General features: G+C 61.2%; 59 protein-coding genes, 1 tRNA gene and 1 pseudogene (1 of these 61 only partly in view). 34 read left to right on the top strand and 27 right to left on the bottom strand.

Annotation, left to right across the window (positions count from 1 at the left end; genetic code table 11):
• Positions 1-37 precede the first annotated feature (37 nt).
• Both KX729_RS20370 and gluQRS read left to right on the top strand, forming a co-directional pair.
• The gene (locus KX729_RS20370) at positions 38-520 is read left to right on the top strand and encodes an ABC transporter permease family protein (RefSeq protein WP_219744328.1); all 483 of its coding nucleotides are present in this window, start codon (positions 38-40) and stop codon (positions 518-520) included.
• Positions 521-589: 69 nt separating this feature from the next.
• Entirely contained in the window at positions 590-1,483 is an 894-nt protein-coding gene (gene gluQRS / locus KX729_RS20375; protein WP_219744329.1) for a tRNA glutamyl-Q(34) synthetase GluQRS, read from the top strand.
• Here gluQRS and KX729_RS20380 read toward each other — a convergent pair.
• Positions 1,412-2,386 carry a YihY/virulence factor BrkB family protein gene (locus tag KX729_RS20380; protein ID WP_246617728.1) on the bottom strand — a complete coding sequence of 325 codons (975 nt, stop codon included), beginning with the start codon at positions 2,384-2,386 and terminating at the stop codon, positions 1,412-1,414. The two genes, gluQRS and KX729_RS20380, sit on opposite strands and share 72 nt — an antisense overlap.
• An 82-nt stretch (positions 2,387-2,468) precedes the next feature.
• Between KX729_RS20380 and KX729_RS20385 the strand changes: the two genes are divergently transcribed.
• The 7 genes from KX729_RS20385 (at position 2,469) to KX729_RS20415 (ending at position 7,831) form a co-directional block, all read left to right on the top strand.
• Positions 2,469-3,302, top strand: a complete 834-nt coding sequence (locus KX729_RS20385) for an SDR family oxidoreductase (RefSeq protein WP_219744330.1) — start codon at positions 2,469-2,471, stop codon at positions 3,300-3,302.
• An 8-nt stretch (positions 3,303-3,310) separates the two neighbouring features.
• Positions 3,311-3,514, top strand: a complete 204-nt coding sequence (locus KX729_RS20390; protein ID WP_219744331.1) for a twin transmembrane helix small protein — start codon at positions 3,311-3,313, stop codon at positions 3,512-3,514.
• Between the two features lie 29 nt (positions 3,515-3,543).
• The gene (locus KX729_RS20395) at positions 3,544-4,116 is read left to right on the top strand and encodes a cob(I)yrinic acid a,c-diamide adenosyltransferase (protein WP_219744332.1); all 573 of its coding nucleotides are present in this window, start codon (positions 3,544-3,546) and stop codon (positions 4,114-4,116) included.
• A 30-nt stretch (positions 4,117-4,146) separates the two neighbouring features.
• Positions 4,147-4,893, top strand: a complete 747-nt coding sequence (locus KX729_RS20400) for a rhomboid family intramembrane serine protease (RefSeq protein ID WP_219744333.1) — start codon at positions 4,147-4,149, stop codon at positions 4,891-4,893.
• 169 nt (positions 4,894-5,062) lie between these two features.
• Complete coding sequence (locus KX729_RS20405; protein WP_219744334.1) at positions 5,063-5,809, top strand: electron transfer flavoprotein subunit beta/FixA family protein; 747 nt, start codon at positions 5,063-5,065, stop codon at positions 5,807-5,809.
• Positions 5,810-5,832: 23 nt separating this feature from the next.
• Positions 5,833-6,762, top strand: coding sequence for an electron transfer flavoprotein subunit alpha/FixB family protein (locus KX729_RS20410; RefSeq protein WP_219744335.1), 930 nt, complete (start codon positions 5,833-5,835; stop codon positions 6,760-6,762).
• 199 nt (positions 6,763-6,961) lie between these two features.
• Positions 6,962-7,831, top strand: a complete 870-nt coding sequence (locus KX729_RS20415) for a 3-hydroxybutyryl-CoA dehydrogenase (RefSeq protein ID WP_219744336.1) — start codon at positions 6,962-6,964, stop codon at positions 7,829-7,831.
• Here KX729_RS20415 and KX729_RS20420 read toward each other — a convergent pair.
• Together KX729_RS20420 and tlpA are read right to left on the bottom strand one after the other, a co-directional pair.
• Positions 7,798-9,621 carry a tetratricopeptide repeat protein gene (locus tag KX729_RS20420; RefSeq protein ID WP_219744337.1) on the bottom strand — a complete coding sequence of 608 codons (1,824 nt, stop codon included), beginning with the start codon at positions 9,619-9,621 and terminating at the stop codon, positions 7,798-7,800. The two genes, KX729_RS20415 and KX729_RS20420, sit on opposite strands and share 34 nt — an antisense overlap.
• Before the next feature lie 196 nt (positions 9,622-9,817).
• Positions 9,818-10,486, bottom strand: coding sequence for a thiol:disulfide interchange protein TlpA (tlpA, locus tag KX729_RS20425; RefSeq protein ID WP_219744338.1), 669 nt, complete (start codon positions 10,484-10,486; stop codon positions 9,818-9,820).
• A 25-nt stretch (positions 10,487-10,511) separates the two neighbouring features.
• On the opposite strand from tlpA, the gene argH reads away from it, so the two are divergent.
• The 4 genes from argH (at position 10,512) to KX729_RS20445 (ending at position 16,427) form a co-directional block, all read left to right on the top strand.
• On the top strand, positions 10,512-11,915 hold the full coding sequence (gene argH / locus KX729_RS20430) for an argininosuccinate lyase (protein WP_219744339.1): 1,404 nt from the start codon (positions 10,512-10,514) through the stop codon (positions 11,913-11,915).
• A 150-nt stretch (positions 11,916-12,065) separates the two neighbouring features.
• Entirely contained in the window at positions 12,066-12,272 is a 207-nt protein-coding gene (lptM, locus tag KX729_RS20435; RefSeq protein ID WP_219744664.1) for an LPS translocon maturation chaperone LptM, read from the top strand.
• 15 nt (positions 12,273-12,287) lie between these two features.
• The gene (lysA, locus tag KX729_RS20440) at positions 12,288-13,556 is read left to right on the top strand and encodes a diaminopimelate decarboxylase (RefSeq protein WP_219744340.1); all 1,269 of its coding nucleotides are present in this window, start codon (positions 12,288-12,290) and stop codon (positions 13,554-13,556) included.
• A 135-nt stretch (positions 13,557-13,691) separates the two neighbouring features.
• Positions 13,692-16,427: a TIGR02302 family protein gene (locus KX729_RS20445; protein WP_219744341.1), complete on the top strand. Its 2,736-nt coding sequence runs from the start codon at positions 13,692-13,694 to the stop codon at positions 16,425-16,427.
• A 227-nt stretch (positions 16,428-16,654) separates the two neighbouring features.
• Here KX729_RS20445 and KX729_RS20450 read toward each other — a convergent pair whose 3' ends face one another.
• From KX729_RS20450 to KX729_RS20460, 3 genes are all read right to left on the bottom strand, one after another.
• On the bottom strand, positions 16,655-17,032 hold the full coding sequence (locus KX729_RS20450) for a response regulator (protein WP_219744342.1): 378 nt from the start codon (positions 17,030-17,032) through the stop codon (positions 16,655-16,657).
• A 145-nt stretch (positions 17,033-17,177) separates the two neighbouring features.
• Positions 17,178-17,720 (bottom strand): hypoxanthine phosphoribosyltransferase, encoded by a 543-nt coding sequence (gene hpt, locus KX729_RS20455; RefSeq protein ID WP_219744343.1) that lies wholly within the window; start codon positions 17,718-17,720, stop codon positions 17,178-17,180.
• A gap of 62 nt (positions 17,721-17,782) precedes the next feature.
• Entirely contained in the window at positions 17,783-18,430 is a 648-nt protein-coding gene (locus KX729_RS20460) for a hypothetical protein (RefSeq protein ID WP_219744344.1), read from the bottom strand.
• A gap of 206 nt (positions 18,431-18,636) precedes the next feature.
• On the opposite strand from KX729_RS20460, the gene ftsE reads away from it, so the two are divergent.
• From ftsE to KX729_RS20480, 4 genes are all read left to right on the top strand, one after another.
• A complete protein-coding gene (ftsE, locus tag KX729_RS20465; protein WP_219744345.1) occupies positions 18,637-19,296 on the top strand; it encodes a cell division ATP-binding protein FtsE in 660 nt (219 codons plus the stop codon).
• 100 nt (positions 19,297-19,396) lie between these two features.
• Complete coding sequence (locus tag KX729_RS20470; RefSeq protein ID WP_219744665.1) at positions 19,397-20,347, top strand: cell division protein FtsX; 951 nt, start codon at positions 19,397-19,399, stop codon at positions 20,345-20,347.
• 64 nt (positions 20,348-20,411) lie between these two features.
• The gene (locus KX729_RS20475) at positions 20,412-21,143 is read left to right on the top strand and encodes a YdcF family protein (RefSeq protein ID WP_219744346.1); all 732 of its coding nucleotides are present in this window, start codon (positions 20,412-20,414) and stop codon (positions 21,141-21,143) included.
• Between the two features lie 104 nt (positions 21,144-21,247).
• Positions 21,248-22,039, top strand: a complete 792-nt coding sequence (locus KX729_RS20480) for a lysophospholipid acyltransferase family protein (protein WP_219744347.1) — start codon at positions 21,248-21,250, stop codon at positions 22,037-22,039.
• A 183-nt stretch (positions 22,040-22,222) separates the two neighbouring features.
• Here the strand turns inward: KX729_RS20480 and KX729_RS20485 are convergent, their stop codons facing one another.
• The gene (locus tag KX729_RS20485) at positions 22,223-22,753 is read right to left on the bottom strand and encodes a gamma-glutamylcyclotransferase (RefSeq protein ID WP_219744666.1); all 531 of its coding nucleotides are present in this window, start codon (positions 22,751-22,753) and stop codon (positions 22,223-22,225) included.
• 71 nt (positions 22,754-22,824) lie between these two features.
• Between KX729_RS20485 and KX729_RS20490 the strand changes: the two genes are divergently transcribed.
• Positions 22,825-23,829: a DUF2125 domain-containing protein gene (locus KX729_RS20490; RefSeq protein ID WP_219744348.1), complete on the top strand. Its 1,005-nt coding sequence runs from the start codon at positions 22,825-22,827 to the stop codon at positions 23,827-23,829.
• A 15-nt stretch (positions 23,830-23,844) separates the two neighbouring features.
• On the opposite strand, the gene KX729_RS20495 is transcribed toward KX729_RS20490, so the two are convergent.
• Positions 23,845-24,774 (bottom strand): prephenate/arogenate dehydrogenase family protein, encoded by a 930-nt coding sequence (locus KX729_RS20495; protein ID WP_219744349.1) that lies wholly within the window; start codon positions 24,772-24,774, stop codon positions 23,845-23,847.
• On the bottom strand, positions 24,771-25,880 hold the full coding sequence (hisC, locus tag KX729_RS20500; protein WP_219744350.1) for a histidinol-phosphate transaminase: 1,110 nt from the start codon (positions 25,878-25,880) through the stop codon (positions 24,771-24,773). Before hisC ends, KX729_RS20495 begins: the two co-directional genes overlap by 4 nt.
• 181 nt (positions 25,881-26,061) lie before the next feature.
• Here hisC and KX729_RS20505 point away from each other — a divergent pair, with 181 nt between their 5' ends.
• A complete protein-coding gene (locus tag KX729_RS20505) occupies positions 26,062-26,490 on the top strand; it encodes a nuclear transport factor 2 family protein (protein ID WP_219744351.1) in 429 nt (142 codons plus the stop codon).
• Here KX729_RS20505 and KX729_RS20510 read toward each other — a convergent pair whose 3' ends face one another.
• Positions 26,491-27,231 carry a class I SAM-dependent methyltransferase gene (locus KX729_RS20510; RefSeq protein WP_219744352.1) on the bottom strand — a complete coding sequence of 247 codons (741 nt, stop codon included), beginning with the start codon at positions 27,229-27,231 and terminating at the stop codon, positions 26,491-26,493.
• Between the two features lie 105 nt (positions 27,232-27,336).
• On the opposite strand from KX729_RS20510, the gene gloB reads away from it, so the two are divergent.
• Both gloB and KX729_RS20520 read left to right on the top strand, forming a co-directional pair.
• Positions 27,337-28,107: a hydroxyacylglutathione hydrolase gene (gene gloB / locus KX729_RS20515; protein ID WP_219744353.1), complete on the top strand. Its 771-nt coding sequence runs from the start codon at positions 27,337-27,339 to the stop codon at positions 28,105-28,107.
• The gene (locus KX729_RS20520; protein WP_219744354.1) at positions 28,108-28,527 is read left to right on the top strand and encodes a cupin domain-containing protein; all 420 of its coding nucleotides are present in this window, start codon (positions 28,108-28,110) and stop codon (positions 28,525-28,527) included.
• Between the two features lie 98 nt (positions 28,528-28,625).
• Here KX729_RS20520 and KX729_RS20525 read toward each other — a convergent pair whose 3' ends face one another.
• Genes KX729_RS20525 through KX729_RS20535 form a run of 3 tightly spaced genes read right to left on the bottom strand, consistent with a single transcriptional unit; the run spans position 28,626 to position 31,014 of the window.
• A complete protein-coding gene (locus KX729_RS20525; protein WP_219744355.1) occupies positions 28,626-29,276 on the bottom strand; it encodes a lysoplasmalogenase family protein in 651 nt (216 codons plus the stop codon).
• A 34-nt stretch (positions 29,277-29,310) separates the two neighbouring features.
• Entirely contained in the window at positions 29,311-30,198 is an 888-nt protein-coding gene (gene yddG / locus KX729_RS20530) for an aromatic amino acid exporter YddG (RefSeq protein WP_219744356.1), read from the bottom strand.
• Positions 30,199-30,240: 42 nt separating this feature from the next.
• Entirely contained in the window at positions 30,241-31,014 is a 774-nt protein-coding gene (locus tag KX729_RS20535) for a DUF3108 domain-containing protein (protein ID WP_219744357.1), read from the bottom strand.
• 249 nt (positions 31,015-31,263) lie between these two features.
• On the opposite strand from KX729_RS20535, the gene rpmB reads away from it, so the two are divergent.
• Together rpmB and KX729_RS20545 are read left to right on the top strand one after the other, a co-directional pair.
• The gene (gene rpmB, locus KX729_RS20540; RefSeq protein ID WP_219744358.1) at positions 31,264-31,566 is read left to right on the top strand and encodes a 50S ribosomal protein L28; all 303 of its coding nucleotides are present in this window, start codon (positions 31,264-31,266) and stop codon (positions 31,564-31,566) included.
• 116 nt (positions 31,567-31,682) lie between these two features.
• Positions 31,683-32,321, top strand: a complete 639-nt coding sequence (locus KX729_RS20545; RefSeq protein ID WP_219744359.1) for a queuosine precursor transporter — start codon at positions 31,683-31,685, stop codon at positions 32,319-32,321.
• A 168-nt stretch (positions 32,322-32,489) separates the two neighbouring features.
• Here KX729_RS20545 and KX729_RS20550 read toward each other — a convergent pair whose 3' ends face one another.
• From KX729_RS20550 to KX729_RS20565, 4 genes are all read right to left on the bottom strand, one after another.
• Positions 32,490-33,479, bottom strand: coding sequence for an esterase-like activity of phytase family protein (locus KX729_RS20550; protein WP_246617729.1), 990 nt, complete (start codon positions 33,477-33,479; stop codon positions 32,490-32,492).
• Between the two features lie 10 nt (positions 33,480-33,489).
• Complete coding sequence (gene cobT / locus KX729_RS20555; RefSeq protein WP_219744361.1) at positions 33,490-35,388, bottom strand: cobaltochelatase subunit CobT; 1,899 nt, start codon at positions 35,386-35,388, stop codon at positions 33,490-33,492.
• Between the two features lie 15 nt (positions 35,389-35,403).
• Complete coding sequence (gene cobS, locus KX729_RS20560; protein ID WP_219744362.1) at positions 35,404-36,396, bottom strand: cobaltochelatase subunit CobS; 993 nt, start codon at positions 36,394-36,396, stop codon at positions 35,404-35,406.
• Between the two features lie 63 nt (positions 36,397-36,459).
• Positions 36,460-37,098 carry a J domain-containing protein gene (locus KX729_RS20565; RefSeq protein ID WP_219744363.1) on the bottom strand — a complete coding sequence of 213 codons (639 nt, stop codon included), beginning with the start codon at positions 37,096-37,098 and terminating at the stop codon, positions 36,460-36,462.
• Between the two features lie 115 nt (positions 37,099-37,213).
• Between KX729_RS20565 and KX729_RS20570 the strand changes: the two genes are divergently transcribed.
• Positions 37,214-37,495, top strand: coding sequence for a BolA family protein (locus KX729_RS20570; protein WP_219744364.1), 282 nt, complete (start codon positions 37,214-37,216; stop codon positions 37,493-37,495).
• 279 nt (positions 37,496-37,774) lie between these two features.
• Entirely contained in the window at positions 37,775-38,689 is a 915-nt protein-coding gene (gene olsE / locus KX729_RS20575; RefSeq protein WP_219744365.1) for an ornithine lipid hydroxylase OlsE, read from the top strand.
• A gap of 101 nt (positions 38,690-38,790) precedes the next feature.
• Here olsE and KX729_RS20580 read toward each other — a convergent pair whose 3' ends face one another.
• From KX729_RS20580 to KX729_RS20595, 4 genes and pseudogenes are all read right to left on the bottom strand, one after another.
• A complete protein-coding gene (locus KX729_RS20580; RefSeq protein ID WP_219744366.1) occupies positions 38,791-40,155 on the bottom strand; it encodes a dicarboxylate/amino acid:cation symporter in 1,365 nt (454 codons plus the stop codon).
• Between the two features lie 194 nt (positions 40,156-40,349).
• A pseudogene (locus KX729_RS20585) lies at positions 40,350-41,216 on the bottom strand (HlyC/CorC family transporter); the annotation flags it as partial.
• A 17-nt stretch (positions 41,217-41,233) separates the two neighbouring features.
• Positions 41,234-42,376 carry a 3-dehydroquinate synthase gene (gene aroB, locus KX729_RS20590; protein WP_219744368.1) on the bottom strand — a complete coding sequence of 381 codons (1,143 nt, stop codon included), beginning with the start codon at positions 42,374-42,376 and terminating at the stop codon, positions 41,234-41,236.
• Positions 42,373-42,981, bottom strand: a complete 609-nt coding sequence (locus KX729_RS20595; protein WP_219744369.1) for a shikimate kinase — start codon at positions 42,979-42,981, stop codon at positions 42,373-42,375. The genes aroB and KX729_RS20595 overlap by 4 nt, the downstream gene beginning before the upstream one ends.
• A gap of 156 nt (positions 42,982-43,137) precedes the next feature.
• Between KX729_RS20595 and KX729_RS20600 the strand changes: the two genes are divergently transcribed.
• The 5 genes from KX729_RS20600 (at position 43,138) to KX729_RS20620 (ending at position 46,988) form a co-directional block, all read left to right on the top strand.
• Positions 43,138-43,293, top strand: coding sequence for a hypothetical protein (locus KX729_RS20600; protein WP_219744370.1), 156 nt, complete (start codon positions 43,138-43,140; stop codon positions 43,291-43,293).
• Positions 43,294-43,305: 12 nt separating this feature from the next.
• The gene (xerD, locus tag KX729_RS20605; RefSeq protein ID WP_219744371.1) at positions 43,306-44,262 is read left to right on the top strand and encodes a site-specific tyrosine recombinase XerD; all 957 of its coding nucleotides are present in this window, start codon (positions 43,306-43,308) and stop codon (positions 44,260-44,262) included.
• 64 nt (positions 44,263-44,326) lie between these two features.
• Positions 44,327-45,280: an acetyl-CoA carboxylase carboxyltransferase subunit alpha gene (locus KX729_RS20610; protein ID WP_219744372.1), complete on the top strand. Its 954-nt coding sequence runs from the start codon at positions 44,327-44,329 to the stop codon at positions 45,278-45,280.
• A gap of 182 nt (positions 45,281-45,462) precedes the next feature.
• Positions 45,463-46,755 (top strand): L,D-transpeptidase family protein, encoded by a 1,293-nt coding sequence (locus KX729_RS20615; RefSeq protein ID WP_219744373.1) that lies wholly within the window; start codon positions 45,463-45,465, stop codon positions 46,753-46,755.
• Positions 46,755-46,988 (top strand): sulfurtransferase TusA family protein, encoded by a 234-nt coding sequence (locus tag KX729_RS20620; protein WP_219744374.1) that lies wholly within the window; start codon positions 46,755-46,757, stop codon positions 46,986-46,988. Before KX729_RS20615 ends, KX729_RS20620 begins: the two co-directional genes overlap by 1 nt.
• A gap of 487 nt (positions 46,989-47,475) precedes the next feature.
• Here KX729_RS20620 and KX729_RS20625 read toward each other — a convergent pair whose 3' ends face one another.
• Positions 47,476-48,633 (bottom strand): CobW family GTP-binding protein, encoded by a 1,158-nt coding sequence (locus KX729_RS20625; protein WP_219744375.1) that lies wholly within the window; start codon positions 48,631-48,633, stop codon positions 47,476-47,478.
• Between the two features lie 12 nt (positions 48,634-48,645).
• Positions 48,646-49,752, bottom strand: coding sequence for a D-alanyl-D-alanine carboxypeptidase family protein (locus tag KX729_RS20630; protein WP_312991666.1), 1,107 nt, complete (start codon positions 49,750-49,752; stop codon positions 48,646-48,648).
• 161 nt (positions 49,753-49,913) lie between these two features.
• Here KX729_RS20630 and KX729_RS20635 point away from each other — a divergent pair, with 161 nt between their 5' ends.
• Entirely contained in the window at positions 49,914-51,077 is a 1,164-nt protein-coding gene (locus tag KX729_RS20635) for a M20 aminoacylase family protein (RefSeq protein WP_219744376.1), read from the top strand.
• Positions 51,078-51,131: 54 nt separating this feature from the next.
• Positions 51,132-51,208, top strand: a tRNA-Arg gene (locus KX729_RS20640).
• A gap of 38 nt (positions 51,209-51,246) precedes the next feature.
• On the opposite strand, the gene KX729_RS20645 is transcribed toward KX729_RS20640, so the two are convergent.
• Positions 51,247-51,423, bottom strand: a complete 177-nt coding sequence (locus KX729_RS20645; RefSeq protein WP_219744377.1) for a hypothetical protein — start codon at positions 51,421-51,423, stop codon at positions 51,247-51,249.
• Between KX729_RS20645 and KX729_RS20650 the strand changes: the two genes are divergently transcribed.
• Positions 51,422-52,471, top strand: coding sequence for a cell wall hydrolase (locus KX729_RS20650; protein ID WP_219744378.1), 1,050 nt, complete (start codon positions 51,422-51,424; stop codon positions 52,469-52,471). The two genes, KX729_RS20645 and KX729_RS20650, sit on opposite strands and share 2 nt — an antisense overlap.
• A 24-nt stretch (positions 52,472-52,495) precedes the next feature.
• Here the strand turns inward: KX729_RS20650 and KX729_RS20655 are convergent, their stop codons facing one another.
• Together KX729_RS20655 and KX729_RS20660 are read right to left on the bottom strand one after the other, a co-directional pair.
• Positions 52,496-53,038: a DUF2937 family protein gene (locus KX729_RS20655; RefSeq protein WP_219744379.1), complete on the bottom strand. Its 543-nt coding sequence runs from the start codon at positions 53,036-53,038 to the stop codon at positions 52,496-52,498.
• A 58-nt stretch (positions 53,039-53,096) separates the two neighbouring features.
• A complete protein-coding gene (locus KX729_RS20660) occupies positions 53,097-54,314 on the bottom strand; it encodes an FAD-dependent oxidoreductase (RefSeq protein WP_219744380.1) in 1,218 nt (405 codons plus the stop codon).
• Between the two features lie 132 nt (positions 54,315-54,446).
• Between KX729_RS20660 and dxr the strand changes: the two genes are divergently transcribed.
• Positions 54,447-55,634 carry a 1-deoxy-D-xylulose-5-phosphate reductoisomerase gene (dxr, locus tag KX729_RS20665; protein WP_219744381.1) on the top strand — a complete coding sequence of 396 codons (1,188 nt, stop codon included), beginning with the start codon at positions 54,447-54,449 and terminating at the stop codon, positions 55,632-55,634.
• 149 nt (positions 55,635-55,783) lie between these two features.
• Here the strand turns inward: dxr and hemA are convergent, their stop codons facing one another.
• Positions 55,784-55,878: the 3' portion of a 5-aminolevulinate synthase gene (hemA, locus tag KX729_RS20670; RefSeq protein ID WP_219744382.1), read on the bottom strand. Its footprint extends 1,120 nt past the window's final position; 95 of the gene's 1,215 nt are visible here — the last part of the coding sequence; the start codon falls outside the window, past its right edge; it ends in the stop codon at positions 55,784-55,786.

Consider the following 55,878-nt stretch of genomic DNA (forward strand, 5'->3'; position numbering starts at 1 on the left):
GATAGATCCGTATATTTTATTTTTGGAACGGGGCCGCATGAAACTCGATAATTTCCGCGCTGCAGGGCGCGTTTTTCTCCTCTCCCTTGGCTTGCTCCATTTCCTTTCGAACATTCAAAATGCGCATGGCGAAGAGGCAAACGTACCGGTTATTGAAAGAGAGGCTCTTGCCTCGATCAAAGATGCAAGTGTCGGCGTTCTCGTTTTCGGCATTCAGGCCGGGCAGTTCTCCGGCTTCAAGGTTCTTTCCGGATCGGTCGAAGACAAGGCCGCGAGGGAATTCGAAAACGGTCAGGGCGCTTTGGTCAGCGCAGAACTCGCCCAGCAGCTTTCCTTGCATACGGGCGATGTCGTTACGCTTTTAAACCCCGTTGGGAATGTTACCCCAATGGGGGTTGCTCCAAGCATCACCCGCTACCGTGTTCTGGCGATTGTTGGTGATGAAACATCTTACCCTGGCGTCGGTGCGGTTTACATCCGGCGGGCGGACGCGGAGAAATTCCCGGCGTCCGGCCGATGAACCCCTTTTTCGGCCATCCTTCCCGGCATCAGTCGTTTCTGCGTTATCCATCGCTGTCACCACCAAAACATGGCAGAAGCAACCATGCCCGGCATCCACGATCATCCCGTCTTTCGTTTCGCGCCAAGCCCGAACGGGCTACTTCATCTCGGCCACGCGCTGTCCGCCGTCCTCAACCACGACATGGCAAAAGCAGCCGGCGGCCGGTTCCTGCTGCGCATGGAGGATATCGATCTCACCCGCTGCACGCCGGAACTCGAACAGGCGATCTACCGCGATCTCAGATGGCTGGGTCTTGATTGGCAGACGCCGGTACGGCGGCAATCGGAGCATTTTCCGGCCTATCACGAAGCTCTCGCGCGGCTGGATGAAATGGGCCTCGTCTATCCTGCTTTTCTCACGCGCGGTGAGGTAAAGGCAAAGGTCACCGCACATGAAGCTAAGGGAAAGATCTGGCCGCGCGATCCGGACGGTTCGCCGCTTTACCCGGAAAACGACCGAAACCGGAGCGAGACCGAGCGCGCCGCTATCATCGCCAACGGCGTGCGGCATGCCTTCCGACTCGATACGACCAAGGCGCTTCAAATGATCGGCCGGCCCCTGACCTGGACGGAAACGGGAGATGGCGAGCAAGGCGAAATTTCAGCCGACCCTGCCGCGTGGGGCGATGTCATCCTCTCCCGCTCGGATGCGCCGTCGAGCTACCATCTCTCGGTCACCGTCGATGATGCGGCCCAAAACGTGACCAACGTCGTGCGTGGCCTCGATCTCTTCGAGGCGACCGCCGTCCACCGCCTGCTGCAGGAATTGCTGGAACTGCCACAGCCGATCTATCACCACCACCGGCTGATCGTCGGTCCCGACGGCAGAAAGCTCTCCAAGAGCGAAGGTTCAACGGGGCTCGCGGCGCCGCGCGACCAAGGGCTCACGCCCGCCGATATCCGCCGGCTGGTCGGGCTGTGATGCTGCCTCCTCCCGCCGGCGCTGTTCTTTCCTGAACCGCGAAAACACCGAATAGATGCGGTATTTCATCAGCGCAGCATTGAGCTCAGCACCGAGCATGAAGATCACGCCGACCATATAGAGAAACACCAGCACGATCATGATCGACGCCAACCCCGCATAAGTCGCGGCGTAATTGGCGAAGGTCGAAAGATAAGCGGCAAAACCGAAACCGAAGCCGGTCCAGGCGACGATCGTCAAAAGCACGCCGGGCAGGATGTCGATCATCCGCCGGTCGCCGGCCGGCAGCCATTTATGCGACAGGACGAGGCCGATCAAAAGCAGGATCGCGGTGCCGATCACACCCCAGTTGGCAATGGCGCTCAGGTCTTCGATCAGTGCCGGAAACCGGCTCTGGGCAAACCGTGTCGCGACCGGCACGGCGAGTAGCAGGATGCTGATCACCGCGAACACCACGACCGCCGCGATCACATAACCCAGGCTCGCAAGCCGCGTCACATACCATGGCCGGGTCTCGGTGACGCGATAGGCGCGGTTGAGCGAAATGCGCAGCGCCTCCACGCCGTTGGAGGCGAAATAGGCGGCGGCCAGAACCGAAAGGGTCAGCAGCCCGCCGCGCGGAATGGTCAGCACCCGTTGGATTTCCGTCGCGATCGGGCTGGCGATATCCGCCGGCCAGGTGTCGAACAGCAGATGGATGGCCGTCTCCGCAAAGTCGCCTGCCCCGAGAAAACCGGCCAGTGCGGTCCCAAAAATCAGGAACGGGAAAAGCGCCAGCAGGCCGGAAAGCGCCACATGGCTCGCCATCGCCCAGCCGTCATCCTCGGTGAAGTGCCAATAGGCATCCCAGACCACCTTGAAGGCAAGCCTGGTCCACCGGACGGGGCGGATTTCTTCGGACAACAGCAACTCCGCAGGTGGCTTGGTTGTGACTTCTGGCGAAATATGGGAGGAACGCAGGGACTTGTACAGGGAACCCACTCCAATGGACGACAGGAAAACGATCATCGTCACCGGCTGTTCCTCCGGCATCGGCGCCCATTGCGCCCGCGCTCTGAAGAAAGACGGCTGGCGGGTGTTCGCGACGGTGCGCCGGGAAGAAGACCTCGCGCCGCTCGAGGCCGATGGCATCGAAGCCCTGGTCATGGACTATACCAAGATCGACACGATCGTGACGCTGGTCGACGAGGTTCTGAAGCGCACCGGCGGCAAGCTAGACGCGCTGTTCAATAACGGCGCCTACGGCCAGGCCGGCGCCGTGGAAGATCTTGCGACGGACGTGCTGCGTGTCCAGTTCGAGACGAATTTCTTCGGCTGGCATGAACTGACCCGCCGGCTGATCCCGGTGATGCGCGCCCAGGGGCATGGCCGCATCGTCAACTGCTCGTCGATATTAGGCCTCCTGCCCTATCGCTACCGCGGTGCCTACACCGCCTCGAAATACGCGCTGGAGGGCCTGACCATCACCATGCGGATGGAGCTTCAGGGCAGCGGCATCGAGGTGAGCCTGATCGAACCCGGCCCGATCGCCTCGAAATTTACCGCCAACGCGCTGATCATGATCAACCGCAATGTCGATATGGAAGGTTCGGCGCATGCGCAGCAATACAAACGCCAGCTGAAGCGGCTGGATGGCCGCGGCCCCGTCAGCCGCCATAAACTCGGCCCGGAAGCGGTGTATGGCGTGTTGACGCATGCCTTGACCGCGCCTCGCCCCAAGCCACATTATCTGGTAACCCGGCCCGCCAAGCAGGGCGCCTTCCTGAAGAGAATTCTGCCGGCCGCGCTCTTCTACAAGCTCATGCGCCGGATCGATTGAGAAGATAGATGTCCAGTTTCCTCACCATCGTCACCTTCCTTGTCATGGGGCTTGTCGTGCTCGTGCTCATTCGCGGGCTGATCAACATGCTCAAGGGCACCGACGCCAACAAGTCGAACAAACTGATGCAGATGCGCGTGCTGCTGCAGGCGATTGCCATCGCGCTGATCATGCTGACATTGTGGATCACGGGCGGCGGTCGCCCAAGCTGATTCTCGAACACTCATTCTGATGGCGGCGGATGGTCAAACTCAACAAAATCTACACCCGCACCGGTGATGACGGCACGACGGGGCTTGCTTCCGGCCCCCGCCGCGACAAGCATGACCTGCGCGTCGAAGCCTATGGCACCGTCGATGAGACCAATTCCACTATCGGCCTCGCCCGCCTGCACACGTCCGGCATGGCAGACCTCGACACCATGCTGTTCAGCATCCAGAACGACCTCTTCGATCTCGGCGCCGACCTTTCCACCCCTGACACCGGCGAAAAGCTGGAATACGAGCCGCTGCGCATCATCGAGGCGCAGGCGACACGGCTGGAGGCGGAGATCGATGCGCTGAACGCCCATCTCGACCCGCTCCGCTCCTTCGTCCTGCCCGGCGGCTCACCGGCTTCCGCCTATCTGCACCTCGCCCGCACGGTGTCGCGCCGGGCTGAGCGGCTGATGGTCGAGCTGTCACGGCAAGAGCCGGTCGGCGCGGCCGCGCTGAAATATATCAACCGCCTCTCCGATTTCCTCTTCGTCGCCGCACGCTTTGCCAATGACGGCGGCAAGGCAGACGTGCTTTGGGTTCCGGGGAAAAACCGCTAAGGGTATAGGCGGGACAGGAGAGGGCCATCGATGTTCATCCCGCTGCATGACGCCGTAGAGCTGAAATATATCCGCATCCAGTTCGTGACGATCGGCCTTATCGCCGTCAACATTATCATCTGGCTGCTGTCGACCATGGCGAGCCCGGCAACGGTCGAGCACGCCTCGCTCGGCCTCGGTTTCATTCCGGCCGTCATCTTCGATCATGCAGTGCTCGATCCCTCGCTGATCGTGGTGCCCGAAGATGCGACCTTCATCACCTATGCTTTCCTGCATCTCGATTTCTGGCATCTTGCCTCGAACATGCTGTTCCTCTGGGTGTTCGGCGACAATGTCGAGGATGCGCTGGGGCATATGCGCTTCTTCATCTTCTACCTGCTTTGCGCTGCGGCGGGCGCCGCCCTTCACGGTTTCGTCGGGCCGGAATCGCAAGGCCCACTGATTGGTGCCTCGGGCGCAATCTCCGGCGTGGTGGCCGCCTATTTCCTGCTGCATCCCCGCGTGCAGGTCTGGGTTCTGGTACTCTTACGAATTCCGCTGCCGCTGCCGGCCTTCATTCCGCTGGCGCTCTGGATCGTCCAGCAATTCGTCATGCTCTGGTTCGATCTCGATGGCATGGTCTCCTGGGGCGCCCATGTGGGCGGCATCGTCGCCGGTGCGCTTCTGGTGCTTGTCATGCGCCGCAAGGGCGTGCCGCTTTTCGACCGCGCCCTCATCACGCCGCGTGCCGTGCGCCGCAAGCTCACCGTGCCGCAGGTCGGCCACGCGCTTGAATGAGCCGAACGCAATATGCCCCTAACCGAATATGCCTATGAGAAAACGACAAGCTGAGATGGCAAATCCGCGTTGTATTCGGGCGAAAAATGCGTATCCATGTCGCCCACTGACAAACGAGGAGGTGGCAAATGTCGCAATTTGCTGTCGAAGATAGTCAAGGAAGGACCCCATGAAGATCCTGGTGCCAGTCAAGCGCGTGGTCGATTATAACGTCAAGATCCGGGTCAAGCCGGATGGTTCGGGCGTCGAACTCGCCAACGTCAAGATGTCGATGAACCCGTTCGATGAAATCTCGGTCGAAGAGGCTCTGCGGCTGAAGGAAGCCGGCAAGGCTGAAGAAGTGGTGGTCGTCTCGATCGGCCCGGCCAAGGCCGAAGAGACGCTGCGCACCGCGCTCGCCATGGGCGCCGACCGCGCCATCCTCGTCGAGACCGACGATCTCGTCGAACCGCTCGCCGTCGCAAAAATCCTCAAGGGCGTCGTCGATGCCGAACAGCCCGGCCTGATCATCGTCGGCAAACAGGCGATCGACGACGATTCCAACCAGACCGGCCAGATGCTTGCCGCCCTTATCGGTTCGGCTCAGGCGACCTTCGCCTCGAAGATCGAGATTGCCGATGGCTCTGCAAAAGTCACCCGCGAAGTCGACGGCGGTCTGCAGACGATCGAAGTCAAGCTTCCGGCCGTCGTCACCACCGACCTGCGTTTGAACGAGCCGCGCTACGCTTCGCTGCCGAACATCATGAAGGCCAAGAAGAAGCCGCTCGACAAGAAGACCCCGGGTGACTTCGGCGTCGATACCGCGCCGCGCCTCAAGGTGCTGAAGACCGAAGAGCCGGGCGGGCGCAAGGCAGGCATCAAGGTCAAGACGGTCGAGGAACTGGTCGGCGCCTTGAAGACCGCCGGCGTGCTCTGAGCGATAGGAAAAGGATTATTCACATGGCCATTCTTCTTCTCGCCGAACACGAAAATGCCAGCCTCAACGACCAGACCGCCAAGGCGCTGAGCGCCGCGGCCAAGATCGGCGGCGACGTGCATGTCCTGGTCGCAGGCTCGGGCGCCCAGGCTGCGGCCGACGCTGCCGGCAAACTTGCCGGCGTCTCCAAGGTGCTGCTCGCCGACGACGCGGGCCTTGCCAACAACCTGGCGGAACCGCTGGCGGCACTCATCGTCTCGCTCGCCGGTTCCTATGACGTGATCATCGCGCCGGCGACCGCGTCGGCCAAGAACGTCATGCCGCGCGTCGCAGCCCTGCTCGACGTCGCGCAGGTCTCGGAAATCATCGAAGTGGTCTCCGCCGACACGTTCAAGCGTCCGATCTATGCCGGTAACGCCATCCAGACTGTCCAGTCGGCCGACGCCAAGAAGGTCATCACGGTGCGCACCGCTTCCTTCCAGGCTGCCGGCGAAGGTGGCTCGGCTGCCGTCGAAACCATCTCGGCTGTTGCTAACCCCGGCGTTTCCTCCTTCGTTTCCGACGCGCTGTCTTCGTCGGAACGTCCGGAACTGACCTCCGCCAAGATCATCATTTCCGGCGGCCGCGCGCTCGGTTCCTCGGAAAAGTTCAAGGAAGTCATCCTTCCGGTCGCCGACAAGCTCGGTGCCGCCGTCGGCGCATCGCGTGCCGCAGTCGATGCGGGTTATGCCCCCAACGACTGGCAGGTCGGCCAGACCGGCAAGGTCGTCGCCCCGCAGCTCTATATCGCAGCCGGCATTTCCGGTGCCATCCAGCATCTGGCCGGCATGAAGGATTCCAAGGTCATCGTTGCGATCAACAAGGACGAGGAAGCCCCGATCTTCCAGGTCGCCGACTACGGCATCGTCGGCGATCTCTTCGAAATCCTGCCGCAGCTGGAGAAGGCGCTTTAACCCTCTTCATCTCGCAAGCGCGAAAAGTGCTGGCAAAACGACCAATAGCGGAATAACAATTTGCCGGGCTGCATACATGCAGTCCGGCATTTTCATAAAATGGGCGCACGTTGGGGATAGCGTTGCGCGAAACAACAAGATCGATCGTACCGTAAAGATTGCGGACGGCTCTAGGGACAGGGACCCGGGAAACAGGAAAATGAAGAATATTGGCGTCATCGGAGCAGGCCAGATGGGCTGCGGCATTGCACATGTTTCGGCACTCGCCGGCTACAAGGTGCAGATGTACGACCTTTCGAAGGATCGCATCGAGGCAGCGCTCGCCACCATCAACGGCAATCTTGCGCGCCAGGTCTCCAACAGCAAGCTTTCCGATGAGGAACGCACCGCTGCCCTCGCCCTCATTTCCGGCTCTTCCGACCTGAACGATCTGGCCGCCATGGACATGGTCATCGAGGCCGCGACCGAAGACGAAAGCGTCAAGCGCAAGATCTATGCGCAGGTCTGTCCTGTCCTGAAACCCGAAGCACTGCTGGCGACCAACACCTCGTCGCTGTCGATCACCCGTCTCGCGTCGGCCACCGACAGGCCGGAAAAGTTCATGGGTATACATTTCATGAACCCGGTGCCTGTGATGAAGCTTGTCGAGCTGGTGCGCGGCATCGCCACCGACGAGCCGACCTTCCGGGTTGCCAAGGACTATGTCGCAAAGCTCGAAAAGACCGCGACCGTCGCCGAAGACTTCCCGGCCTTCATCGTCAACCGCATCCTGTTGCCGATGATCAACGAGGCGATCTATACGCTGTATGAAGGCGTCGGTTCGGTCGAGGCAATCGATACCGCCATGAAGCTCGGCGCCAACCACCCGATGGGCCCGCTGCAGCTTGCCGACTTCATCGGCCTCGACACCTGCCTGTCGATCATGCAGGTTCTGCATGATGGCCTGGCGGATTCGAAATACCGCCCTTGCCCGCTTCTGGTGAAATATGTCGAAGCCGGCTGGCTCGGCCGCAAGTCCGGCCGCGGCTTCTACGACTACCGTGGCGAAGTGCCGGTTCCGACCCGCTGAGCCTGAATGGCCTGCTGTGAGCGCTCGCCAACGCGGCGCTCCAGCATCGTTTCGAACGCACTCCTGATCCGGTTGACATGGGGCGTCTTGTATTCGAAACCCTCGTTATGAAGGTGGATCAGCATCGAGGCATTCACTTCGAAGACCAGCACATTGCCGTCACGGTCGATCGAGCAGTCGATGCCGAAATAATCTAGCCCGATCCGGCGGCGGATCGCATCCAGCGCCGCCATGGCGTCAGCCCCGAAAACCTTGTCCGGGGCATTGAGGAAAGCCTCTTCCTCGCCCCGCATCCACTCAACGTCACCCATTCGGGTCGAGGCGTGATGGACCTTCCAGACATCGCCAATCGCCAGATGATAGGGCAGGATCTCGTCGCCGACGAAGACGAAGCGGTATTTGCGGAAATAACCGTCTGCCGAACTGTAATCGACGAAATCCGTCAGATAGAGATCGTGGCTTCGCGCCTCTTCCGCAAAACTGCGCAATGTCTCCGCGTCCGAAACAAGCTCCATCATGTCGCCGCCATGGGTGCCGGCGTGGCGAATGATCAGCGGGAAACTTGGGAGATCGCCGCGCTCAAGCCGCGCCAGCAATGCGCTGGACGATACGTGCACGGTCATCGGCATGCTCACGTCCGGCATGCCGGCAAGCCTTCGAGCGATCGCCTCGCGATCCGTGCCCAGAATGAGCTTCGGATGGTTGACGATCGGCGTCTCCAGCCCCTCGACCAGATGCGCCGCCTGCAGGATCGCATCCGGCCCGAGATCGGGTTCCGACACCAGATTGACGATGACATCGGCCGCACCATCCAGGAACGCCGGATCATAACCCTGCCCCGGCAGGACGATGATCATGTCCGCATCGAAACAGCCGTCCTGGATCAGGTCTTCATAGGGCGTATTGCCGGCGACCGGCGAAAACAGCATCAGCGCCCGAAATTTAGCCGGCTTTCGACCTGCCGGATAGCTTCTGACGATGCCCATGCGCGCGACTTCGCGGAAGCAGAAATGCGCCGCTTCGGAATTGCCGAGTGCCAGTTCAAGATTGCCGCACAGAAGCAGCGCTTCCTTGTTGGTCGGCTCGACACGCAGTGCCGCCTGCGCGCTGACTAGCGCCTGTTCGTTGAGCTTCGACGCCTTCAGCGCCAGCGCCTTGTTGTGTAGCCCGAGAAAATCCTCAGGTGCGAGCTGCAGGCCGCGGTCATAAGCCATGATCGCCTGATCGTTCCAGCCGGACTTCTGCATCAGCTCCGCCAGCCGGAACCACGACGACGACTGCACCTGCGCCAGCTTGCAGGCCGCGAGTGCTGCGGCGATCGCCCCTTGCATGTCGCCCAGACCTTCAAGAATCTCGCTTTTCTTGATCATTGCCGGCGCCAGCTGGTCGTTCAGCGCAATCGCCCGGTCGAGATTTTCCAACGCCTCGTCGAACCGGCCAAGCTCGGCCAGAACAACCCCGCCACGAAACCAGCCTTCCGAATTGCCCGGATTGAGAGAAATCATCTGCTCGTAACATTGTAGTGATCGCTGATGTTTCCCGGCAGTCAGTAGGGCCATGCCGAGGCCGCCAAGCGCCTTGAGATCGGCGGGATTGATACCGAGAGATGCTTCGAACCACTCGATCGCATCCTCCGGCCGGTCGGCCTGCAGTAACATGAAGGCCAGCATATCGCAGGCCATCGGCACCCGCCGCACCCGCTGCCTCTCGGCAAGCAGCACGTCGATCGCTGCCCTGACCTGCCCGGAATCCATGAGTTCCGAAGCGTTTTTGAAAACGGAAAGCAACACGGAGACGTCATCGGACGCGTGTGCGGGGGATAGGCTCATGGGACCGGCTTTGGACAGGGTGGTTAGCGCACGAGACGTGAAAACCGGCCCTTGTTCCGGCTTTTCACGAATCGGCCCTGGGGTCCGCTTCGGGACGCGAGGGTCGTGCGCTCAGCGAAGACCCTCGTCACTGCGCTTGCCAATGCGGCAAAGTGAATCAAAAACTACGGGCTGCAGAAATCAAAGCCTTCGCGTCCGGGCTGTCCCAGGCGGCGGGACCGTTCATCGCCGAGATGAGACAGCCCTTCTTGTCGATGACCAGCGTCGCCGGCAGGCCGAAGGCCAGCCCTTCCTTCTTCAGCGAATTAAAGACGCCCATCGAGCTGTCGCGGTAATAACCGAGCTTGTCGACGCCATATTCCGCCAGGAAGGCCTTCGGCTTCTCGTCGTTGCCGGTATCGATGTTGACCGCCACGACCTCGAAGTCGTTAGCCCCCATATCCCGCTGCAGCGCGTTCAGCGCCGGCATCTCTTCGCGGCAGGGGCCGCACCAGGTGGCCCAGAGGTTCAGGAGCACCGTCTTGCCGGCAAAATCCGCCGTCTTCAGGTCCTTGCCGTCCGGCCCCTTGAAGGCGAGATTGAGCGGCCTCGGCGGCTGCGCGGCGACCATTGCTGCCACCTGCCCCTTGGAAAGCTGCGAGACCGATTTCACCGTCTCCACCGCCCCTTCGCAGGCGCCGGAAGATGCGGCCATCAGGTCGCCCGTACCATTGCCAGACCCCGTATTCGTCACGTATACCGCCACGGCGCCGGCGAGAATTCCCGCGACGGCCGCAATCACGATCAATCTGGCGGTAGGAAGGCCGAAGGGTCTTTTGGTCGTCATCAACTTCTCCAGGACTTGAGATCACATGGCCGACGGCACGAAGGACGCGACATCCTCCAACCAGATGTGGGGCGGACGCTTTGCCTCGGGGCCGGATGCGATCATGGAGGAGATAAATGCCTCGATCGGTTTCGACAAGAAGCTCTATGCCCAGGATATCCGCGGCTCTATAGCGCATGCGACCATGCTGGCCGAAAAAGGCATCATTTCGCACGAAGATAAAGACAAGATCGTTCAAGGCCTGAACACGATCATGTCAGAGATCGAAAGTGGCCAGTTCGAATTCTCCCGCAAGCTCGAAGACATTCACATGAATGTCGAGGCGCGGCTCTCGACGCTGATCGGCCCCGCCGCCGGCCGCCTGCACACCGCCCGCTCGCGCAACGACCAGGTGGCGCTGGATTTCCGCCTCTGGGTCAAGGAAGAACTCGCCAAGACGGAAACGATGCTGACCGCCCTGATCGGCGCCTTCCTAGACCGCGCCGAAGAACATGCCGAAACGGTCATGCCCGGCTTTACCCATCTGCAGACCGCCCAGCCGGTCACCTTCGGCCATCACTGCATGGCCTATGTGGAAATGTTCGGCCGTGACCGCGCCCGCGTGCGCCACGCCATCGACCATCTCGACGAAAGCCCGATCGGTGCCGCAGCGCTGGCCGGCACGCCCTACCCGATCGACCGCCACATGACAGCAAAGGCGCTCGGCTTCCGCGAACCGACCCGCAACTCGATCGACACGGTTTCCGACCGTGATTTCGCGCTGGAATTCCTCTCCGTCGCAGCGATCTGCGCTGTGCATCTCTCGCGCCTCGCCGAAGAAATCGTCATCTGGTCGACACCGCAATTCGGTTTCGTGCGCCTCTCCGACGCCTTCTCCACCGGCTCGTCGATCATGCCGCAGAAGAAGAACCCGGATGCCGCCGAACTGGTGCGCGCCAAGACCGGCCGCATCAACGGCTCGCTGGTGGCGCTTCTGACCGTGATGAAGGGCCTGCCGCTCGCCTATTCCAAGGACATGCAGGAAGACAAGGAACAGGTCTTCGACGCTGCTGAAAACCTGGAACTGGCGATCGCCGCCATGACCGGCATGATGCGCGACATGACCATCCGCGCCGACAAGATGCGCGCCGCCGCCGGCGCGGGTTTCTCGACCGCCACCGACCTCGCCGACTGGCTGGTGCGCACCATCGGCCTGCCCTTCCGCGAAGCCCATCACGTAACCGGCCATGCCGTGGCGCTGGCCGAGAAGAAAGGCTGCGACCTTTCCGAGCTAACGCTCGAAGAACTTCAGGCCCTGAATCCGGCGATCACCGACGCGGTGTTCAAGGTGCTTTCCGTCGATGCCTCCGTCGCCAGCCGCCAGAGCTTTGGCGGCACGGCCCCGTCGGAGGTCCGCAAGCAGATCGCCTGGTGGCGCGGCCGCAACTAGCAGGCTCCGGAAAAGTGTTCTGCGGTTTCCGATCGAAGCCTGTAGCAGAACAAAAATGACGGAAACTGTTCACCGGAATAATGACTGCACAAGCGCGCGGAACTTCGCTATGACAGTTCCGCACTCGTGCTGGAGATAGGTTTGAAGAGCATGTCTAACTCGCTGGTCAAAATTGCCCGCATCACCTTTGCGCTGACGCTTGGCTGCGCCGTTGTCGTCGGCTGCGGCCGCAAGGGCGATCTCGACCGTCCGAGCACGCCGCTGGAGCAGCAGAACATCCGCAAGAACGTCAAACCGGGAGAGCGAAAAGCCGAGCCGGTTGCCGAAAAGCCGTTCCTTCTCGATCCGCTTCTGTAATCCCCGAGTTTTGCCGTGAACCATTTCCACTATATCGACGGCGTGCTGCACGCCGAAAACGTCGCCATCCCGGAAATCGCCAAGGCGGTCGGCACGCCGTTCTACGTCTATTCGACCGCCACGCTGGAGCGCCATTACAAGGTGTTCGCTGCGGCGTTTTCGGATGTGGACGCCATGGTGTGTTACGCCATGAAGGCGAATTCCAACCAGGCGGTGCTGAAGACGCTCGGTCGTCTCGGCGCCGGCATCGACGTCGTCTCCGGCGGCGAACTGCGCCGCGCGCTGGCGGCCGGCATTCCGGCAAGCCGCATCATGTTCTCCGGCGTCGGCAAGACCGTAGCCGAGATGGACTTCGCGCTTTCTGCGGGCATCTACTGCTTCAACGTCGAGTCCGAGCCGGAACTGGAAGTCCTGAACCTTCGCGCCGTCAAGATGGGCAAAAAGGCTCACGTCTCCTTCCGCATCAATCCGGATGTCGATGCCGGCACCCATGCCAAGATTTCGACCGGCAAGAAGGAAAACAAGTTCGGCATCGCCTATGACAAGGCGCGGGAAATATACGCCCATGCAGCCAAGCTTCCCGGCATCGATGTCACCGGCATCGACATGCATATCGGCAGCCAGATCACCGAACTGCAGCCCTTCGACCACGCCTTCCGCCTGCTGCGGGAACTGGTCGAGACGCTGCGCGGCGACGGCCACCGCATCGACCATGTCGATATCGGCGGCGGCCTCGGTATTCCCTACAAGGACGACAACAACCCGCCGCCGCTGCCGGATGCCTATGCCGAAACAGTCAAGCGCCAGCTGCGCTCGCTGAACTGCAAAATCGTTACCGAGCCCGGCCGCCTGATCGTCGGCAATGCCGGTATCCTGGTGACCGAGGTCATTTACGTGAAGGATGGCGGCGAGAAGACCTTCGTCATCGTCGACGGCGCGATGAACGACCTGATCCGCCCAACGCTCTACGACGCCTATCACTCGGTCCGCCCGGTCGTCATGCCAGTCGCCGACGCGCCGCGCATCAAGGGTGATGTGGTCGGCCCCGTCTGTGAAACCGGCGACTATCTGGCGCTCGACCGCGAGATGGCCGAACCGAAGCCGGGCGACTTGATCGCGGTGTCTTCCGCCGGTGCCTACGGCGCCGTGCAGGCCGGAACCTACAATACCCGTCTGCTGGTGCCGGAGGTTCTGGTCAAGGGTAACGACTTCCACGTGATCCGCCCGCGCGGCACTTACGAAGAGCTGATCGGCCTCGATTCCGTACCCGCCTGGCTTGCGTGAACCGCTAACGCCACGTTCACTTTTGCGGGAAACGACCTGAAATATGGGGGCGAATGCCCCCTTCCCCTCGTCTTCGCCACAAAGCTTGTTATCTTTACAGCTTGATTTGCGCCGCCACGACTGGAGACGGACCGCATGAGCTTGACCCGCAAAGGTGCCTTCGAACAGCATCCCGCGCTTGCCCGCCGTGTGGCGCTGAAACGCTCCTTCGCCCGGATCGTCCTGTTCTTCGAACGAATTTTGCCGCTGCTATTGGCACCGCTCGGCATCGCGGCGCTCTTCCTGTCGGCCTCGTGGTTCGGCATTTTCCGCATCGTGCCGGATTGGGCCCGCTGGATTCTGGTCGGCGGTTTCGCTTTCGCCTTCGTTTATTCCATTCTGCCTTTCACCCGGCTTCGCTGGCCGGAGGCACAAGACGCAGACCGTCTGCTCGAAGAACGCAACAACCTGCCCCACCAGCCGGTCGCCGTGCAGGAAGACCAGCCGGCATTCGAGACACCATTTTCCCGCGCGCTGTGGAAAGAACACCAGATCCGCATGGCGGAGCGCATCGCAGCACTCGATGCAGGCTTGCCGCAGCCCGATATCGCCAGGCACGACCGGTTTGCACTGCGCGCCATCCCCGCCCTCGTTTTCGTCGTGGCGCTTGGCTACTCCTTCTCGAATGGCGGCGGTTCGCCTGTAGATGCCTTCCGCCCTGCGCCGCCGGCGCCGAGCATCAATCCCGACCTGCGCATCGACGCCTGGCTGACGCCGCCGTCCTATACCGGCAAGGCCCCGGTCTTCCTGACCGGCCAGCAGGCGACAACCGTTGCCCACGATGTCTCCGTACCGCAGAACTCGGCCCTCACCGTGCGCGTCACTGGCGGCGAAGGCGGCGAGGCGGTGGTCTTCGCTCCGAAAGCCGGCGGCGAAACCGTCACGCTGATGACCGAAGAAGCCAAAAAGGCGGCTGAGGCCGCTGCCAAGCCACCGGAACAGAAGAATGGCACGCCTGCGGGCCAGCAAGCCGCTGCACCGCAACAGCCGCCAAAGCCTGCGGCGCCGCAACAGGCAAACCAGCCCCTCGCTCCCCGCAACTATGCCCTGAACATCGGTGAAAGCGGCAGCCTGACGGTCAACGGTCAGACCTGGGCTTTCGACGTCATCCCCGATCGCCCGCCGGAAATCGCCTTCGACGGCCAGCCGCGCCGTTCGGTCAATGGTGCGCTGGAGATCGGCTTTACGGCCAAGGACGATTACGGGATCCGCGAGGCGCATGCGCTGATCGAGCCGGTCGGCCCGGTCGATCCCGCCGCCAAGCCGCTTTATCCGCTGCCGGATTATCGCCTCGATCTGCCGCGCCAGAACAACGGCAAGGAAGCCAAGGGTGTCACCAGCCGCAACCTCACCGAACACCCGCTCGCGGGAAAACGCGTCCGCATCACGCTTGTCGCCAAGGACGGTGCCGGCCAGACCGGCCGCAGCCCGAGCCACGAAGTCACGCTGCCGGCGCATGGGTTCACCGAACCGCTGGCCGCAGCCGTTGCCGAAGAACGGCAGGTTTTTGCGCTGGACACCCGCCAGATGCCGAAGGCAATCGCGCTCAACGAGGCGCTGGCCATCCGTCCCGACGAGACCATTCCGAACCTCAGCCACTTCCTGCTGATCCGCTCGGCACTCGAGCGCATGAAGCTTGCCCGCAACGAGGAGCAGCTGAAGGATACCGCCGCCTATCTCTGGGAAATCGCCCTCGGCATCGAGGACGGCGACCTGTCACAGGCCGAGAAGCGGCTACGCGACGCCCAGAAAAACCTCGCCGACGCACTCCAGAACAAGGCATCCGACCAGGAAATCGCCCGGTTGATGAAGGAACTGCGCGAGGCGATGCAGGAGTTCATGAACGAACTGGCGCAGCGCATGCAGAACGCGCCGCAGTCGCAGAACAACATGCAGGCGCAGAACGTCATCCGCCAGCGCGACTTGCAGAACATGATGGACCAGATCGAAAACCTGGCCCGTTCCGGCAATCGCGATGCTGCCCAGCAAATGCTGAACGAGCTGCAGCGGATGATGAACAACCTGCAGGCCGGCCGCCCGCAGCGCGGTCAGCAGGGCCAGCAACAGCAGCAGAACAGCCAGATGCGCCAGCAGATCGACAAGCTCGGCGAGATCATGCAGGAACAGCAGCGGCTGATGGACCAGACCTTCAAGCTGGACCAGGCGCTGCGCGACCGCATGCAGCGCGGCAATCCCCAGCAGGGCCAGCAGCAAGGTCAGCAACAGCAGGGGCAACAACAACAGGGCCAGCAGCAGCAAGGTCAGCAGGGCCAACAAGGTCAGCAGAACACCGACCAGATGACCGCCGAACAGCTGCGCGAGGCGCTGAAGAACCTGCGCGCACAGCAGGAAGGCCTCGGCAAGAAGCTGCAGGAACTGCAGAAGGGCCTGAAGGAACTCGGCATGCAGCCCGGCGAAGGTTTCGGCCAGGCAGAACGCGAAATGGGCAATGCCGGCAAGTCGCTCGGCGAAGGCCAGGGCGAACAGGCCGTCGAAGGTCAGGGCAAGGCGCTGAACGCGCTGCGCCAGGGCGCCCAGAACATGATGCAGCAGATGATGCAGGCCATGCAGGGTCAGCAAGGCCAACAGGGTCAGGGCCGCGACGGCCAGGGAGAGAGCATGGCCAACCAGGGTGGCCAGAACGGCCGCGACCCGCTCGGCCGTCCGCGCTCGACCTCAGGCCCGGATTTCGGCGATCAGGTGAAAGTGCCTGATGAAATCGATGTGCAGCGGGCACGAGAAATTCTCGATGCGATCCGCAACCGGCTGGGCAATGCGCTGTCGGGCGATATCGAGCGGCAATATCTGGAGCGGTTGCTGGATATTCGGTGAGGTGTGAGACACCGAGTCTCTTGGCGCGAACTTGAATTTGGCAGCTACTGGCGACGCGGGAAGCTTGCCCCTCATCCGCCTGCCGGCACCTTCTCCCCGTTCTGACGAGGAGAAGGAAGTGAGCCGCACCGCCGTCCCCAATCTCAACGGCGAGCTGGGCACATCCCCTCTCTCCGCGTGCGGGGAGAGAGTTAGGGTGAGGGGCATCTTCCTACAGAATTAATCCCTTAAGCCGCCCGCGATCCCTCTTCCGCCAGCGCCCTTGCAACGGCCCGGCGAATATCCGGCAATGCAAACGGCTTCTGCACCACGTCGACGATCTTGATGGCGAGATCGTCCGCCCGTTCTCGCTGCTCGGCATAACCGGTCATCAGCAGGATTTTCATCTCCGGAAATCTGACGGAAGCCTGGTGGGCGAGTTCGATGCCGTCCATGACCGGCATGCGGATATCGGACAGCAGCAGGTCGAACGAGCCTTCGCTCAGCTTTTCGAGGCCTTCGGCGCCGTCGCCGGCCTCATGCGTTTCATGTCCGTCCAGGCGCAGTGCGCGGGCGACGAACATGCGGAGCGAATCTTCATCCTCGGTAATCAGGATTTTTGCCACGGCGATTGTTGCTCCCTGTCATGCTTTGTATTGGGAGCAAATCACCAGACTTTCCTTGTCGAGGAGTAAACACCGGGCCGGAGCGACCCGGCATGGTTAACGCCCCGTGTCCGGATCAGGCCATACCCGATCCGGAGCGATCCACTCAGGCATCGCCGGTAACGACACCGACAAAGGGCAGTTCGCGGAAGGCGTAGGCGACATCCATGCCGTAACCCACGACGAAATAGTCGGGGCATTCGAAGCCGACATAATCCGCCTCGAGCTCTTCCTTGCGCTTCACCTTCTTGTCGAGAAGCACGGCGAGCGAGACATGACGCGCGCCACGCTCATAGAGCATTTCCTTGGCGAATTTCAGCGTCCGGCCCGATTCGAGAATATCGTCGATCAGCAGAACGTCTCGGTCCTTCACGTCGCTGTCGATATCCTTGACGATGCGCACACCCTGCGAAACCGTGCCGGTGCCGTAGCTGGACAGCGTGATGAACTCGACCTCAGGCGCCAGGCCGACATCGTGCAGCGCGCGCAGAAGGTCGGCGGCGAAGATGAAGGATCCCTTGAGGATCGCGATGACGAGCAGGTCGTTGGTCGGGCCGGTGGCGATCTGCGCCGCGATTTCGCGGTTGCGCTCGGCAATCTGATCTGGGGTGTAAAGCGGCTCAATGATCTTGCCGCGCACGACGGGCATGAGGTTCTCCTGCGTGTCCGTAAAAAGTCCCGATAGCACAGACCGCAGGAGAAGAGAAAGGTTCAGGCGCCCCGTTCGGCCAGCGAGAGCCTCAAATCCGGCAGTTTTCCACCGGGATGCGGCACACGGGCCGAGAAACCGCGGCTGTGACCACCGGCGATCGCGAAGGACGGCGGCGAGATCAGGGTCGAGGCGACGACATCCTTTCCCGACATCAGGTCGGCGCGGATCGACGGCATGGCAAGGCTTGCCCCGGTGCGGTTTTCGACGATGCCGTTGATCAGCAGGATTTTCATGCCATTGGCATCCTGCTGCGTCATCGTCACATGGGTGATGTCGAGCACAGGGCCGGCAGAAACCGTATCGGTACCGCTGAACAGGAAGGAAAACCCGCCAGCAAGGCTGAAGACCGCAACGAAGAGAACAGCAACGACTGCCGAGAAGAAATCGGCGGAAAGACGCGAGAGCGCGCCTTCTGCGGCAGCGACCGCACGTTCCGTAAACGTCCCGCCAGCCGTGTTTTCCCGGCGGTTATCATTGTGGGAACGCGGGCGGGCCGTCCGCCGCGCCGAGGCATTCATGGTCACGAATTGGGCATCCACCACTTCGCCGCCGCGGCGAAAAGCGCGCGCGACCCGGCCGGATGGATCCGGCGGAAGGATGTCCATGCGGATGACCGTCTTGCCTTGCTGGCTGCGGAAGCTGCTCATGGGGCCCTCTTCGGCCCGTTTTCCCCTTGTCTTCGGAGATCCGGGCATTGAAACGAATCCCCTCCAGTCGTAAATTCAAATGGTTAATGCTTCGCAAACGCGGCCTGAAATCAGCCCTTTTCCGCGCGCTATTTACGGTTCGTTTACTCGGGTCGTTAAGAGATAACGGGCACCACGAGTCTGAAAGTCAGGGACTGGGTCATCCGTTGATTCACTTCGAAAATGTCGGTCTGCGTTATGGGATGGGCCCGGAGATTCTCCGGGACATGACCTTCGATATCCCCAAACGCTCTTTCCAGTTCCTGACGGGCCCGTCGGGTGCGGGCAAGACGACGCTGCTGCGCCTGCTGTTCATGTCGCTGCATCCGACCCGCGGCATCATCCACATGTTCGGCCGCGACCTGTCGCAGATCCCGCGCAGCGAACTACCGATGCTGCGCCGCCGCGTCGGCATCGTTTTCCAGGATTTTCGCCTGCTCGACCATCTGACGACCTATGAGAACGTCGCCCTGCCGTTGCGCGTACGCGGCAAGGAAGAAAGCAGCTATCGCAACGATGTGCTCGAACTGCTGAAATGGGTCGGGCTCGGCGAACGTATCAACGTGCTTCCGGCCGTACTTTCCGGCGGCGAGAAGCAGCGCGCCGCAATCGCCCGCGCGCTGATGGATCGCCCGGAGATCCTGCTTGCCGACGAGCCGACCGGCAATGTCGATCCGCCGATGGCCCGGCGCCTTCTCAATCTGTTCATGGAGCTCAACCGGCTCGGCACGGCGGTGGTGATCGCCACCCACGATCTGGCCCTGATGGACCAGGTGGATGCGCGCCGGATGATCCTCACCGAAGGGCGGCTCGATATCTATGAATGAGCTGAGCCGTCCGAAAGCCGCCAGGGCCGCCAAACCTAAAACCCCACAAAAGGGGCCGCCCCAGGCTGAACCGGCGCAGAAGCAGCCGCGCCGGGCGGAAATGCGGGTGCGGCCGACGGCACCGATCCTGCCGCCTTCGAATATCCAGGGCAATGCGCTGATGGTGGTGATCGCCATCATGGCTTTCCTCGCCTGCCTCACCTTCGGCGCCGTCACCATGGTGCGCGCCACGGCTTCTAGCTGGCAGAGTCAGATTTCCCGCGAGATTACCATCCAGATCAAGCCGGAAGACGGGCTGGACATGGATGCGGCGCTGAAAAAGGCCCGCGATCTGGCGCTGACCTTCGTCGGCACCCGCGAAGGCACGATCATGGACGAGACCGCCACGGCCCGACTGCTGGAACCCTGGCTCGGCACGGGCCTGAACCTTGCCGACCTGCCGGTGCCACGCCTCGTCATCATCACCATCGACGAACAGAACCCGCCGGATTTCAACGGCATGCGGGCGCAGCTGAAAACCGCGATCCCGCAGGCCTTCCTGGACGATCACCGCACCTGGGTCGACCGCCTGGTCTCCATGGCGCACACGACGGTGCTGATCGGCACCGGCGTTCTGGTGCTGGTGTTCACGGCGATGATCCTGACCGTCATCTTCGCGACGCGCGGCGCGCTGTCGGGCAACCGGCATATCGTCGAGGTGCTGCATTTCGTCGGTGCCGAAAGCTCTTTCGTGGCAAGCGAATTCCAGAAACATTTTCTGAAAATCAGCATGAAGGGCTCGGCCGCAGGCGGCGCGCTGGCAGCCTTGCTCTTCGCCGCCGCCAATATCTGGCAGTCCAATTCGCTGGCGACGCCGGAAAGCGATCAGGCGACCGCGCTGTTCGGTACTTTCACCATCGGCGTCACCGGTTATCTCGGCATTTTCGCCACGATGATCGTCATCGCGCTCTTAACGACACTGACCGCCCGTTTCACCGTAATGCGTACGATCGACGAGATCGACCTGATCCGGTCCGATCCGGCGCGTTCCGACGGATTGCCGGCTTCTTGAACCTGACATCTTCGCCCTCTATTTTGGCCCTGTTCTCGCCACGAATCTCCGGCTAAGGACAGACATGACACCGGCCAACACGACACCTGAAGACGGATCGGATCGCGATGCGCAATCGGCATCAGGCGGTTTGTTCTCGCGCAGGGGTCGGCTCAGATGGGCAGCGCGACGCCTGTTCATCGCCGGTATGCTGGTGCTGGCGGTGCTTTTCGGCGGTTTTTTATGGTTCGCCAATGCCGTGAGTTCGCTGAAAGCCCCGGACGGCGTCAAGGCCGACGCGATCGTGGTGCTGACCGGCGGATACCTGCGCATCGAGCAGGCGCTCGGCCTGTTGCGCGACGGCGCTGGAAAACGGCTGCTGATTTCCGGCGCGCATCCATCCACCACCCCGACCCAGATCCGCAAGGTGACGGCCGCTTCGCCCGACCTTTTCAAATGCTGCGTCGATATCGGTTACGATGCGATCGACACGATCGGCAATGCCAACGAGATCAGCCGCTGGATCAGGGATCACGGCTACAGATCCGTGCTTGTGGTCACCAACAACTACCATATGCCGCGCAGTCTGCACGAATTGCGCCGCGCTGATCCACAAACGGAATTCATCCCCTATCCAGTGATCAACTCCGATCTCACCCGCAAAGCCTGGTTTGCCGATCCGGACGTGTTGCGCACCATGCTGTCCGAATATGGCAAGGTCGTGCTGGCGACGATGCGCGACTGGTTCGGCATCTATCGCGGCAGCGGGTTGCGGACCGAGGAAGCGCCCCAAGCCGCCGCAAAATCCGCCCCTTGATTGCGGCAGGCCTGTCGATTCTTTTCCCGCACCTGCATGCTGCAAAGCTTTTTTCCGGCGGCAATCTCGTGTAGTCAGGGCGCATCCAAAGGGAATTCCGCCTCATGCTGCTTCTGCGTTCGGTCCTGTTCAACATCGCCTTCTACACGAACCTGATCGTCCGGATGATCGTGCTGAGCCCGATCTATTTCCTGCTGCCGCGCAAGAAGGCTTTCGGCATCCCGAAAGCCTGGGCCGCCTCCAACAACTGGCTGATGGCCAAGATCGTCGGCGCCACCTTCGAGATCGAGGGCATGGAAAACATTCCCGAAGGCGGCTGCATCTTCGCACCGAAACACCAGTCGGCCTGGGATACGTTTGCCCTGCTGCCTTACCAGCGCGACCCGGTCTATATCCTCAAGCGCGAACTGATGTGGATTCCGCTATTCGGCTGGTATGTCGCCAAGCAGCGGATGATCCCGGTCAATCGCGGCGCCCGCGGCAAGGTCATGGTCGATGTGATGAAGCGCACCAAGCAGGAGATGGATAACGGCCGCCAGCTGATCATCTACCCGGAAGGCACCCGCCGCCCGCCGGGTGCCGAACCCGCTTATCGCTACGGCATCGCCCGCATCTATCGCGACATCCAGGTGCCGGTCGTTCCGATCGTCGCCCATTGGGGCCTTTTCTGGGGCCGCCGCAAGCTGATCAAGCATCCCGGCAAGTTCAAGGTCCGCATCCTGCCGGCCATCCAGCCGGGCATGGATCCGGATGCGTTCTACGCGCATCTGATCGAGACGCTGGAGACGGAAAGCGACAGGCTGCTGGTGGAAACGGTCGCGGCCAACCCCCATCTGCCGCTGCCGCCGACAGCGGCGAAACGGCTGGCGGAGTTGAAGGGGCAGAGCACAATCTGAATTTTTGGTACCACCTGAATTCGTGGCATGCCCCTCACCCTAACCCTCTCCCCGTTCTGACGGGGAGAGGGGACGTGCCTCAAGCAACGTTAGAGATTGAACGCAACGGCGCGGCGTATGTCCTTCTCCCCGCAGGCGGGGAGAAGGTGCCCGGCAGGGCGGATGAGGGGCAGACGCCACCCCTCAAGCCGCCACAGCCGCCCCGACCCCTTCCAGCCACAAATCCCTGATCCCCATCTCTTTCAGATGCGCCAGCGTATTGAACACATAGGCATCGTTCGGCCCCGACTGCCCGACCGAGCTTCTGACCACCTCGGCCGCCCGCTCCACGGCCAGCGCCCCGGCATATTGCATATGCCCGCGATCGACGACATAGCCCACGGCCCTCGCCTGCCGCCCATCGCTCAACGACACCGGTAAGATCCGTTCCAGATAGACGCTGGTGACCAGCTCCCGCCGTCGCAGATAATCCAGCACATCCTCGCGCTTCTCCAGGCTCACCCGAAAAGCGACGCCGCGGCAGGAGCCGCCACGGTCGAGCCCCAGCACCAGCCCCGGATGATCCGGCGTGCCGCGATGCACATGCGACCAGACACAGAGGGAGCGGCGAAAACCGAAAGCGCGGGCGGGCATTTTCTCTTCAAACGCAAAGCCCGGATTCCACATCAGCGAGCCGTAGCCAAACACCCAAAATTCGTCCATATCGCCAGTCATATCATTCGGCACGCACAACTATTCCAATCGAAGCATCCCGCCCCAAATCTTCCGCACAATTGGAGAACATCATGGCAGCGTCAAGCCGATCCGGCGTCAGCGGAAAATTATGGCTTCTGGCCACTGGCGTCGTCATCGCCATCGCGCTTTATACGGGCGGCTGGTTTTATGCGGCGTCGCTGCTGAAGGAGCAGACGCTGGCGTTGCTCGGCAGCCAGCAGAAGAACGGCATTTCCGCCGAATGCACCGATGCCGAATATCGCGGTTATCCGTTCCGTATCGGCCTGTTCTGCTCCAGGGTCGCGGTCGATGACCGGCAGAACGGCATTTCCGGCACGTTCGGAGCGCTGCGCTCGGCAGCCCAGGTCTACAATCCGGGCCATATCGTCTGGGAACTCGACTCGCCGATCGAAATGCGCACCAGCCATGGCTTGACGGTCTCCACCGTTTGGGAAAACTTCCAGTCGAGCCTGATCACCCGGTTGAGCGGCGTCGAGCGCGCCGCCTTCGTCATCGACAATTCGAAGACCAGCTTCGTTTCCTCCGCCACCGGCCAGACCTTCGACATCAGCGCCGCGCACACGGAAATCCATCTGCGCCAGAACGGCCCGGACCTTGATGCTGCCCTGTCGCTCGACAAGACCAACACTGTCATGAAGGACATGCCCCGGCTTCTGCCGCAGGTGGATGCCAAGATCGACGTGACGCTGGCCGGCCGCGCCGGCATGATCGATGGCAGCGACCCGAACGGCATCGCGCTGCACGGCACCAAGGGCGAGCTTCGCACACTCTCCGCCGATCTCGGCCAGGGCCGCCTGCTGACGATCTCCGGTCCGTTCTCGTTCGACGAGCGCGGTTATCTCTCGGGCAAGCTGAGGGTGAAGGTAGAGCAGATCGACGCCTGGCGGAACAGCCTCGGCGAGGCTTTTCCCGAGATCGCACCGACGCTGGAAACCGCGGCACGGATGCTCTCCGCTCTCGGCGGCGGCAAGAATGCCTCGCTCGACCTCACCATCCGGAACGGCAAGGTCATGGCCGGCGGCCTTATCCAGATCGGCGAAATCCCGCCGATCTGACAAGGTACGGCTGAGTTACTTCTTGGCGTCCAGCGCGTGGCGGCCGAAGTCCGGTGCATCCACGTCCTGGCCGGCCTGGATGATCGAGCGGCGGATGGCGCGGGTGCGGGTGAAAAGTTCGAACAGTTTGTCTCCCTCACCCCAGCGGATCGCTCGCTGCAGATAGGCGAGATCCTCCGAAAACCGCGCCAGCATTTCCAGGATCGCATCCTTGTTGTGCAGGCAGACGTCGCGCCACATGGTCGGGTCGGAAGCGGCCAGACGGGTGAAATCGCGGAAACCGGAGGCGGAATACTTGATGACTTCCGCATCCGTCACCGTTTCCAGATCGTCGGCCGTGCCGACGATATTGTAGGCGATGATATGCGGCAGGTGCGAAACGATCGCCAGCACTTTGTCGTGGTGCTGCGGGTCCATCTCGTCGATCCGTGAGCCGAGCGCCATCCAGAAGGATTTCAGCCGGTCTAGCGCTTCCGCATTGGTATCCGGCAGCGGCGTGAAGATGCACCAGCGGTCGCGGAACAGTCCCACGAAGCCTGCATCCGGGCCGGACTTTTCCGTACCGGCCAGCGGATGGCCCGGAATGAAATGCACGTTTTCCGGCATATGCGGCGCCATCTGCGCGATGACGGACGCCTTGGTCGAACCGACATCGGTGACGATGGCGCCTGGCTTCAGGTTGCCGGCGATCTGCTTGGCGACTTCTTCCGAGGCGCCGACCGGAACGGACACGATAACGAGGTCCGCATCCTTCACCGCTTCCGCGGCCGAGGATACATAATGCGTGCCGAGCCGCAGCTCTTCCGCCCGCTTCAGTGTCTCGGCGCTGCGGGACGAGATCACCACGTCGCGGGCAAGCGCGAGTTCACGCACGTCGCGGGCGATCGACGAGCCGATCAGGCCGATGCCGATCAGCGCGATGCGATCGAAATGCGCCGTGCTCATGCGCCCTTACCCATAAATTCGCCGAGCGCTTCGATGACGCCGCGATTGGCTTCTTCCGAACCGACCGTCATGCGCAACGCATTCGGGAAACCGTATCCCTTCACCATGCGCAGGATATAACCGCGGCTGGTGAGGAATGCATCCGCTTCCGGCGCACGCTTGCCGTCGACGTCGGGGAAGTGGATCAGCAGGAAGTTGGTGACGGAAGGCGTGACCGTCAGGCCGAGCGCCTGGAAGGCATGGGTGAGCTTGTCGAGCCACAACGTGTTGTGCTCGACGGAAGCTTCGACGAAGGCCTGATCGCGAATCGCGGCGGCACCAGCGGCAATGCCCGGAGCGTTCATGTTGAACGGGCCGCGCACGCGGTTCAGCGCGTCGAGGATCGTAGCCGGGCCGTACATCCAGCCGATACGCAGCGCAGCCAGACCGTAGACCTTCGAGAAGGTGCGGGTCATCACCACATTCTTGTTGGAGGACACGAGCTCGAGGCCGGCCTCGTAATCGTTCTTCTTCACGTATTCCGCATAGGCCGCATCGAGAACCAGAATGACGTTCTTCGGCAGGCCGGCATGCAGGCGGCGGATATCTGCGACGGGAACGTAAGTGCCGGTCGGATTGCCCGGATTAGCGATGAAGACCATCTTCGTCTTGTCGGTGACAGCGGCGAGGATCGCGTCGACATCGACCGTGCAATCCTTTTCCTTCACCTCGATCGCCTTGGCGCCCGCCCCCATGATCTGGATCTTGTAGACCAGGAAGCCGTGTTCGGTGATGATCGCCTCGTCGCCGGCGCCGAGATAGACGTGGCAGAGCAGGCCGAGCAACTCGTCGGAACCGTTGCCGCACATGATGTTTGCGACATTCAGGCCATGCACGGAAGCGATCGCCTCGCGCAGCGCCATGGCCTGGCCGTCCGGGTAAAGCTCCAGATTGCCGGCAGCCTGCTTGAAGGCCTCGATCGCCTTCGGGCTGGCGCCCATCGGGGTCTCGTTGGAGGAAAGCTTGAAGACGCGCGCCACACCGGGAGCATGTTCCTTGCCGGGCACATAGGCGGCGATATCCAGAATGCCTGGACGCGGAACGGGCTCATTCGTGACGATGCTCATCGGATCAAACCTTTTTCGGAAATGCCTTACGGCAAAAGACTGAAAGGCATTAAAGCCGAAAACCGCCTTTGTCGAGTGATGCGGCTTTCTGCCTCTCATTCGAATTTGTGATGTGCCGTTGTCGGGAAGGCGACCGGCCATACGTCTTTCAGAAGACATAAACGTCAAAGGAGTAAAGATCATGAGCACCGGAGACTATGACGACATCCGCGCATTGATGGACGATTGGGCGAAAGCACTGCGCGAAAAGAACGCCGACGCGATCATCGCCTGCCAGTCGCAGACCGTGCGGCATTTTTCCCTGGCGCCGCCGCTGGAAGAGATCGGCAATCATCGGGATGGCTTACAGAGCTGGTTGGATACCTGGGACGGCAATCTCATCTTCGAAATCCGCAACACGGATCTGCGCGGCGGCGGCGACACCGCCTGGTGCAGCGCGCTTGCAAGGCTCGGCGGCAGCAAGATTGGCCAAAGCGAACAGGCATTCTGGATGCGGATCACGCTAGCTTTTGCGCGTGAGGAAGGTCGCTGGCTGATCGTGCATATCCACGAGTCGGTCCCCTTCTCGATGGAAGGCCAGCCGCTGGCGATCTTCGATCTCAAACCGTGATCAGCGCACCCGCGTCGTCGGCACGCCCTGCGGCGCCAGTACCGGCACGAAGACGCGGCGCGAGGCGCGCGCCGCAACCGGCAGGCCCTGATAAAGCCGCTTCTGTGCCTCGATTACCAGCACGCCGGAGAAGACCGGCCAGAAACGGCGGCCCATGCGCTCCAGCGCGCTCCGGAGCTTCAGGACCATCCGGATTTTCGACGGCGGAAAGAACAGCGCCTCAGCGCTGGCGCCGGGTGTGAAGTTCGTTTCGCGCAACAGCGCCGTCAGCTGGCCGCGCGAATAGGGGCGGCCGGAACCGAAGGGCGTGTGCTCCATCTGCGCCCAGACGCCACGGCGGTTCGGCACGACGATGACCAGCCGCCCGCCCGGCGCCAGCACGCGCCAGAGCTCCTTCAGCGTCTCGCTCGGGTTTTCGGCAAATTCCAGCGAATGCACCATCAGCACGCGATCGATGGAGCTGTCCGGCAGCGGCAGCTCTTCGTCGAATACCAGTGCCGTCGACGAAAGCTCGCCGACCGGCCAGTTCACTGCCCCCTGCTGTGCCGGCATAAAAGCGAAGGTGCGCTCGGTATCGGTCCGGAAACGATCGAGATAAGGAACGACATAACCCAGTCCCACCAACCGCTCCTGCGGCAGCCGCGCCCAAAGGGACGACAGCGCCATAGCGATCGACTGCTCGGCGAGATGGCCAAGCGGCGAGTGATAGAATTCGCGGAGATCGACGATATCGACTGACATTCAAAAGGTCACTTGTCGGCAAATTGACCGGCGGTCGCGGTTGGACTTCGGGTGCTCAGTCTCTACATTGTTGCTCAAAACAATTTGAGCAATAGGGACGATCTTATGAAACCACTGGAACTCGAAGTTTTTTCATGCCGAAGCGATAATTACGGTGTTCTCGTCCACGATCCCGAAAGCGGTCTGACGGCTTCCATCGATGCGCCGGAGGAACAGCCGATCCTCGATGCCGCCGCCCGTCGCGGCTGGAAGCTCACCCATATCTTCACCACCCATCACCATGGCGACCATGTGGAAGCCAATCTGGCGCTGAAGGAAAAGTTCGGCCTCGAAATCATCGGCCCGGTCAACGAGGCGGTAGCGATCCCTGGCCTCGACCGCACCATGGCGGATGGCGACGAATTCCAGTTCGGCGAGCATGTGGTGCGCGTCATCGAGACACCCGGTCATACCGCCGGCCATATCTGCTTCCACTTTCCCGACGACAAGATCCTGTTTGCCGCCGATACGCTTTTCGCGCTCGGCTGTGGCCGCCTGTTCGAACGCCCGGCTGCGGACATGTGGGCTTCGCTGCAGAAGCTCGCCGTGCTGCCGGACGAAACCGCGATCTATTTCGGCCACGAATACACGCTCTCCAATGCCCGGTTCGCGCTCAGTATCGATACGGAAAACGAGCGGCTTAAGGCCCGTGTGAAGGAGATCGAGGCGCAACGCGCCGAGGGCAAGTTCACCATTCCGACGATGATGGGGCTTGAGAAGGAGACTAACCCCTTCCTGCGCGCCGCCGACCCCTCGATCCGTCGCAACCTCCTGATGGAAGGCAATTCCAACGAAGAAGTCTTTGCCGAAATCCGCAAGCGCAAGGACAATTTCTAAGTGGACGCCAAGGAAATCATCGAGACCCTCGGCATGCAGCGCCATCCCGAGGGCGGCTGGTATGTCGAGACATTTCGCGACGGCAATGGTGGCAAGCGCGGTCATTCGACCGCGATCTACTACCTGCTGGAAGCAGGCGAACGATCCCACTGGCACCGGGTTCGTGATGCGGCGGAGGTCTGGCACTTTTATGCCGGCGATCCGCTGCATCTACGAATTTCCGACGGCGAAACCACCGAGACGGTGACGTTGGGTACTGACCTTGCCAAAGGCGAACGCCCGCAAGCGGTTGTCCCGGCCAATGCGTGGCAGGCGGCCGAACCGCTTGGTCGCTTCACGCTGGTCGGCTGCACCGTGGCGCCGGGCTTCGATTTCGCAAGTTTCGAAATGGCGCCACCGGACTGGGAGCCGTCGGCCTAGAGCATTTCCAGCAAAAGTGCGAAGCGGTTTTGCGTCCGGAAATGCGTTGAAACAAGGACTTAGAGCATTTTCGCGATTCGGAGAAAAGCGGAACTGCTCTAAAACCGCGGCATGCCGGCAATGGCGAGGGTGAAGATCAGCTGGGCAGTGAAATACGTGCCCCAGACAAAAGGCTTCAGCCTTTTTGCCATCGGGTCGCTTGGTTTCACCACAAAACACTGGAGACCGAGTGCGGTGTCCGACAGCAGGAACAGCGTTGCCGCTACACCCGGCATGACGGGCCTGACGGCGAGCGCCGACACCGCCATCGCGACGATCGCCATGGCATAAACGGCGACGGGCAGCGCCAGTTTTCCCGCCGGTCGCCACAGGATGAACAGCAAGAGCCCTGCCAGCATGACGAAGAACCATGCGAACGCATAGCGCGCCGGGCTTGCAAGGATCAGCGCCAGATCGGCATGCGGCCAGAACAGAGCCACATAGGTAATATGCGATAGGAGAAAGGCGAGCAGGCCGGCAATGAACGACGGCTCGCCGTCATAGGCGAGGCACAGATCGCCGAGCGCCGCCAAAGCCAGCGCCGTCGCAAGCAACGGCGCATGCATGGCAAGCGCGTAACCTGAAAGCAGCAGCACCGGCAGCGTCTTCAGGACGGTGCGCGGATGGCTCGCCGGCTTTTCCAGCCAGCGAAAATAGACGAGTGCAAGCAAGACCGATGCGACCAGCACAACGGATAAAAAGATCGACATTTCTTCCCCCAACGGCCCTGACGATCAGGGACGCCTATTCAGCAGCAGCCTCACCAACCGGCTTTGGCCTTAACATATCCCGCGCCGCCAGCACTGCCCCGCCGGTGATCAGCAGGCACGCAAGCAAAATGCGCCAATCGGGCTCGGCGACGCCGGATGCCACCAGGATCAGCGTCGAAAGAAGCGGTGCCGCATAGCTCGCCGCGCCGATGATCTGGATGTCGCCATTCTTGACGCCATAGTCCCAGGCGTAAAAGCCGGCCCCGAGCGGCAACAGCCCGAGCCCGATCACCGCCGCCCACTCGCCCCCGTCAGCCGGCCAGACCGTCGTTTCCAGAGCCAGATGGCAGGCGAGCGACAGAAGCGACGTTCCCAGGCAAAATCCCGTCACCACATCCGTCGAAACCTTGTCGAAGCTGCGCGTCATCAGCGAATAACCACACCAGGTGAAAGCGCAGAGAAATGCTGCGCCATAACCCAGCGCATAACCGCCCTCGAAGGAAATTCCGTTGCGGGAAACGATGGTGATCGTGCCGCAAAGCCCGATCAGCGCGCCGGCCACATGATACCAGCGCAGCTTTTCGCCCGGCAGTAAAGCTGAACCGACGACGATGAACAGCGGCCAGAGATAGGCGATCAGCCCCGCCTCGACGGCCGGCGCGTTTCGGAGCGCCGTAAAATACAGGAAGTGATAACCGAACAGGCCGCCGATACCGATGATCCACACCTTGGCAGGCTGCTTCAGAAACGCGATGCGCTCCGGCTTGACGGCAAAAAGGATGAGACCCGGCAGGCTGCCGATAGCGAAGGTCATCGCGTTCATCTGGAACGGCGGCACCTTGCCGGATGCGGCGGTCATCAGTGCAAGCAGCGACCACATCAGGATCGCCGTAAAGCCGATCAAAGTCCCGCGGATTTTCACCCCTGCTCCCCCAAGCGCCGCCCCCTTTTGGCAGGCGCTCCATCAGCGGCCGTATTTGACGGCCGTCACATAAACCTGCCCCATCCTCGTCGGAATGACGGCATAGACAGGAGCGTATACATTGACCGATTGGGCCTTGGCAAACCAGATTTCCATAGGTGTCTTGCGCAGGTATTCGATATCGCTCCGCCCCTTGCGGAAACCGGATTTCGGCACGTAGCGGATCGAGCAGACGATCGCCTCACCCGCGAACCCATCCGTCTTGAATTCCTTCGTCCCCTTCGGCGTCAACACCAGGTCCATGCGGCTTTCGCCGTCATAGATCGGCAGGCGGCTCGGGCAGACCTTCGCATTGCCGGGGAAGATCAGCCCGCTCAGCGGATCGAGCACGGCGCGCAGATCCTTGTCGGTGACCGGGATCCAGGTTTCCGGATTGCGCTTCGGTTCCGGCTTCACCGTCGTCTCGGTCACATCGCCATTGCGATATTCGATATCGTAGACACGGGTACGCTTGCCGGATGTGTAGACGAGATTGTAGCGGTCGGCCTGCAGCTTGTCGGCCTGCATCCGGCCGCTGACGCTTGTCTCGGCCGAAATGCGACTGATAATGTTGACGATGCCGGCCGATTTGAACGTGCCGTTGATCTTGTAGTCGCGATCGTCGAATTCCGTGGAAAAGGAAGCGGTGGCGATCGGCAATATGCCGAGCGATATGTCGTATTCGCTGACATGACGGACTTCGGCAGACCCGACGGGTGAGGCCGCAATCCCGAAGATGAGCATGAACGCGCTGACGATACGGCCTGTAAGGATCATGATTCCGTCCTGAACGATGAAGACGCCAGAACGTCTTTCCCATGACATATAGACTGCGCATAATGGCAAGAAAATAGCGGTATAAGCCCTTGGCCGATGGATTCTCTTCGGCAGGACTAGCGGTTTTGGCTTGACGCGGCTGACCTCACTGACTATAGAACCGCAACTTTCCAATCAGGACCAGTTGGATCGGCGCACCGGGCATTGCCTGGAAGAGCTATCCGATTGCAGAAGAACAAAGGTGTAATCATGTCTCGTGTGTGCGAACTGACCGGCAAGGGCGTTATGACCGGTAACAACGTTAGCCATGCCAACAACAAGACCCGTCGCCGGTTCCTGCCGAACCTCTGCCAGGTCACGCTTATTTCGGACGTTCTCGGCCAGCGTTACCGCCTGCGCGTTTCGGCTCACGCCCTGCGTTCGGTTGAACATCGCCGTGGCCTCGATGCCTTCCTGCTGAAGTCCAACGAAACCGAACTGTCGATGCGCGCTCGTCTGCTGCGCCGCCAGATCGCCAAGAAGACCGCAGAAGCGGCTGTCGCTGCTGCCTGATCGGCTCTCGACTTAGATATCGGCTTTGAGAAAGGCTTGAACGGGTAATACCGTACAAGCCTTTTCTCTTGCTTTACATTGTGGCTCCAACTGGTGGCATCACCCAGGATAAAAAAATGCTGAGCATTCGCTATACCCTTATCTATGCCCTGCTGATGACGGCGATCGTCGTCGCTTCCAACATCCTCGTGCAGTTCCCGCTATCGGGTTCGCTCTGGGGCGTCGCCCTTGGCGATCTGTTGACCTGGGGCGCCTTTACTTATCCGATCGCCTTCCTGATCACCGACCTCACCAACCGCCAGTTCGGGCCGACCGTCGCCCGCCGCGTGGTTTTCGTTGGTTTCGTCGTTGGCGTCACCCTGTCCTTCTGGGCCTCGATCCCGCGCATTGCGGTCGCCTCCGGCACCGCCTTCCTAATCGGCCAGCTGCTCGACATCTCCGTCTTCAACAGGCTCCGCCGCCAGACCTGGTGGCAGGCGCCGCTCGCCGGCTCGCTGCTCGGCTCGGTGCTGGATACGGTCCTGTTCTTTTCGATCGCCTTTGCGCCCGTCTTCGCCTTCATCGGTCCGAACGACGATTTCGCCATCGGCTGGGCACCGCTTCTCGGCGCATTCTCCACGGAAGCACCCCGCTGGATCTCCTGGGCGCTTGGCGATCTCTGCGTCAAGGTCCTGGTCGGCGTCGTGCTGCTATTGCCCTACGGCGCGCTGATGAACGTGCTGAAGCCGATGCCGCAGGCGGCGAAGGCGGCCTGATTCCGGGTTGATGCTCGAACGCGGAGCCCCCTCACCCGGCCTCCGCTTCGCTCGGCCACCCTCTCCCCGCTGGGGAGAGGGAAATTAGCAGCACCTTCCCTTCTCCCCCCTCGGGGAGAAGGTGGCCCAAAGGGCCGGATGGGGGGCTCCGCGTAAACAGCTCGCGAATTAATTGTTCAGCCGAAATTCCAGCATTACATTCCGCTGCAGGAAATGATTGCCGTTGTCGTCGGAAATCAGGATCACATGCGGCTTGCCGTCCGTACCGGCGATCACATCGATGCCTTCCATGTTGTCGATGGCATAGCTCATATCCGCTTCCAGTAGCATCTCGCCATCCACCAGTGCGCCCGGACGGATATCCTCGCCCTTGATGCGCCTCAGCCGCATGCCGAGCCCGCCAAGCACGCTGAAACGCCGCTCCAGGAGCAGGAAATCCCCGTTTGGCAGGAAAGCACCATCGGTCGCGTCAAAGGGGTCGTGGCGCTTAACCTTAAAGACACCCTTCAGCGGCCCTTCCAGGATCGCGGCAAACAGATCACCGTTGTCGTCGAGACTATGCTCCGTCACGACGATCGGCGAACCCTTGAGCGGTCCGGATTTCGGCGAAACGGCCACCGTTTCCATGCCGGCATTCATGCGGAACTCGTTGCGCGGGATCGGCAGGTCCAGCGTGCGCAACGGCGCCGAAGTCTCAAAACCCGGATCGGGATAGGCATCGACACGATGCAGCTGCTCGAAACTGACCAGCACCTGGCCATCACGCAATGCCAGCCCTTCGGCATCCGTCGTGTATTTGGTGCCCACACGCCCGCCGCGGATCAGCATCGGGTTAACAATAACATCCGTCAGTCCTGAAAGCCTGCCCTTGGCGTCACGCTGGATACGGCCGGTCAGCCAGTTGCCGGTATCGAGAACCGAAATGAAGTGCTCGACATCCGGTCTGAAGCGGATGCTCGACAGCGACTGCATTCGATCATCGGAGGAAGAAAATTCGATGCCGCCCAGGAATTCCAGCGGCCCGAACTGCGTCTTTCCGCCGGGCGCGAATTGCGAAATCACTTTCGCCTGAACCGGGATGTCCGGCGTCGCCGTGGCAACCGGCGACGCAAGGGAAATCAGAAAGCCGGCCCAGAGGGCAAAACGAAAAAGCTTCAAGCGTCGGGCCTCAGCTGGCCCGGCGCATGCCGCCAGCGGCGCGGCCATTGGTTTCGGCAAAAAGCTCGGCAAGCTGCTCGGTCATCGCACCAGCCAGTTCGTCCGCATCGACGATCGTCACGGCCTTGCGGTAGTAGCGCGTCACGTCGTGGCCGATACCGATCGCCAGAAGCTCCACCGGCGAGCGTGTCTCGATCTGCTCGATGACGGCGCGCAGATGCCGTTCCAGATAGTTGCCCGGATTGACCGACAGCGTCGAGTCGTCCACCGGCGCACCGTCCGAGATCATCATCATGATCTTGCGCTGCTCGCGCCGCGCGATCAGACGGTTATGCGCCCACATCAGCGCTTCGCCGTCGATGTTTTCCTTCAGCAGGCCTTCGCGCATCATCAGGCCGAGATTGCGGCGCGAACGGCGCCACGGCGCATCGGCCGACTTGTAGACGATGTGGCGCAGGTCGTTGAGACGGCCGGGCGTCGGCGGCTTGCCGCTCGCCAGCCACTTTTCACGCGCCTGACCGCCCTTCCAAGCCTTGGTGGTAAAGCCGAGGATCTCGACCTTGACGCCGCAACGCTCCAGCGTGCGGGCCAGAATGTCGGCGCAGGTGGCCGCAACCGTGATCGGCCGGCCGCGCATCGAGCCGGAATTGTCGATGACCAGAGTGACGACCGTATCGCGGAACTGCGTGTCGCGCTCCTTCTTGAAGGAGAGTGGCTGCATCGGGTCGATGATCAGACGCACGAGGCGGGCCGGATCGAGGTAGCCCTCTTCCAGGTCGAAATCCCAGGAGCGGTTCTGCTGCGCCATCAGGCGGCGCTGCAGACGGTTTGCCAAGCGGCCGACAGCACCCTGCAGATGCGCAAGCTGCTTGTCGAGGAAAGCGCGCAGCCGATCGAGTTCCGCTTCGTCGCAAAGCTCCTCGGCGGTGATCTCTTCGTCGAATTCTAGACTGAAGATCTTGTAGTCGACCTTGTCGTTGAAATCGTCGAACGGGCTGTTCGGGCGGCGGGTCTCGCCGGGTGTCTCGGAATGTTCGTCGCTGTCGTCCGACATGTCGTCGTCGGACATTTCGGCGCCGTCCATCTCGCCGTCTTCCATCTCGTCATCGGACTGGTCGCTCTGCTCGGCGGGCTGCGCATCGGCGCCGGCCTCTTCCTCGACGTCCTCATTGTCCGTCTCGTTGGAGCGCGGCTGGTCCTCCTCGGAGGGATTTTCCATCTCCTCCGGTTCGGCTTCCTCGTCGGCAAACTCTTCCGCCATCTGCATGGAGGAGAGCATGTGGCGCACGAGCTTGGCGAAGGCTTGCTGGTCTTCGATCACGGTGCGCAGATTGTCGAGATCGCCTGTCGCCTTCTCCTCGATGAAGGGGCGCCAGAGATCGAGCACCTTGCCGGCACTGGCCGGCGGCTTCTGGCCGGTCAGCTTTTCGCGCACCAGCATGGCGACCGCTTCCGCGATCGGCGCATCTTCCTGCCGTTCGATGCCGGTAAAATTCGCCTTGGCGTATTTTTCCGTCTGCATCGCGTTGAGGTTTGCGGCCATGCCGGCCATGCGCAGCGCGCCTATCGATTCCACACGCGCCTGCTCGACGGCATCGAACACGACACGTGCGTCAGCGCCCTGCGGCGACATGCTGGCATGGGTAGACGTGTCGTGGCAGGCCAGACGCAGCGCCATCGAATCGCCAAGCCCGCGGGTCACCGCAAGCTCCTGCGCCGTCGGGCGCTTGGAGATTTCCGGCAGGCGGATGCGCTCGCCGGCAAGGCCCGGCCGCTCGTTGGCGAACGTGACCTCGACTTCCGCATCGCCGGCAATCGACCGGACACAGCCGGTAATCGCCCGGCGCAACGGCTCGGTATCGACCGGGCCGCCTGGTTTGGCTTTCGAATTGTCTCCGCGACCTGCCATGACCGTCCCCTTTGCTTATGCTCCGAGAACGATGTTGGCGGCGCTTTCCTTCAGCTCGACACCGAAGGCGCGCTGGTACTGTTCGGCTACCAGCGTACGTTCCAACTCGTCGCACTTGTTGAGGAAGGTGATGCGGAAGGCGAAAGCAACGTCACCGAAGATCTCGGCATTTTCCGCCCAGGTGATGACGGTACGCGGGCTCATGACGGTCGAAAGATCGCCATTGATGAAGGCCGAACGGGTAAGATCGGCAACGCGCACCATCTTGGAGACGGTTTCGCGGCCTTCCTTCGTGCTGCCGAAGGACTTCACCTTGGCGGCGACGATATCGACTTCCTTCTCGTGCGGCAGATAGTTCAGCGTGGTCACGATCGACCAACGGTCCATCTGCGCCTGGTTGATCTGCTGCGTACCGTGATAGAGGCCGGTCGTATCGCCGAGGCCGACCGTGTTCGCGGTTGCGAAGATGCGGAAGGCAGGGTGAGGACGGATGACACGGCTCTGGTCGAGCAGCGTCAGGCGGCCGGAAGATTCCAGCACGCGCTGGATGACGAACATCACGTCCGGGCGACCGGCATCGTATTCGTCGAAGACGAGCGCGACATTGTGCTGGTAGGCCCAGGGAAGAATGCCGTCCTTGAATTCGGTGACCTGCTTGCCGTCCTTCAGGACGATCGCGTCCTTGCCGACGAGGTCGATACGGCTGACATGGCTGTCGAGGTTGATGCGCACGCAAGGCCAGTTAAGGCGGGCGGCGACCTGCTCGATATGGGTGGACTTGCCGGTACCGTGGAAGCCCGACACCATCACGCGGCGGTTATGGGCAAAGCCTGCGAGAATGGCGAGCGTCGTGTCGCGGTCGAACAGGTAATCCGGGTCGAGATCGGGAACGTAGGGATCGCCGTGGCTGTAGGCTGGAACCTTGATATCGGAATCGATGCCGAAAACTTCCCGGACCGAAACAGTGGTATCGGGAAGATTGGAAATGTCTAGATCAATCTTGCTCATCATCTCTCCAAGGCGCGAGCCGCCGCCCGGCCGTCGTCCTCACTGGCACTAATGTATACCGCTCTAGCAGAAACCCGCCTGCTTCAACAACTGGTATGCTTGAATGACGGCGCGAAAACGTTCTTCCGAACCGCGGTCACCACCATTGGCATCAGGGTGATGCTTTTTCACCAATTCCTTGTATCGGCTCTTGATCTCGGCAGACGTCGCATTGGCGCCGAGCTCCATCGTATCGAAGGCCTTGGCTTCCAGCGTCTTCAGCTTGCGCCCCTGGGTCTCGAAGCGAGACGTACCGTTGGCACGTGCCTGACTGACGAAACCGAACGGATCCTTGAACCGCTGCTGCGGACCGCCGGGGCCTGCAGCGCCCGACCGCGCCGTGGAATGCAGCGGCGCGTCCTTGGCAGCCTTGTTGACGCCGACGGTCCAGGTTGGACGGTGGCCGGTAATCGCCTCTTTCTGGTAGCGGGCAATCTCGCCATCCGACAGGCCGGAAAAATAGTTGTATCCCTTGTTGTACTCGCGCACGTGATCGAAGCAGAACATGAAAAACTGGCCTTCGGCATTGCGGCCCACGGGGGCGCGATGGGCGCCGGGCTTGTCGCACCCGTCCCACTGACAGGTCGGCGCCTGGGGAGGTGCGTCCTCCGCCCGTTTCCGGCGCGTCCGGATGCGATCGAAATATTTGGAGTCGAGTTTCATGAGGACCCTATTATGGGATGCAGGACGGACCGCGGCAAGAATTGACAAATGGCTTTGTTACTGGTTTCTGGGTTCCCCTTCTGCGTCGCCTCCGACGCGGCCCAGGAAGAGAAAAATGTCCGTCAAAACCCGGATCGAAGCCACGCTCACCGAAAATCTTGCGCCCGAGCGGCTGATCGTCATCGACGAAAGCCATCAGCACGCCGGTCATCAGCCCGATATAACCGGCACCGGCGAAACCCATATGCGGGTGCGTATCGTTTCGGATAAATTTTCCGGAATGAGCCGGCTCGACCGGCATCGAGCGGTGAATGCCCTGCTGAAGCCGGAACTCGACGCCGGCCTGCATGCGCTTGCGGTAGAGGCTGCGGCACCGGGTGAACCGACACGCTGGTGACCGATCTTAGATAGGCATGACGGAATGCCGGACCAAGACCTGCGCTCCGAATTGCAGCAGGCGCCTACGTAAAAGCGTGATCTTTTCCCGTTAAAGCGACCGAATTCGGTTGCTCACGGTTCCGCTTTATTGATTATTCACGCGGGGTTGAACACACCGGGATTTTAGAGACGGCAACGCACAGGCGCCTGTGGCCATGCGCATCGCACTAGAATGTCGATGGGCAACCTCGAAAAGATTGCCCGATAGCTTGAGAATGACTGGAGGATCATACCATTCATGCCGAAGTCTGAAGCTTTTAAACAGATCGTTTCCTACTCCGCATGGCCGCTGGTATTCTTCGGCGGCCTTACCGGCGCCTATTTCACCTTTTCCGGCGAACATCCTCTCATCGCATTTTCAGCCGTCTATGCGGGTGCAGTCGCAGTTCTTTTCCTGCTCGAACGTTATATTCCGTACGAAGGCAACTGGCTTGAACCGGATGGCGAGACGGCAAACGACATCGCCCACACGCTCCTCACCAAAGGCCTTCTCGAAGTGGCAGCACTCCTGGCTGCGATTTTCCCGATGTTGGCTGCGAGCATCCTGCAGCCGCTCGTCGCATTGCAATTCAGCCTTTGGCCCTCAGAATTGCCAATGATCGTTCAAGCGGCGCTTGGCGTGACGATCGCCGAATTCGGCCTCTACTGGTCGCATCGAATCGCCCATGAAAAACTGTTCTTCTGGCGCTTTCACGCGCTGCACCACAGCGTCACCCGCCTCTGGGTGGTCAATACCGGCCGTTTCCACGTGATGGACTCGCTGTTCAAGATCACGCTCAGCCAAATCCCACTCTATCTTCTCGGCGCCCCGCTGGAAGTCTTCTGGTGGCTCGGCGCCGTCACCGCCTTCATCGGCATCCTTACCCATTGCAATGTCGATATGAGGACCGGGGTCTTCGACTATGTCTTCAGCACCCCTCGCCTGCATCGCTGGCACCACTCGAAGGAAATCCGCGAAGGCAACACGAATTACGGCGAAAACATCGTCGTCTTCGATCTGCTGTTTGGCACTTATTTCAACCCCGACCGCCCTTCCTCGACGGATATCGGCATTAAGGGACAGATCGCGCAGGGCTTCCTGCAGCAGCTCGCCCAGCCGTTTACGAAGGAAGGAGTGAGGCAGATTTTGGGGCTGAAACCGAAGCGCAATTAGAAACGACCTGCCGGCGTGAATGCCTTAGAACAAAAAAGCGCCCCCGCGGCAGTTCACGGAGGCGCTTCTTTAGGGATCACTCGATTGCGATGACTGCCTGATCAGGCGTGGGCCAGTTCTCGCTGGTCCAGGGTCTCGATATTCTTGGCATTGTCATAGACGGATTGATCCAGAATACCTTCGCGCTTGGCGACGATGGTGGGGATCAAGGCCTGACCCGCAACGTTTACGGCCGTTCTGCCCATATCCAGGATCGGATCGATGGCCAGCAGCAGGCCAACGCCTTCAAGGGGCAGGCCGAGCGTCGAGAGCGTCAGCGTCAGCATGACGGTGGCACCGGTCAGGCCAGCCGTGGCGGCAGAGCCGAGCACCGAAACGAAGACGATCAGCAGATATTCCTGGATGCCGAGCGGCACCTGGAAAAACTGCGCGATGAATATGGCCGAAATGGCCGGATAGATCGCGGCGCAACCGTCCATTTTCGTCGTCGCACCCAAAGGCACTGCAAAAGCTGCATATTCGCGCGGCACGCCGAGGCTCTTCTCGGTGACGGTTTCCGTGACGGGCAGGGTTCCGATCGAGGAGCGCGACACGAAGGCAAGCTGGATTGCCGGCCAGGCACCCTCGAAGAAGCGGGCAGGCTTCAGGCCATGTGCGATGAGCATCGCCGGGTAGACAACGAAGAGCACCAGCGCCAGGCCGATATAGACCGCAGCGGCATACCAGCCGAGCTGCGCAAGCGTCGTCCAGCCATATTGGTCGACGGCACGACCGAGCAGGCCGATCGTACCGATCGGGGTAAGGCGGATAACCCACCAGAGGATCTTGCGGACGATCGCAAGCAGCGACTGGTTGAACGCCAGAAACGGCTCGGCAGCCTTGCCGGCCTTGAGCGCCGCAACGCCAAAGGCGATCGACACGACGAGAAGCTGCAAGACGTTGAAATTCAACGAGGTCGTCGCCGAACCATTGCTGACACGTGTCGAGGCTTCAAGGCCCAGCACGTTGACCGGCACGAGGCCTTTCAGGAAGTCGAGCCAGGAACCGGTGGAAGACGGTGCATGGGCCGCTGCCTGGCTGACGGTCGTGTTCAGACCCGGCTGGATGATGAGACCAAGAGCGATACCGATGACTACCGCGATCAGGGCGGTGATGGCGAACCAAAGCAGCGTCTGCCAGACCAGCTTGGCGGCATTGCTCAGGTTCTGCAGATTGGCGATCGAGGCGACGATGGCGGTGAAGATCAGTGGCGGAACAAGCGCCCGCAGAAGCTGGACGAAGATGGTGCCGAGCGTCTGGAGCGTGACGGAAAGCCAGTTCGCATTGCCAGCTGCATCGGGGCCGATATTGCGAGCGATGAGGCCGAGAGCCAGGCCGATGACCATGGCCGCCAGAACCTGGAAACCGAAATTGCGATAGAATGGCTTGGGAGCGGAAGAAGCTGGGGGAGTGATTGCCTGCGGCATGGCTTTGCGTCTTTCAAATGCAGGAAAGCGAGGTCGAGCGCTTGATGCCCAAATCCTCGCCTGATGCATATAAAATAGGCAAAACCATACCGGGATTTAAGGTATGCATTTTCAAGCTTGGCAGCTTTGGGATGATTTTATTCTTTTATCGCAGCTTCTTCGCAGGATAGTTTACATCTGGCGCGCGCCGCCACTTATTCCCCCGGCAAAACCGCCTCTTCCGCCGGCCTGATCCTCAGCCGGGTAATCCGGTTCTTTTCCCGCTTCATCACGATGAAGCGCTTGCCGTAGAACGTGAACGCCTGCCGCTCTTCCGGAATGAGCTTCGACTCGTTGATCACGAGCCCGGCAATCGTCGTCGCCTCGCTGTCCGGCAGGCTCCAGTCGAGCGCGCGGTTCAGGTCGCGGATCGGTACGGAGCCATCGACGACGATCGAACCATCCGCCTCCTGGCGAACGCCCTGGATCTCGATATCGTGCTCGTCGGAAATGTCGCCGACGATCTCCTCGAGAATATCCTCCAGCGTCACGATGCCCTGCACCTCGCCATATTCGTCGACGACGACGGCGAAATGCTGCTTGCGGCGCAGGAAGGCGTTGAGCTGGTCCTTTAGGGTGGTGCTGTCCGGCACGAACCACGGCTTTTGCGAAAGCTTGACGATATCGAGGTTTTCCGGCTCGACATTCGGCTCGGCCAGCGCCCTCAGAAGATCCTTGGCATGCACGACGCCGATGATGTTTTCCGTCGAGTTGCGCCACAGCGGCATGCGCGTAAACGGGCTTTCCAGCACGGCGCGCACCGCCACTTCCGGCGGATCGTCGGCGTTGACCGCCCGCATCACGGTGCGGTGCTTCATGACATCGGAGACTTCCAGTTCTTCCAGCTCGAAAAGGCCACTCAGACGGTCGCGGTCTTCCTTGTCGAAATTGCCCTCGCGATGTGCGGCATCGAGCGCCTCATGCAGATCGTCATGGTTGGAAAGCACAAGCGTCTCGTGAGACAGGGATGTGCCGGAGACGCGAAGAAGCCCGCGGACGACCGCGTTGACGGTGCGAGACAGCAGGCTTCCGTTCGAGGTCATTTCGGGCGCTTTTCCTCCAGGAAGCTCAGGACTTCCGACGACGGTACGTCGTTGGCGATGAAGGACTGGCCGACACCGTGGGTCAGGATGAAGGTGAGCTTGCCGCTCTGGACCTTCTTGTCTTGGGCGATCGCATCCAGCAGCTTTTCCGTCGGTGGCAGTTCGCCGGGAATATCGCTCATCTTGGTCGGCAGGCCGACTTCCTTGAGATGCGCCTCGACACGCTGCGCATCGTCCGGACTTGCAAGGTTGAGGCGGGCGGAGAACTGATGCGCCAGCACCATGCCGATTGCCACACCTTCGCCATGCACCAGCCGCTTGCTGTCATACTCGGTCGCCGCTTCCAGCGCGTGACCGAATGTATGGCCGAGATTGAGCAGTGCCCGTCGACCTACCTCGCGCTCGTCCTCGACGACCACGTCGGCCTTCGCCTGGCAGCTGACGGCAATCGCCTCGATCCTCTCCGGACCGCCTTCGAAAACCTTTTTCCAGTTCTTCTCCAGCCAGGCGAAAAAGTCCGGCTGGTCGATCAGGCCGTATTTCGCGACTTCCGCATAACCGGCCCGGAATTCCCGCTCCGAAAGCGTGTCGAGCGCCGCGCTGTCGGCCAGAACCAGATCCGGCTGATGGAAGACGCCCAGCAGGTTCTTGCCGTGGCGGGAATTGACGCCGGTCTTGCCGCCGACGGAAGAATCCACCTGCGCCAGAAGCGAGGTCGGGATCTGCACGAAACGCACGCCGCGGCGCACGATGCCGGCCGCAAAACCGGCAAGGTCGCCGATCACACCGCCGCCAAGCGCGATCACCGCGTCGTTGCGCTCGATGCGGGCTGCCAGAACCATGTCGCAGACGGCTGCCAGGTGATCGAGGCTCTTGGTCTTCTCACCGGCCGGCAGCGTCAGCGATACGGCTTCGATACCGTCGGTCTGCAGGCTATCCATCAGCGCTTCGAGATAAAGCGGCGCCACATGCTCGTCGGTGACGATCGCCGCCTTTCGGCCCTTCAGCCGTGCGGTGATCTCGCCGCCGGCGCGTCCGATCAGGCCGGGACCGATCAGGATATCGTAGGCGCGCTCGCCAAGCGGAACGTGGACGAGGCGCTCGGAAGAGCGCTCCTGAGCAGCGGATGAAATGTTCATTGTAACTCACCTTCATTCGAAAGAGCCGTCCCGGAAGGCTCGTTCAAGCCTGCAACGATGGAAAGCACCTCATTCACCATCACATCCTTGCGGACGTTACCCGACAATACGGTCAGGTCGGCCTCGGCATAGATCGGATAACGCTGGACCATCAGATTTTCCAGCGTCTGCTTCGGGTTCTCTGTTTTCAGAAGCGGGCGATTGTCACGCTTGTTGACCCGGTCCCAGAGAACATCGAGATCGGCCTTCAGCCAGACGGAAACGCTGCTGAGTTTGATCTGCTGGCGGGTATTCTCGTTGATGAAGGCACCGCCGCCTGTGGAGACCACCCTGGGGCCGCCGCGCAGCAGCCGTTCGATCACCCTGGTCTCGAGCGCCCGGAACTCTGTCTCGCCATAAGTCGAGAACAGTTCGGGGATCGTCATACGCGAGACTTTTTCGATCTCGGCATCCGTATCGATGAAGGGAATGGACAGACTCTGCGCCACCAGCCGGCCGATCGCCGACTTGCCGGCCCCCATCAGGCCTACGAAAACCAGATTGCGGCGGCCAAGCGCGGCGCGCGCCTTTTCGTTGATGGTCGGGGCAATGGTGGTATCTGTCATAGTCCGGGTCCGTTTCAGAAAACGGTATCGACAAATGCTGTGGCAGCGTCAAGCCGTCGCAACCCCTAAAGAACCCATACAATTACTTGTTCTTGTCGATCTATAAACCTTTACGAATATAGTGGCTCGCAGTCCCGCGCAGGTCCAGGTTCGCTCATGCCCACTCTTTTCCGTTTTCTTTTCGTGCTGGCGGTCATCGGAGGGGTGATCTATGGAAGCATGCTGGCGCTGGTGTTTCTGGTCGAGCCCAGCGAACGTGACGTCACGGTGCGCATTCCTTCCGAACGGCTGAACCCGACGCCGACCCAATGATGGCGGAATAACATGGCCGATCTTTCCCGCGCCCGTATCGAAAGCTTTCTGGAAATGATGAGCGCCGAACGTGGCGCGGCCGGCAATACGCTCGAATCCTACCAGCGCGACCTCGAAGACCTGCACTCCTTCCTCACAGCCCAGAAGAAGTCGCCGATGGGCGCAGACAGCGCCGATCTTTCGGCCTATCTCGCCCATCTCGGCGCCCAGGGCTTTGCCGCCTCCTCGCAGGCAAGGCGGCTTTCCGCCATGCGGCAGTTCTACAAATTCCTGTATGCGGAAAACCTGCGCGGCGACGACCCGACCGCAATTCTCGACGCACCGAAGAAGGGCCGCGCGTTACCGAAGACCATGAGCGAGGACGAGGTCACCCGGCTTTTGGAACTCGCCGCGCAAGAGGCTGCGCACCCCGGCCCAGAACATCTCCCTCGCCTCAGAATGTTGGCGCTGCTCGAGCTTCTTTATGCCACCGGCATGCGCGTCAGCGAACTCGTCTCGCTGCCGGTCAAGGTTCTGGATCAGGAAGGCCGCTTCCTGATCATTCGCGGCAAGGGCAACAAGGAACGCCTCGTGCCCCTTTCCCGCTCGGCGATCGCTGCGATGAAGGTCTATGGCGAAGCGAGGCAGGCTGCACTTGTCGACAAGGACGGCAAGGCGATCGAGAGTGCCTGGCTGTTTCCCTCCGCCGGCAAGGAGGGTTTTCTGCCGCGCCAGGTCTTCGCCCGCGATCTTAAGGGGCTGGCTGCGCGTGCCGGCCTAAGAGCCGCCGCAATCTCGCCGCATGTGATGCGCCACGCGTTTGCGAGCCATCTTTTGGCAAACGGCGCAGACCTGCGCGTGGTACAGGAACTGCTTGGACATTCGGACATTTCCACCACGCAGATCTATACCCATGTACTGGAAGAACGGCTGCGCGAACTGGTCGAAACGCATCACCCTCTTGCAAAAGAGGCCAAAAACCGGGATTAGAACCCGCAAGCGGAAAAACGGGAACCTGACGTCCCCGACATAAAACAACCGGAAACCGGATCTCATGCAAACCTATCTCGATTTCGAAAAGCCCATCTCGGACCTCGAGGGCAAGATCCACGAGCTGAAGAAGCTCGCGGCCGAAGATGAGAGCATCGACACGTCCGACGAGATCAGCCGTCTGGAAGTGCGCGTCAAGGAAGCCACCAAGGAAATCTACGCCAAGCTTGGCGCCTGGGAAAAGACGCAGGTCGCGCGCCATCCGCAGCGTCCGCATTTCGTGGATTACGCCGCGCGTCTCTTCACCGAGTTCACGCCGCTGGCCGGCGATCGCAATTTCGGCGAGGACGCGGCGATCCAGGCTGGCCTTGCCCGCTTCAACGGCATGCCGGTTGCCCTGATCGGCCAGGAAAAAGGCCACGACACCAAGACCCGCCTGAAGCACAATTTCGGCAGCCCGCGGCCTGAAGGTTATCGCAAGGCGATCCGCGTCATGGAAATGGCCGACCGTTTCCATCTGCCGGTGATCGCTCTGATCGATACGGCCGGTGCCTATCCGGGCGTCGGTGCCGAAGAGCGTGGCCAGGCGGAAGCCATCGCCCGTTCGACGGAAATGTGCCTTGGCATCAAAGTGCCGATGATCTCGATGGTCATCGGCGAAGGCGGATCGGGCGGCGCGATCGCGATCGCCACCGGCAACCGGGTCTACATGCTCGAACACGCGATCTATTCAGTCATTTCGCCGGAAGGCGCCGCCTCGATCCTGTGGCGCGATTCCACCCGCGCCCGGGAAGCGGCGACCAACATGAAGATCACCGCGGAAGACCTCAAGGGCCTTGGCATCATCGACGACATCATCCCGGAACCGCTCGGCGGCGCTCATCGCGAGCCAGAAACCGTCATCGACGCGGCCGGCAAGGTGATCGCTTCGGCTCTCGCAGAACTCGGCAAGCTTTCGGGCGAAGAAGTCCGCAACGCACGCCGCCAGAAGTTCCTCGATATCGGCCGCAATCTCTGATCGATCAATGTTTGGCTGAAACCACAGCCAAATTTGGCCATATTGATATTGTCAGTGAAGCCGGGGCAGTTTTACTGGACAACCGGTTTTCAGCGGTTAAGAAGATGTAAAGCTTACCGCTTTATTTATCGTTGTGCTGTAGCATACCCGTCTGCCGTCTGAAGTTCATATGGTTCGTATCGATGCGCTTGAAACACATCGCTTTCGCTCTTCTCGTTGCAACAGCCCTCACGGGCTGCAATGACACGCTGGATACGACCAGCATCGACCTGAAGTCCGTCAAGAACAAGGTGGAGCAGCCGCTTCCCGCCAAGATCCTGGCCGACATGCAGGCCAAGAACATGCCGCGCCAGTCGCCGATCATGATCCGCATCCTCAAGGAAGAGGGCAAGCTGGAGATCTGGAAGGCGAGAGCGGATAACCGTTTCGAAGTCATCAAGAGCTATGACATCTGCGCCTGGTCCGGCAAGCTCGGCCCTAAGGTGAAGGAAGGCGACCGCCAGGCGCCGGAAGGCTTCTACAGCCTGACGCCGGCCCACCTCAACCCCAATTCCAAATATTACCTCGCGATCAATACCGGCTTCCCGAACCGCTACGACGCCGCCAACGGCCGCAACGGCTCGAACCTGATGATCCACGGCGCCTGCTCGTCGTCTGGCTGCTATTCGATGACCGACGAACAGGTCCTCGAAATCTATGCATTCGCCCGCGACGCCTTCCGCGGCGGCCAGACTTCCGTGCAGCTGCAGGCCTTCCCGTTCCGCATGGATGCGGAAAACATGGCGCGTCACCGCGACAACCAGAACTTCGCCTTCTGGAAGATGATCAAGGAAGGCTACGACAATTTCGAGATCACCAAGCGCCCGCCGGAAGTGAATGTCTGCGAGAAGAAATACGTCTTCAACCAGCAGCTCACCGGCAACGGCACCTTTGCCCCGGCTTCCGCCTGCCCGCCCATGTCGACGGCGCCGGCGCTGGTTTCGGCGCTGAGCTCCTACGAGAAGACCTACGACGTCGCCTATACCAAGGCGCTCGACAAATATGACGGCAAGGTCTGGTACGAGCCGACCGAAGCCGAGCGCAAGGCGGTTGTTTCCGAAAAGCGCAAGGGCCGCGATATCGCTTACGCTCCGACCGGCACGTCGCTCGAAGCCGGAAAGCTGATGAGCGAGTCCGATTTCAAGGACATGATGGAAAAGCGCATGGCTGCGGCCCAGGCGAAGAACGCCCCGGCCAGCAGCGTCATGCTCGCTTCCGCAGGCCCGAACTCGCGTGCAACCTCTGCCGCCGAACGCATGCGTCAGGACCGCCTGCCGACCGCGACAACGCCGGCAATCGCGGCGGCTGCACCGACCGTCATGAGCGCCCAGGGCAAGCCGGTCGCCGTTCCGGTCCCGGCCCAGAACCCGCTTGCCTATGCCGCCGTGCCGCAGCAGACGGAAGAAGCCAAGAAGCCGTTCTGGAAATTCTGGTAATGACCTCGGCGACAGCCGAGGTCTACGACCTTCGCGGCCTGAAATGCCCCCTTCCCGTGCTCAAGACGCGCCGCAAGCTGAAAGCCATGTCGAGCGGCGCGGAACTGACGGTCGAAACCACCGACCCCCTCGCCGGCATCGACATCCCGCATTTCTGCAATCAGGACGGCCATGAGCTAATGTCTTCGGAAAAGACCGGGACGGGCCATCGGTTTGTAATCCGCAAGGGGTGAGACGCGGTCGGCGCAGCCGACGAAACGATCCGGTGGATCGTTTCGAGCGTCGAACGCCCTGAGCTCTAGCGAAGGGCCGGAAGCCACCTATTCAAGCCGGCTCCTGGCCGACCTTCCCTCCCGCCGAGAGACGACTATCTATCCTCCTAGGAGGATAGCGATCATGAAACCCATGCTGACCAGCCTGCTCATGCTCTTGATATGCGGCTCCCCGGCCGCAGCGGATATGCTTTCAGCAACCTCATCCGAGCCCCCGCTCACACTTGTTCGCGACCGGCGGGACGAGCGGGGATCGCTGGCCCAGCGTTATATCTGCGTCGTACCGTCTGACCGTAACGGCGGAGACCGCGGAAAGACTTGCACGGTCTATTTCGGCCCAGCCGGCAGCAGCTGCCGTTGCCAGAATGCTTCAGGCAACGGACGCGTTCAAAGATCGAATTGACGGCCGACAACGCTGAAAATCCGCGCAGAGCCAAAGAGCGGGGCACTACATCCTCAACCCCGGCACCGCCAACGGATTATCCTCCAGTGCGGCCCGATCCGGCCGATCGACCCGTGGCTGCCCGGTAAACGCCGCAAACAGATCCGCCACGAACTCTTCCGGAAGCCCTTGCGTGATCAGCACCATCCGGGTCCGTCGATCGGAACCGTCCGGCCATTTCGGCAGGCGCTGCGGCGGGTGGAAGATGCTCTGCACGCCATGCAGCACCAGCGGCCGCTCCGGATTGTCGGAGAGCGCCACGATCGCCTTCATCCGCAAAAGCTTCTCGCCATGCGCCGAGCGCAGGAGATCGACGAACATGTCGATCGCCATAGGATCGATTGGTCGGTCGTGGATGATCGAGAAGGAACGGATATCGTCGCCATGACGATTCACGTCGTGGTGATGCCCGTGGTCATGATGGTGGTGATCGTGGCCATGGTGGTCGTGGTGATCATGCGCATGGTCATGGTGATGTTCGTCGCTCGCCAGCTCGTCGCGCAGCCAGCGGTCGACATCGGCGATCTTTGTCGCCGGATCGTAAAGCCCGTTCTGCAGGATCGAAGCGGTACCCGCCTCCTCCGCATCGCCATCGACCACTCTTGCCCGCGGATTGAGCGCGTGCAGACGAGCCTTGAGCGCCGCAACCGTCTCGGCGTTCGCCATGGAAAGTTTGGAGATCACCAGCTGATCGGCGACCGCCGCCTGCTTGACGGCTTCCTGATGCCGGTCGAGCGTCGAAAGCCCGTTGACCGCATCGACCACCGTGATGATGCCGTCGAGCTCGAAATTCTCGGCAATCACCGGATTGCCCATGACCGACTGCATGACCGGCGCCGGATCGGCAAGCCCTGTCGTTTCGATCACCACCCGCTTGACCGGCTTCAGCCGGCCGATCTGGATGCCGTCCATCATGTAGGCGAGTGTATCGACCAGCTCGCCTCGTACCGTACAGCAAAGGCAGCCGTTCGAAAGCTCCACCAGCGCATCGCCGGAGGCCTCAACCAGGAAATTGTCGATGCCGACTTCGCCGAACTCGTTGATGATGACGGCGGTATCGCTAGTGCCCGGATCCTTCAGGATGCGGTTCAGCAGCGTCGATTTTCCCGCACCGAGAAAGCCGGTGAGAATGGAGACCGGAATCCGGCCGCTCGGAGATGACATCGCTTATTCCAATCAGAACGAGGATGGCCGCGGCTGCGGGATCGGCACATTGGCCGCCGTCGCCTGCTTCTTGGAGCCCTTCGGCGGTGGCGGTGGCGCCTCACCGCCGGAGATTACCGCGGCCAACGTATAGGCCGGCGGCCCCGCCATCTCGTGGATATAGGGCGAATGCTGGATCGTCCGGCCAGCGTCGTCGCGCGTTTCACTGCGCACCTTGGCGGCCTTCGGATTGCAGATATCGGCGCTGACATCGTTGACGGTGACCGTATCACCGTAAGGTGCAAGCGCCGTCAGCGCCACGCCTTGCGAGCCGCTGGTGGTCAATCCCTGCTGCAAGAGGTTTGCAGTGTCATCTGCACGGCCGGCGAGACTATCCGAGCCGAGCACGACCGAGATGACGGTACGGCCATCACGCGTCGCCGAACCGATCTGATTGAAACCAGAAGCGCAGATGAAACCGGTCTTCATGCCATCCGCACCATCGAAACGGCCGATCAGCGTGTTGAAGTTCGGATATTGCTTGACGCCGGTATCGATGCCCTCAAGTGAGAAATAGCTCTGGTATTCCGGGAAATCCTGCTTCAGCCGCAGCGTCAGGATCGCCAGATCGCGCGCCGTGGTGAACTGGCCCTTGCCCGGCAGCCCGTGCGGATTGATGAACTGGGTCGACATCATGCCGAGCGACCTGGCCTGCGCATTCATCATCTCGACGAACTGCTCTGCCGAACCGCCGACGGTTTCCGCCACCGCAAACGCCATGTCATTCGCCGATTTGACGAGCATCATCTTCAGCGCGTTATCGAGCGTCATCGTCGTGCCGGGCATGAAATACATCTTGCTGGCCGGCTGGTCGGTCGCCTTCTTGCTCATCACCACCTGAGACTGCAGCGAAAGCTTGCCAGTCTTCATGGCGCTGAAGGTCACATAGGCGGTCATCAGCTTGGTGAGCGATGCCGGGTACCATTTCAGGAAGGCATCCTGATGGGCGATGACCCGGCCCGTCTTGGCATCGACGACGACCTTGGGGTTGGCAACGGCCCCACCCGCGGAGACGAGAAAACCAACTGCGGTGAAAGCGCAAAGCACCCGGGTGGCGGATGCGGATCGAATAGCGGAAATCGGCAACGTGATTCCTCGTGCGGAAGCTTAACGAGTTTGGCGCATATGCGGCCTATATGGCCAAGCAATGGCAAAGAAGATTGATTACGTCAATCGCGCCGGGCACTATCGCACGCTTAGGACGATTCATAACCGCGTGAGTAACAAAAACAGGGAACATTATGCCGATTTTGAACCGGGCCGCCGAACTTCAGGGCGAAGTCAGCGAGTGGCGACGATATCTTCATGAAAATCCTGAAATTCTCTACGAGGTCGAGAACACCGCCTCCTTCGTGGAACAGAAGCTGAAGGAATTCGGCGTCGACGAAGTCGTGCCCGGCATCGGCCGCACCGGCGTCGTCGCCATTATCCGCGGAAAGGGAGAAGGCAGCCGCACGATCGGCCTGCGCGCCGATATGGATGCGCTGCCGCTGACCGAGATCACCGGCAAGCCCTGGGCCTCGAAAATCCCCGGCAAGATGCATGCCTGCGGCCATGACGGTCATACGTCCATGCTGCTCGGCGCCGCCAAATATCTTGCCGAGACCCGCAACTTCAACGGCTCCGTGGCGCTGATCTTCCAGCCGGCCGAAGAAGGCGGTGCCGGCGCGCTCGCCATGATCGAAGACGGCATGATGGAGCGCTTCGGCATCCAGGAAGTCTACGGCATGCACAATATGCCGGGCATCCCGGTCGGCCAGTTCGCCATCCGCAAGGGCGGCATCATGGCGGCCCCCGACCGCTTTACTATTACCATCAAGGGCCGCGGCGGCCATGCGGCCCAGCCGCACAAGACGATCGACCCGATCTTCATCGGCTCGCAGCTTGTCGGCAGCCTGCAGGCGATCGCCGGCCGCAATGCCGATCCTCTTCGCTCGGTCGTTGTCTCCGTCACCCGTTTCGACGCCGGCACGACGCACAACATCATTCCCGATGAAGCGACGCTCTGGGGCACCGTCCGCACCCATGACGAAACGACCCGAGACCTCGCCGAAAACCGCATCCGCCAGATCGTCGAAGGACTGGTTGGCGCGCATGGCGCCACGGCAACCATAGACTATCTTCGCCAATGCCCGGTCACCAGCAATCACGACCGGGAAACGGATCACGCAATCAGCGCTGCTTCGGACATCGTCGGCACCTCGAATGTCGATCCGAATGTCGACCCGAGCATGGCCGGCGAGGACTTCGCCTTCATGCTGAAAAGCCGCCCCGGCGCCTTCATCTTCATCGGCAACGGCGAAACGGCCGCCCTTCACAACCCGCATTACGATTTCGACGACGAAGCCATCTCCTTCGGGATTTCCTACTGGGTAAAACTCGTAGAAAGCCGACTGTCGGAATAGGCACGATGAAAAGGCTTGGCTTAATGCCAAGCCTTTTGTATTGAAAGTTCACGTGGTCCCATAGCTCAGCAGGATAGAGCGCAGGATTCCTAATCCTGAGGCCGATGGTTCGAATCCATCTGGGATCACCATTTCGCTGCTTTTTCGGATTCTTTTTGCTTCCGAACTGTCACAAGCAGTCGATTTCCTCCCCCATCGCTATGATTTTCTTAACATTTTCGCCTTTTATAGATTTCGCTTGATCAAAGACGCCATCTTTGGCAAATCTTTCAGGCCGAAATGATTTGTGAAATTCAATTGCGGGGACGTTCATGGCGGTGATCGACAGCACCTGGGTAAGAGGCATGGCGGGCCTCCTCGGGCTGATCCTCTTGGCGGGCTGCACTTCGACGCAGGATATTGCCTCGGTTGACAAGGGTACCGTGAAGAACACGGCGCCGCTTGCCCCCCGGAAGCAGGTTTACACCTATACCGCGGCAGACCGCGAATGCCTGAAGCGGGCCATGTATTTCGAATCCAAGCGCTCCAGCCGCGATGGCCTCATGGCCGTCGGCAGCGTCGTCATGAATCGCCTCACCTCGGGCGCCTATGCGGACACGATCTGTGGTGTCGTCGGTCAGAAGAGACAGTTTGCGCCAGGCGTCCTGAGCCGGCCGGTCAACGATACGGCTGCGCCCGAACTCAACGAAGCGGCTGATGCGATCCTGCGCGGAGAGCGGAACCAGCAGGTGAAGGAAGCCATGTTCTTCCACACCGATGGCCTGCGCTTCCCTTACGACAACATGCACTACGTGACGGTTGCCGGCGGCAACAAGTTCTATGAAAAGCGTGACGATGACGGCGAGCTTCAGACCCCACCGCCGAAATCGCCCAACGAATACATTTTGGCCTACGCGCCGCACATGGCGGATCAAAATAGTCTGATCGCCGCAAACGATCTGGGCAATGCATCGCAGATGACCCAGACGGCTTACACTGTCCCGCAGGCCGAGACATCGGTTACCCCGCTGGAAGCGCCGGTGCCGATGCAGAAACCGCAGATTCAGGTCGCCAGCGCGGCGCCGATGGCGCAGCAGCCGGTCGGCATGCCGGTTCAGCAGCTTGTCATGTCTTCTCAGCAGCCCGGAACCCAGCCGGCGCAAGCCCGACAGGGCCGCTTGCCGCAGGTGGCTCAACAGCAGCAGCCGCAGGCACAGCAGCCTCAGTCACTCGCGATGAGCCTTTACTCAGCGCCCCAGGCGCAGGCCTATGTGGCTTCGCAGGCGAACGCGTTCCCGGTTCCGGGCGCGGTACCGCTGCCGGCACAGCGTCCGCAAATCTCGGGCGTTGCCCGCGTTCAGCAGGCCGGCATGGCGGCAGCTCCGGAAGTCTGGTCGCTTCGCCCGGCGAAATAATCGTATCTTCGAGAGATAACCGTCTTAGCGGACCGCAGCCGATGGCTGCGGCATTCCGCGTTTCGGCCGCCTGATCGACCGCGCAGCACCCCGGCGGGCTGCCCCGAGCAGAGCTGAGACAAACCAGCCGCAGAACAATCCGCCCGCCGCCCAACTCAACCCCGCCAGATCGACCGGAACCGCCGGCTTGAAATCCCTCCAGGCATTCGCAAAGGTGGTGGAATCCGGCTGCTTCATCACCACAAACGGCTTCACCATGTTCGGGGCAAGCGTCAGCTCCCGCTGCTGTGCCGCGAGCGACTCATATCGATGGAAGGTGCGCTTCATCGCCTCGCCCTGATTTTTCAGGAAAGTTTCCGAGGAGCGGGAATAAACGCTGAGTGCGGCCTGGCGATCCAGTCCGTTGTGGTTGGCCTGCGCATCGAACTCCGAAATGATGATCTTTAGCTCGTCCAGCGCGCCGCCGATCCGCTGGCGATATTGCTGCGCGAATTCCGGCGCCTGCGAGAAGAAGATCCCGCCGAGCAGCGCCATCGCCATTGTCAGCATTCTTCCGAGCATGAGCATGGATCGCCTCGAGCCGTTGTTTCATGTCGTCAACGGCGAAATGTGGCTAAAGGTTGCGCTAACGCGACCGGACATGCTCCATGCGAAAGCCGAGACCGATCAGCCGGCCGGCAAGATGGGCAAGCAGCGGAAACCGTGCGATGCCCCGAATGAAGGCGGGCGGGCCTTTGCGCTTGCGCTCGTCCGCCTGATCCACCTTGCGGCTGCTGCGCATCATCAGCTGCAGCTTCTGGGTCGCTCTGGTCGGGAAACCACGACGTTTCTCGACGGCAGCCAGATCATCGTTTGATAAGCGCCCCTCACGAAGCGGCCGCGAGAGGATATTCGCTGCAGCCACCGCATCTTGTATCGCAAGGTTCACGCCCACGCCGCCGATCGGCGACATCGCATGTGCGGCATCGCCAATGCAGATCAGACCGGGCCGCCACCATTGCTTCAACCGATCGATACGCACCGTCAGCAGGCTGGTGTCGTCGAAGGATCGGATTTCCTGCAGGCGCTCTGCCGACAGCGGCGAAACCTCGGCCACCATCTGCCGGAAGGCCTCGATACCCTTCGCCCTGATCTCTGCGAATGTCGTCCGGCGGATCACATACCCGCACTGCCAATAGTCGCCGCGATCGATCAGCACTAAACCTTGCCGCGGCCCGGCATGGCCCATCACCTCATGCGGATCGCCCGGTTGCTTAGAAAGCTTCATCCAGACGACTTCGCTTGGGGTCCCGAAATTCTCGATCTCCAGACCGGCCTTTTCGCGAACGATCGAATTGCGACCGTCGGCGCCGATTACGAGCTTTGACCGAACCGTCATCCGTCCTTCTGGCGTCTCCACAGCGAGCCCAGCCACCCTGCCCTGCTCCTCCAGAACATCAGCGACCCTCGCCTGCATGATCAGACGGAAATTCGGATATTGCCCTGCCTTGCCTGCCAGGAAATTCAGAAAATCCCATTGAGGCATGAAGGCAATGAAGCGGTTCTTCACCGGCAGGCGGGAAAAATCCGCCATGGTAGTCGTCCGGCCGCCCATTTCAGCCGTCAGCTTTGGCGCCCGTGTGTGCGGCAGTTTCAGAAATTCGTCGATCAACCCAAGCTCGTGCATCACTTCGAGCGTCGAAGGGTGGATCGTATCGCCGCGAAAATCGCGCAGGAAATCCCCATGCTTCTCGACCACCACGACATCGACGCCGGCCCGCGCCAGAAGCAGGCCGAGCATCAGCCCGGCCGGGCCGGCGCCGGCGATCACGCATGTCGTTTCGATTTCCCGATTTTCGCTCATCGCTTACTTTCGCCTGCCGACCACCGCGGGATCAAGCTGCACTTGGTCGCAGCCGGTCTGAATTCAAGCCCCGCACTTGAGGCGGGCGGCGTTCGCTTGTAGACCAAATCAGTATCAGGAATGGAAGACATCATGGCCGAAACCGGCAAACGTCGCATCAGCATTCTCGGCTCCACCGGCTCGATCGGCGTCAACACGCTCGATGTGGTGAACCAGCTCGGCGGGCGCGATGCTTTCGATGTGGTGGCGATCACCGGCAATGCCAATATTGCACTGCTGGCCGAACAGGCGAAGGCCAGCGGAGCCAGGCTCGCCGTTACAGCCGAAGATGCGCATTACGGCGCGCTGAAAGATGCGCTTGCCGGCACCGGCATCGAAGTCGCCGCCGGCCGCGAAGCCTTGATCGAAGCCGGCGCGCGCGACGCCGATCTTGTCATGGCGGCCATCGTCGGCACCGCCGGGCTCGCGCCGACGCTGGCCGCAGCCAGACGTGGCGCCGATATCGCGCTCGCCAACAAGGAATGTCTCGTTTCGGCCGGCGAACTTTTCGTGAAGGCCGTGGCGGAAGGCGGCGGGCAACTGATCCCGGTCGACAGCGAACACAGCGCCATCTTCCAGTCGCTGGAAGACGACCAGCATCACGCCGTCGAACGCATCGTGCTGACCGCTTCCGGCGGTCCATTCCGCACCTGGACACGCGAGCAGATGGCCGGCGTGACAGCGGACATTGCCCGCGCCCATCCCAACTGGTCGATGGGCCTGAAAATCTCGATCGGCAGCGCCTCGATGTTCAACAAGGCGCTGGAAATGATCGAGGCAAAGCATCTTTTCAACGTCGCGCCCGACCAGATCGAGGTCATCGTCCATCCGCAGTCGATCATCCATTCGATGGTTGGTTATCAAGATGGTTCGGTGCTGGCTCAGCTCGGCTGTCCGGACATGCGCACCGCGATCGGTTATGCGCTGACCTATCCCAACCGGTCGAAGCTGGATGTCGACCGGTTGGATTTCGCCAAGCTCGCAAGACTGGATTTCGAGGCACCGGATGAGGCGCGCTTCCCCGCCATCCGCCTTGCCCGCACCGCCATGCAGCGCGGCGGCGTGCAGGGTGCGGTGATGAACGCGGCGGAAGAGATTTCCTTCCACGCCTTCTGCGCCGGAAAAATCGGCTTTCTCAACATGGCGGATATTGCCGAACAGGTCATGGACGACATGACTGGCTATGGCGCGGCGATGTCGATGGATGAGGTATTTGCGGCGGATGAAGAGGCGAGACGCCGGGCGGGCGAGATTGTCTCGCAGCGGGAGATGGCGGCTTAAGGTCGTTATCCTTGGGAAGCGCCGTTCAGTGCTCCCCGTCATGCTCGGTCTTGTACCAAGCATCTGTCCACGTCGAATGTGCTGAAACGGCTTAGATCCTCGGGACGAGCCCGAGGATGACGGAGAAAGCTACCGGCTTCCCCGTGAAATCAAGCCACATGCCTTGCCAGCGCGCACCGCGCCCAGAGCTGGTGCAGCGAACCGACCAGATGTTCGATGTCCGCATCCGTGTGCAAAGGCGTCG

Origin of the sequence: Neorhizobium populisoli (genome assembly GCF_019430945.1) — a bacterium.
Lineage (GTDB): Bacteria > Pseudomonadota > Alphaproteobacteria > Rhizobiales > Rhizobiaceae > Neorhizobium > Neorhizobium populisoli.

Coding starts and splice junctions, on each gene's coding strand:
- KX729_RS20370 (WP_219744328.1), top strand. CDS start 38: ATGAAACTCGATAATTTCCGCGCTGCAGGGCGCGTTTTTCTCCTCTCC.
- gluQRS (WP_219744329.1), top strand. CDS start 590: ATGGCAGAAGCAACCATGCCCGGCATCCACGATCATCCCGTCTTTCGT.
- KX729_RS20385 (WP_219744330.1), top strand. CDS start 2,469: ATGGACGACAGGAAAACGATCATCGTCACCGGCTGTTCCTCCGGCATC.
- KX729_RS20390 (WP_219744331.1), top strand. CDS start 3,311: ATGTCCAGTTTCCTCACCATCGTCACCTTCCTTGTCATGGGGCTTGTC.
- KX729_RS20395 (WP_219744332.1), top strand. CDS start 3,544: ATGGTCAAACTCAACAAAATCTACACCCGCACCGGTGATGACGGCACG.
- KX729_RS20400 (WP_219744333.1), top strand. CDS start 4,147: ATGTTCATCCCGCTGCATGACGCCGTAGAGCTGAAATATATCCGCATC.
- KX729_RS20405 (WP_219744334.1), top strand. CDS start 5,063: ATGAAGATCCTGGTGCCAGTCAAGCGCGTGGTCGATTATAACGTCAAG.
- KX729_RS20410 (WP_219744335.1), top strand. CDS start 5,833: ATGGCCATTCTTCTTCTCGCCGAACACGAAAATGCCAGCCTCAACGAC.
- KX729_RS20415 (WP_219744336.1), top strand. CDS start 6,962: ATGAAGAATATTGGCGTCATCGGAGCAGGCCAGATGGGCTGCGGCATT.
- tlpA (WP_219744338.1), bottom strand. CDS start 10,486: ATGACGACCAAAAGACCCTTCGGCCTTCCTACCGCCAGATTGATCGTG.
- argH (WP_219744339.1), top strand. CDS start 10,512: ATGGCCGACGGCACGAAGGACGCGACATCCTCCAACCAGATGTGGGGC.
- lptM (WP_219744664.1), top strand. CDS start 12,066: ATGTCTAACTCGCTGGTCAAAATTGCCCGCATCACCTTTGCGCTGACG.
- KX729_RS20445 (WP_219744341.1), top strand. CDS start 13,692: ATGAGCTTGACCCGCAAAGGTGCCTTCGAACAGCATCCCGCGCTTGCC.
- hpt (WP_219744343.1), bottom strand. CDS start 17,720: ATGCCCGTCGTGCGCGGCAAGATCATTGAGCCGCTTTACACCCCAGAT.
- KX729_RS20460 (WP_219744344.1), bottom strand. CDS start 18,430: ATGAGCAGCTTCCGCAGCCAGCAAGGCAAGACGGTCATCCGCATGGAC.
- KX729_RS20470 (WP_219744665.1), top strand. CDS start 19,397: ATGCGGGTGCGGCCGACGGCACCGATCCTGCCGCCTTCGAATATCCAG.
- KX729_RS20475 (WP_219744346.1), top strand. CDS start 20,412: ATGACACCGGCCAACACGACACCTGAAGACGGATCGGATCGCGATGCG.
- KX729_RS20480 (WP_219744347.1), top strand. CDS start 21,248: ATGCTGCTTCTGCGTTCGGTCCTGTTCAACATCGCCTTCTACACGAAC.
- KX729_RS20485 (WP_219744666.1), bottom strand. CDS start 22,753: ATGACTGGCGATATGGACGAATTTTGGGTGTTTGGCTACGGCTCGCTG.
- KX729_RS20490 (WP_219744348.1), top strand. CDS start 22,825: ATGGCAGCGTCAAGCCGATCCGGCGTCAGCGGAAAATTATGGCTTCTG.
- KX729_RS20495 (WP_219744349.1), bottom strand. CDS start 24,774: ATGAGCACGGCGCATTTCGATCGCATCGCGCTGATCGGCATCGGCCTG.
- hisC (WP_219744350.1), bottom strand. CDS start 25,880: ATGAGCATCGTCACGAATGAGCCCGTTCCGCGTCCAGGCATTCTGGAT.
- KX729_RS20505 (WP_219744351.1), top strand. CDS start 26,062: ATGAGCACCGGAGACTATGACGACATCCGCGCATTGATGGACGATTGG.
- KX729_RS20510 (WP_219744352.1), bottom strand. CDS start 27,231: ATGTCAGTCGATATCGTCGATCTCCGCGAATTCTATCACTCGCCGCTT.
- gloB (WP_219744353.1), top strand. CDS start 27,337: ATGAAACCACTGGAACTCGAAGTTTTTTCATGCCGAAGCGATAATTAC.
- KX729_RS20525 (WP_219744355.1), bottom strand. CDS start 29,276: ATGTCGATCTTTTTATCCGTTGTGCTGGTCGCATCGGTCTTGCTTGCA.
- KX729_RS20535 (WP_219744357.1), bottom strand. CDS start 31,014: ATGATCCTTACAGGCCGTATCGTCAGCGCGTTCATGCTCATCTTCGGG.
- rpmB (WP_219744358.1), top strand. CDS start 31,264: ATGTCTCGTGTGTGCGAACTGACCGGCAAGGGCGTTATGACCGGTAAC.
- KX729_RS20545 (WP_219744359.1), top strand. CDS start 31,683: ATGCTGAGCATTCGCTATACCCTTATCTATGCCCTGCTGATGACGGCG.
- cobT (WP_219744361.1), bottom strand. CDS start 35,388: ATGGCAGGTCGCGGAGACAATTCGAAAGCCAAACCAGGCGGCCCGGTC.
- cobS (WP_219744362.1), bottom strand. CDS start 36,396: ATGAGCAAGATTGATCTAGACATTTCCAATCTTCCCGATACCACTGTT.
- KX729_RS20565 (WP_219744363.1), bottom strand. CDS start 37,098: ATGAAACTCGACTCCAAATATTTCGATCGCATCCGGACGCGCCGGAAA.
- KX729_RS20570 (WP_219744364.1), top strand. CDS start 37,214: ATGTCCGTCAAAACCCGGATCGAAGCCACGCTCACCGAAAATCTTGCG.
- olsE (WP_219744365.1), top strand. CDS start 37,775: ATGCCGAAGTCTGAAGCTTTTAAACAGATCGTTTCCTACTCCGCATGG.
- KX729_RS20580 (WP_219744366.1), bottom strand. CDS start 40,155: ATGCCGCAGGCAATCACTCCCCCAGCTTCTTCCGCTCCCAAGCCATTC.
- aroB (WP_219744368.1), bottom strand. CDS start 42,376: ATGAACATTTCATCCGCTGCTCAGGAGCGCTCTTCCGAGCGCCTCGTC.
- KX729_RS20595 (WP_219744369.1), bottom strand. CDS start 42,981: ATGACAGATACCACCATTGCCCCGACCATCAACGAAAAGGCGCGCGCC.
- KX729_RS20600 (WP_219744370.1), top strand. CDS start 43,138: ATGCCCACTCTTTTCCGTTTTCTTTTCGTGCTGGCGGTCATCGGAGGG.
- xerD (WP_219744371.1), top strand. CDS start 43,306: ATGGCCGATCTTTCCCGCGCCCGTATCGAAAGCTTTCTGGAAATGATG.
- KX729_RS20610 (WP_219744372.1), top strand. CDS start 44,327: ATGCAAACCTATCTCGATTTCGAAAAGCCCATCTCGGACCTCGAGGGC.
- KX729_RS20615 (WP_219744373.1), top strand. CDS start 45,463: ATGCGCTTGAAACACATCGCTTTCGCTCTTCTCGTTGCAACAGCCCTC.
- KX729_RS20620 (WP_219744374.1), top strand. CDS start 46,755: ATGACCTCGGCGACAGCCGAGGTCTACGACCTTCGCGGCCTGAAATGC.
- KX729_RS20625 (WP_219744375.1), bottom strand. CDS start 48,633: ATGTCATCTCCGAGCGGCCGGATTCCGGTCTCCATTCTCACCGGCTTT.
- KX729_RS20635 (WP_219744376.1), top strand. CDS start 49,914: ATGCCGATTTTGAACCGGGCCGCCGAACTTCAGGGCGAAGTCAGCGAG.
- KX729_RS20650 (WP_219744378.1), top strand. CDS start 51,422: ATGGCGGGCCTCCTCGGGCTGATCCTCTTGGCGGGCTGCACTTCGACG.
- KX729_RS20645 (WP_219744377.1), bottom strand. CDS start 51,423: ATGCCTCTTACCCAGGTGCTGTCGATCACCGCCATGAACGTCCCCGCA.
- KX729_RS20655 (WP_219744379.1), bottom strand. CDS start 53,038: ATGCTCATGCTCGGAAGAATGCTGACAATGGCGATGGCGCTGCTCGGC.
- KX729_RS20660 (WP_219744380.1), bottom strand. CDS start 54,314: ATGAGCGAAAATCGGGAAATCGAAACGACATGCGTGATCGCCGGCGCC.
- dxr (WP_219744381.1), top strand. CDS start 54,447: ATGGCCGAAACCGGCAAACGTCGCATCAGCATTCTCGGCTCCACCGGC.